The organism is Rhizobium sp. 42MFCr.1, assembly GCF_000377185.1.
Classification (GTDB): Bacteria; Pseudomonadota; Alphaproteobacteria; order Rhizobiales; family Rhizobiaceae; genus Rhizobium; species Rhizobium altiplani.
Window position 1 is genome coordinate 1 of record NZ_KB897828.1, and the last position, 57671, is coordinate 57671.

The window sequence follows — 57671 nt, forward strand, 5'->3', positions numbered from 1 at the left end:
TGTCGAAGGACGATTTCGATATGTCGATGCCGATAAAGCGGCTAGTATAGGTCATGAGGCGATGTCTCCCTTATACGCGAGCGCGAAGCTCTCTCAACGGTTCGACGAAGCCTCGAAATGCGCAAAGGGTTCTGCTTTTTTACGAACGAAAGTTCAGGCCCGCTAGGACCAACCGCTCTGCGCATCGTCACTGCGGTGTTGCAATCACCTCAATGGCAAACGAGGCCGGTGCATCATAACCGATGCACCGGCCTCGCAATGTATAAGCCCGGAAAGCCTAAGCTTTCCGGGCCAGTTGGGTCCGCCGTCTTGTCTAAATTCAGAAGCAGTCCTTGAAGAGCGCCTTCGTGTTTTCGAGCGTCATCTTGACCGGATTGCCGCCGGCGCTCGGATCTTCGATCGCCATCGCCGAAAGTTCATCGATTCGATCCGGCTTGATTCCCATCGCAGACAGGCTGTCGGGAACGCCAAGCTCGGCGCGAAGCTGCAGCACGTAGTTGTAGAATCCGTCGAAACCGCCGGAGATACCGAGATAGGCTGCAGCACGCGCAATCTTGTCTTCGATCGTCGAACGGTTGAAGCGAAGCACGGCCGGCATGACGACGGCATTCGTCATGCCGTGGTGGGTGTTGTAGACCGCGCCGATCGGGTGCGACAGCGCATGAATGGCGCCGAGGCCCTTCTGGAAAGCAACAGCGCCCATGGCGGCCGCCGACATCATGTTCGCGCGGGCTTCGAGGTCGGTGCCTTCCTTGTAGGCGCGTGGCAGGAATTCCTTGACGAGGCGCATGCCCTCCAGCGCGATGCCGGCAGACATCGGGTGGTAGAAGGGCGAGGAATAGGCTTCCAGGCAATGCGCGAAGGCATCCATGCCGGTGCCGGCCGTGATGATCTTCGGCATGCCGACCGTCAGTTCCGGATCTGCGATGACGACGCCCGGCAGGAACTTCGGGTGGAAGATGATCTTCTTCACATGGGTTTCGGAATTGGTGATGACGCTGGCGCGACCAACTTCCGAGCCCGTGCCCGCCGTCGTCGGCACGGCAACGATCGGCGCGATGCCTTCGACGCCGGCGCGTGTCCACCAGTCACCGATGTCCTCGAAGTCCCAGACGGGGCGCGTCTGGCCGGCCATGAAGGCCACGCACTTGCCGAGATCAAGGCCGGAACCGCCGCCGAAGGCAACCACGCCGTCGTGGCCGCCATCCTTGAACGCCTTGACGCCGGCGTCGAGGTTCTTGTCGTTCGGGTTCGGATCTACATCGGCAAAGATTGCGCGACCGAGACCGGCGTCTTCCAGAATGTCGAGCGCCGTCTTGGTGATCGCCATGGACGCGAGGCCGCGATCGGTAATCAGCAGCGGCTTCTTCATGCCAAGGCTCTTGCAGGCGTCCGCCAGTTCCTTGATGCGCCCCCGACCTAACTTGAAGGCGGTCGGATAGCTCCAGTTGGCTGTGATGTTGCTGCTCATGCTGTGACTTTCTTCAGATGGTAGGATTTTGGACGCGTCAGATTGTGGAAGCCGATGATCGACAACGAGCCGCCACGGCCGGTTTCCTTGACACCGGTCCAGCAGAGCGCCGGATCGAGATAGTCTGCGCGGTTCATGAACACGGTGCCGGTTTCGATCTCGCGACCAAGCCGCCCTGCCCGCTCCGGATCCTTCGTCCAGAGCGAAGCCGTCAGGCCGTACTGGCTATCGTTCATCAGGGCCACTGCCTCGTCGTCGCTCTTCACCTTCATGATGCCGACAGCCGGACCGAAGGTTTCTTCGCGCATGAAGGCCATGGAGTGGTCGACGTTGACCAGGATCTGCGGAGCGAGATAAGCGCCGCCATCGTCCTGCGGGAACAGCTTGGGATCGACCAACGCCTTGGCACCCTTGGAGACGGCATCGGCGATCTGCTCGCGCACGACCTTGGCGAAACGCTTGTTCGCCATCGGCCCAAGCGACGTTTCCGGATCCAGCGGATTGCCGAGCTTGTAGTTCGATACCCAGGCGACCGACTTCTCGACGAAGCTGTCATAGAGCGACTCGTGCACATAGATGCGCTCGATTCCGCAGCAGCACTGGCCGGAATTGTAGGTCGCGCCGTCCATCAGCGTATCGACCGCCGCATCGAGATCCGCGTCTTCCATGACGTAGCCTGGATCCTTGCCGCCGAGCTCCAGGCCAAGCCCGGTAAACGTACCCGCCGCAGCGCGCTCCATCGAGCGACCGCCTTCGACCGAACCGGTGAAGTTGACGAAATTGAAGCTACCAGCAGCAATCAGGGCCGAGGTAGTCTCGTGATCGAGGAACACGTTCTGGAAGACATCCTCGGGAACGCCGGCCTCGACGAAGGCCTGCACCAGCCGCTCGCCGACCAGGAGCGTCTGCGAGGCATGTTTCAGAACAACCGCATTGCCCGCCATGAGCGCCGGGGCGATCGTGTTAATCGCCGTCATGTAGGGGTAGTTCCAGGGCGCCACGACGAAGACGACGCCATGCGCCTCGCGCTCGATCCGGCGCTCGAACTTGTCACTCTCTTCGACGACAAGCGGCGCCAACGCATCGGCAGCGATCGAGGCGACATAGTTGGAGCGCTCGTTGAAGCCCTTGTATTCGCCGCCATAACGGATCGGGCGGCCCATCTGCCAGGCAAGCTCGGGCACGACGACGTCGGACATTTCATTGAGCCGTGCGACGCCCTTCAGCACCAGCTGAACACGGTCTTCCAGCGGGCGTTTTGCCCAGGCCTTCTGCGCCTTGCGCGCACGCGCAACGGCCTCTTTCGCCGCCTCCAGCGAAAGCGCCGGGCGCTCGGCGTAAACCGATCCGTCGACCGGTGAAATGCATTGGATCATTCCCATGATCTTCATCCTATGTTTTAGCGTGCCGAAACCGGCGGACCTCCCAAACAATCTCCCGAGATATGGAAATCGTGTGACAGGACGCCGTCCGGCTTGGCTACGCTTTATGCTCTTTCGAAACCGCGCGCCACTTCCCAATCGGTGACGCGACGATCGTACTCTTCCTGCTCCCACTCGGCTGCGCGAGTATAGTGGTCGATGACATCATCGCCGAAGGCATTGCGCAGCATCTTCGATTTCGTCATGGCAACGGTTGCCGCGCGCAACGTGCGCGGGATCTCGCGGACGCGGCGAGCGCCATAGGCGTCGCCGACAAATGGAGCCTCGAGTTCCACCTTGTTCTCGATGCCATCGATGCCCGCAGCAAGCAGTGCCGCAAAAGCGAGATAGGGATTGAGGTCAGACCCACCAACACGGCACTCGATGCGGATCGCCTTGGTGTCATCACCGCAGAGACGATAACCGGCCGTGCGGTTGTCCTTGCTCCAGATCGCTTTTGTCGGCGCGAACGTGCCGGCCATGAAGCGCTTGTAGGAGTTGATGTAAGGTGCCAGGAAATACGTGATCTCGCTCGCGTGCGAGAGCAGGCCGGCGATGTAGTTTTCCATTAGCGGCGACATGCCGTACTTGCCCTTCTCGTCATGGAAAAGCGGCGTCTTGCCGTCCACGCTCCAGAGCGACTGATGGATATGTGACGAGCTACCGGCGGCATTATAGTGCCACTTGGCGAGGAAAGTGATTGCCTTGCCCTTCGACCAGGCGATCTCCTTGCAGCCGTTCTTGATGATGGCATGGCGGTCCGCCATCGTCAGCGCATCGGCGTACCGGACATTGATTTCCTCCTGCCCGGCGGATGCTTCACCCTTCGAGTTCTCGACCGGAATGCCGGCCCCCTGAAGCCCCGTGCGGATTGCCCGCATAACCTCTTCTTCCTTGGTCGTCTGGAAGATGTGGTAGTCCTCGTTATAGGCGCTGGCGAGCTTCAGGTTGCGATAACCGGCTGCGTGCGCGGAGTCGTAGGTCTGGTCGAACAGGAAAAATTCGAGCTCCGAGGCCATAAAGGCCTTCATGCCCATGTCTTCCAGACGCTTGACCTGCTTCTTCAGGATCGCGCGCGGCGAATGCGGCACCTCTTCGTGGGAATGGTGGTCGAGCAGATCGCACAGCACGAGCGCCGTACCTTCAAGCCATGGAATCCGCCGCAGCGTCGAAAGGTCGGGCTTCATCGTGTAGTCGCCATAACCCTTTTCCCAACTCGTCGCCTTGTAACCGGAGACGGTTTCCATCTCCATGTCGGTGGCGACGAGATAGTTGCAGCTGTGCGTTTCCTTCCATGCGCTCTCGAGGAAGTATTCGGCCTGGAAACGCTTGCCCATCAAGCGGCCCTGCATATCCACCTGGCATGCCAGAACCGTGTCGATGCGCCCGTCGGCAACATCCTGCTTGAGATCGTCGAGAGTATAGATGCTCATATTGAATCCGCCTGAACCTGGAACTGAAAAAATCGGGTCAACGAAAGGGCATGCAGTCAAACGGGCGCGCCGCATCTGATGCGTTTTCGTTGAGCCGTTAAACGGGGCCGCCATCGCGGCCCCGCGGTTTGAGAGGGAAGTCGAAGCCTCAGCGTTCGCCAACTGCCTTTTCGGCAGCAGCAATCTCCGCCTGACGGCGCGCGACTTCCTCACCGATCGGCGGGCCCTTGAAGCGGCGGTTTTCAAAGCCGAACCAGATGATCGCAGTCAGTACGAGGAAGCCGACGGTGATGTAGAGAGCCCAATCATTCGGCGGCTGGATGCCGAGGACGAAGATCAGCACCATCGCCAGGATCGAAAGAATCGCGAACAGCTTGAACATGCCTTCGCCGAGGTTCCACGGACCCATCTTGTCCCACTTCGACGAACCCCAGGCGAGGAGGCCGAGGGTGATCGGGATCGCGAAGGAGAAGAACAGGAAGATAACCGTGCACGACACGACGATCGTGTAAACCGGCGTTTCGCCGATCGAAACGAGCGACGAGCCCCAGACGAACAGGACCGCGAGGATCGAGCCAGTCCAGATGGCCGCGACCGGCGTGCGGAACTTCGGGCTGACCTTGGCGAGCGCCTTGGAGGCCGGCAGACCGCCGTCGCGCGAGAAGGCGAAGATCATGCGCGAAACCGAGGTGACGGTCGCAAGGCCGCACAGCCACTGGCTGACGAAGATGGCAAAGTAGAGCACATCCTTGACGACGACATTGACCTGGCTGTCCATCGCCCAGAAGAACACGTTCCAGCCTTGCTTCGCCGCCTCTTCCATGTTCGGCAGCATCAACACGAAGGCGCAAAGCATGATGTAGCCGAAAAGCGCGGACCACAGAACGGAGGAGACCATGCCGCGCGGAACGGAATGAGCTGCCTTGACCGTCTCCTCCGACGTATGGGCCGAAGCGTCATAGCCGGTGATTGTGTAAATCGGCAGCAGAAGACCGAGCAGGAATACCCAAGCGCCCGAAGTCTCCGGCCACACGTTGCCGCCGGCTTCGCCGGAATAGTTGGCAAAGGTGAAAAGACGGCCGAACTCGTAGGACGGAGCCGCCAACAGGCACACCACTGCGAGCGCGATCGCCGTCGCGAAAATGAGATAACCGGAAAAGTCCGTGAGCTTCGCCGTCAGGCCGATACCCATGTGGTTCACGAGCGCCTGTGCGCCGGTGATGACGACCAGGAAAACGATACGAACAGTCGTCGTGTCCGTCAGGCCGAAGTAGCTCGTCCCAAGGGAGCCCATGAAGAAATAGTAGGTGCCGACGTTGATCGCGCCGAGAACGGTGACGAGGCCGAGCAGGTTGAACCAGGCGGTCAGCCAGCCGGTGAAGCGGTTGCCGAGGATCGAACCCCAGTGGTAGAGGCCACCCGCGGTCGGATAGGCCGAGCTGATCTGCGCCATCGCGACGGCGAACACCAGCGAAACGAAGCAACCAACCGGCCAGCCGATGCCGATGGCCGCGCCGCCGGCGCCGGAAGTCGCTTGCGCCAGCGAGTTGATACCGCCGGAAAGAATGCAGATAATAGAGAACGAGACGGCAAAATTCGAGAACGCGCTCAGCCTCCGCTCCAACTCCTGGGCATAGCCCATGGAGTGCAGGATATGCGTGTCCTGCTTCTTGTCGTGATCCGTGTAGTCGGACATGACTTCCCCCTGTTAGCGATCAGCCGCGGGATTGCGAGTGATCATCCAGTGCCAAAGTGCCCGTGACGTTTTCGCCTACGGGCGGATCGCAGTTAGACTGCTCCCTGGGGTCTTTTTCTTCGTTGTCAGGCGTCCAGGCTTTGCCGGAGAAGCCTCGTCAGATAGCCGGCCATGACCCCTTGGCCGTCTTCATCTGAGATGAGGTCGTTGCGGACCTCGATCATTACATTGCGCAGCCCGTTCGAAAGCCCGTGCAGGATGAGCGTGTGGGTCACGCCATCAACGGGGCCGTAGGGCTCGTTACGTTCGATTTTATAGAGAGGCGAGCCGGTCGATGCGGCGTTCAACACGCTGTCGGCAAAGCGGCTGTCTTCGTCATGCAATATACCAATTTCCACGGCACGTGTCTTGCCGTGGTAAACAGGAGTGAAGCTGTGGACCGTCGCAATCACCGTCTCCTGCCCCCTCGCCCTGCGATCGCGAATCAGTGCGCGAATGGCGTCGTGAAAAGGAATATACAATGCTTCGGTGCGCGCGAGGCGTTCTTCCGCGCTGAGATCGGCATTGCCCGGAATTTCATAGACTTCACTCTTCTCGGGCATGGCGCCGGCTGACTCCGGCGGCCTGTTGCAATCGTAAATCAATCGCGAAAATCGCTGGTAGACGAGCGTGGCGTCGAGCGCCTCGGAAATCCCGCGGGCGACTGCCAATGCGCCAGGGTCCCATGCGATATGGCTTTCCAGAGCCTCACGGGAGAGACCGAGGGTACCGTATCGCTCGGGCATCAAACGCGACGCATGCTCGCAGATCACCAGCAGCGGGCTCTCGCCATTCGGCCGCTCAACGGTAACGCAGTCGCCTTCCGCTTCACTTAGGACCTTGAACTGAGCAGGCACCACAGGCGCATCCCGATCATTAATTAAAGAATGTATAAGAAAAGAATTCTTCAGGTTTTGCCGACTGTCAAGCGCGACTGAAAATTTCTTTTCATGACAGCAGTTGACATGGATTGTGACAGCGTTGTTAACTTTCAGTGGGAAAGTGGCACAAGACCAATCCCGGGGAGCAAGAACGCGTGAGCGCTGCGTCGAAGACAGTTTCGGACGTAATCCATTCGCATTTTGGCATGCTTACGCGGGCCGAAAAGCAATTGGCCGAGAGCCTGCTGGACAACTACCCAGTCTCAGGATTGGGGAGTATCACGACGATTGCGGAGAACGCCGGCGTATCGACGCCAACGGTCGTACGCATGGTGCAGAAGCTCGGCTTCAAGGGCTATCCCGACTTCCAGGCGCACCTCCACCAGGAGGTCGAAGCGACAATCTCGAACCCCATCGCCAAGCATGATCGATGGGCCTCCAACGCGCCGGGCACGCATATTCTCAATCGCTTTGCCGACGCGATCATTGGCAATCTTCGCCAGACGCTGAGCGCGCTCGACACGGCGACGTTCGACAGCGTCGCCTCGCTCCTCTCGGATCGCAAACGCGGCCTCTATTTCGTGGGCGGGCGCATCACCGGCGCGCTGGCCGAATACTTCTTTACACATATGCAAGTCATTCGTCCGAACACTGCTTTGCTCTCATCAAACTCGAGCAGCTGGCCGCAATACGTACTCAATATGAATCCCGGCGACCTCCTGGTCATCTTCGATATCCGTCGCTACGAGCAGGAAATGGTCAGCCTCGCGACCGCTGCCCGAAAAAGCGGCGCGGAGATCGTCGTCTTTACCGATCAGTGGGGATCGCCCGCCGCCAAGCTCGCGCGTCACACGTTCCGTGTGCAGATCGAGGCGCCATCGGCCTGGGACACGTCCGTCGTCACTCTCTTCATCGTAGAAGCCCTGATCGAGGCCGTTCAAAGCTCGACCTGGGATGAGACGAAAGAACGCATGAAAACCCTGGAGGGCCTGTTCGAACAGACCAGGCTATTCCGCAAACTCAGTTAGGAGGGAAAATACGACAGTGAGATGACGTTCGGCGCTTGAGCGAATAATGTGTCGTAAATGAAACATCGCCGCCAACTGCCTGCTATACAAAGAAAAAAGAAGGTCATGAAACTGTCACGAAAGCTTCACGTAACGTAAGTAACAGCATCGTCGGACACTGAAAACCCGAAGGAGAACAACAGTGATCTCTAATATTTCGAAAATGCTTTCGCTTTCTACTGCAATTGTTGTTGCTTCGACTGCAATCGCAGCTGCTGAACCAAGCGCTGAACTTATCGCTGCCGCCAAGAAGGAAGGCACGCTGACGACCATCGCGCTTCCGCACGACTGGTGCGGCTACGGCGACGTCATCGCCGGCTTCAAGGCCAAGTACGGCCTCGAAGTCAACGAACTGAACCCCGACGCGGGCTCGGGCGACGAGATCGAAGCCATCAAGGCCAACAAGGGCAACACCGGACCGCAGGCTCCTGACGTTATCGACGTCGGTCTTTCCTTCGGCCCCTCCGCAAAGGCCGATGGCCTGATCCAGCCCTACAAGGTGTCGACCTGGGATTCCATTCCTGACAGCGCCAAGGATGCCGATGGCTTCTGGTACGGCGACTATTACGGCGTTCTCTCCTTCGTCGTGAACACCGACATCGTCAAGGACGTTCCGAAGGACTGGGCCGACCTGAAGAAGTCCGACTACGCCAACAGCATCGCGCTCGCTGGCGACCCGCGCGCTTCTAACCAGGCTGTCCAGGCCGTCTACGCAGCCGGCATCGCAGCTGGTGAAAAGGACGCGACCAAGGCTGGCGAAGCTGGTCTCGCGTATTTCGCCGAGCTCAACAAGGCTGGAAACCTCGTTCCTGTGATCGGCAAGTCCGCTTCGCTCGCTCAGGGCTCGACCCCCATCGTCGTTGCCTGGGACTACAATGGTCTCTCCTGGCGCGATACCCTCAAGGGCAACCCACCAGCTGAAGTCGTCGTTCCGGCTTCGGGCGTTGTCGCTGGCGTCTACGTTCAGGCGATCTCGGCCTTCGCTCCGCACCCGAACGCTGCAAAGCTCTGGATGGAATACCTCTACTCCGACGAAGGTCAGCTCGGCTGGCTGAAGGGCTATTGCCACCCGATCCGCTTCAACGATCTGGCGAAGAACAAGAAGGTCCCCCAGGAGCTCCTCGACAAGCTGCCGCCGGCCGCTGCTTACGAAAAGGCCGTGTTCCCCACCCTCGACGAACAGGCTGCCGGCAAGGCCGCCATCACGACGAAGTGGGACAGCGTCGTTGGCGCCAACGTCAAGTAATCTCTGACGCAAGACCTCTCCGCCTCTGTGGGCGGAGAGGTCTCATTTTTCATTGCCCCGATAAGGCCGTCGTCTATGAGCACTGTTTCAACATCCGTGGCTACGGCCACGCCCATGATAAACCGCGACAGGATCGTAGACTGGCTCGGCATCGCGCCCTTCATGATCTTCGCTGCGATGTTCCTGATCATACCGACGCTTTATCTGGTCGCCGGCGCATTCCTGACCCCGGAAGGCGAACTCACCCTCAAGAACATTGCCGACCTGTTCACGCCGTCGATCCTCAGTGCCTACTGGATCAGTATCAAGGTGTCGGTGGTTTCAGCCCTCGGTGGCGCGGTGATCGGCTCCCTTCTTGCCTGGGCTGTGGTGCTCGGCGGGCTCCCGACCTGGGTTCGTTCGGGCCTCCTGACCTTTTCCGGCGTTGCCTCGAATTTCGCGGGCGTACCGCTCGCCTTCGCTTTTCTCGCCACGCTCGGACGCACGGGTCTCGTGACCGTCTTGATGCGCGACTGGCTGGGCTTCAATCTCTATTCCACCGGTTTCAACCTCTTGAGCTTCTTCGGGCTCACGCTCACCTACATGTACTTCCAGATCCCACTGATGGTACTGATCCTGACGCCGGCGCTCGACGGCATGAAAAAGGAGTGGAAGGAAGCCGCGCTCATTCTCGGCGCCACCAACGGCCAATACTGGCGCATGGTCGCGTTCCCAATTCTCTGGCCGAGCCTGATGGGCACGACACTCCTGCTCTTTGCCAACGCTTTCGGCGCGATCGCCACAGCCTATGCGCTGACGGGAAGTTCGCTGAATATCGTCCCGATCCTGCTCTACGCACAGATCCGCGGCGACGTGCTTCATAACGCCAACCTCGGCTATGCGCTGGCACTCGGCATGATCGTCATCACCGGCCTGTCCAACCTCCTATACATCATGCTGCGCATGCGCGCTGAACGGTGGCAAAAATGAAGACTTCACGCCTTGGAGCCTGGATATCGATCGGATTCGGCGCGATCTACTTCGTCCTGCCGCTCATCGCCACCGTTGAATTCTCGCTGCGCATGCGCCGCGGCGCCTACAGTTTTGACGCCTACGCTTCGGTTTTTTCCGAGGCGCAGTTCCGCGAAACCTTCGGTTATTCGATGCTGATGGCGCTTCTGACGATCGTCTTTGGCATGCTGCTCGTGGTGCCTACGGCGTATTGGGTGCGCCTGCGCCTGCCGCAGATCCGTCCGATCGTCGAGTTCATCACGCTGCTGCCGCTCGTCATCCCGGCAATCGTGATCGTCTTCGGTTATCTCAGAATGTACAACTCGTCCTCGATCCTGCCGCTGACGGGATCGACCACGGGTACGAACATCCTGCTCGTCCTTTCATACATAACGCTGTCCCTGCCCTACATGTATCGCGCCGTCGACACCGCCATGCGTGCCATCGATGTCCGCACCTTGACGGAAGCTGCGGAAAGCCTTGGCGCCGGCTGGGCGACGATCCTGTTCAAGTGCATTTTCCCGAACGTCATGAGCGGCGTACTCTCGGGCGCCTTCATCACGCTCGCGATCGTCATGGGCGAATTCACCATGGCCGCGCTCCTCAATCGTCCGGCCTTCGGGCCTTACCTGCAGCTGGTTGGCGCCAACCGCGCCTATGAGCCGTCGGCCCTGGCGGTCATCGCCTTCTCGATTACCTGGCTCAGCATGGGCCTGCTGCAACTCGTCTCCCGCTTCCACAAAGCCGCTCCGGCTAAGTCGTAAGGTATCTGGTTTTCATGGCCTTTCTCGAACTCGCAAACCTCAAGAAATCCTTCGGCAACACGCAGGTCGTGCATGACTTCAACATGCAGATCGAGAAGGGTGAATTCATCTCTTTCCTTGGCCCGTCGGGCTGCGGCAAGACGACTGTCCTGCGCATGATCGCGGGCTTCGAAACACCCTCGGCCGGTCGCATCGCCATCGGCGGCAAGGAGCAAAACAATCTCAAGCCGAACAAGCGCAACATCGGCATGGTCTTCCAGGCCTACGCGCTGTTTCCCAACATGACCGTACACGACAATGTCGCCTTCGGCCTCAAGGTCGCCGGCACGCAGGCCACCGAGATTGACGCTCGCGTCAAGGATATGCTTGGGCTGATCAAGCTCGACCACCTCGCGGATCGCTATCCCTATCAGCTCTCCGGCGGCCAGCAGCAGCGCGTGGCGCTTGCCCGTGCGCTGGCGGTCCGCCCCCAGGTCCTGCTGCTCGACGAGCCGCTGTCTGCCCTCGACGCCAAGATCCGCGTGTCGCTGCGCGAGGAAATCCGCGCCATCCAGCAGAAGCTCGGCATCACCACCGTCTTCGTGACGCACGACCAGGAAGAAGCTCTCTCGATCTCCGACCGCATCGTCGTCATGAACGCCGGCCGCGCCGACCAGATCGGCACGCCGTTCGAGATCTACAACACACCGGCTACGCGCTTCGTCGCCTCCTTCGTCGGCACGCTCAACATGATCGAAGCGAAGGTTGTCGACCCCTTGGCCAACCGCATCCAGATCGGTGACCAGGGCGTGACGTTGAAGCAGTCCGTCGCCGCCTTCAAGGCTGGCGATACAGTCTCGCTGGCGCTGCGTCCGGAGGCAGGATCGCTGGCCGAGAGCGCGCCATGCGACACGAAGCTGACCGGTCAGGTCGTATCCGCCCACTTCCTCGGTTCGGTCATCCGCACGCGCATGAATGTCGGCGGCAATGTCATTTCCTTCGACATGTTCAACAGCCCGGGCGTGACCCCACCGGCTGCTGGCGAGACCGTCACGCTTCGCTTCATGGCAGCCGACCTCCTCGTCATCCGCGATTGATCGCGGCAGCGCTGCGCTCACGTTTGCGGCTTTGCCACACTTGCCTCCGCATTTCCGGCGCCCCACTCTGCGGCGCCGGAAATTGCTTGAAAGTGCGACCTCGATGCGTAACGACGGCTGAAGCATTTTTATTCAGCAAAGTCAGCATCATGTCCCCTACCACAACAGCCGTACCGCCCCGCCGCCTCACCGCGCAGGATTTCCGCACCCTTGGCCTCTCGGCCCTCGGCGGTGCGCTTGAGTTCTACGACTTCATCATCTTCGTCTTCTTCGCGGCGGTGATCGGCAAGCTGTTCTTTCCGCCCGATATGCCGGAGTGGCTGGTGACCATCCAGACCTTCGGGATCTTTGCCGCCGGCTATCTGGTTCGCCCGCTCGGTGGCATCGTCCTCGCCCATTTCGGCGACCTCTTTGGCCGCAAGCGCGTTTTTGCTTTCTCGATCCTGCTGATGGCGCTCTCAACGCTCGGCATGGCGGCGATGCCGACCTATGCTACCATCGGCGTTGCCGCTCCAATCCTCCTCGTGCTCATGCGCATCCTGCAAGGCGCGGCGATCGGCGGTGAAGTTCCCGGCGCCTGGACCTTCGTGGCCGAACACGTCCCCTTCCGCCGCGTCGGCTTTGCCTGCGGCTTCCTCTGCTCCGGCCTGACCCTCGGCATCCTGCTCGGATCCTTCATCGCGACGATCATCAACTCCGTCTTCACGCAAGATGATGTCGTCGCCTATGCATGGCGCATCCCGTTCTTCCTCGGCGGCATCTTCGGCCTCGTTGCCGTCTACCTCCGCCGCTGGCTGCAGGAGACGCCCGTCTTCGCAGAAATGAAACAGGCCCGCTCGCTTGCGCCGGAACTGCCGCTGAAGGCCGTGCTGCGCGACTACCCGCGTGGCGTCATCATCTCCATGCTGCTGACTTGGATCCTGTCGGCCGGCATCGTCGTGACAACACTGATGACGGCAACCTTCCTGCAGAAGCTCTATGGCTACACCGCGCAGCAGTCGCTTGCCGCCACCAGTTTCGGCACGCTGTTCCTGATCTTCGGAACTGCCGCCGCCGGCGCGATCGTCGATCGCGTTGGCTCAGGCCGCTTCTTCGTTGTCTCAAGTATCTTCTTTGGTGCTGCGACCTTCGCGTTCTACAGTTATGCCGCCGTTTCGCTGACCGTTCTTTTCGTGCTCTATGCGATCATGGGGCTATCGGTCGGTATGGTTGGAGCTGTGCCCTACGTAATGGTCCGCGCCTTCCCGGCCCGCGTTCGCTTTAGCGGCCTCTCCTTCTCCTACAACGTCTCCTACGCGATTTTCGGCGGCCTGACGCCTCTTGCAGTCGCATCGCTGCTGCCAATCAATCCGATGGCTCATGCCTACTACCTGCTCTTCATCGCCGCCCTCGCCTTCGTGCTAGGGCTCTATCTGATCGCCAAGGGAGACAGCGTCGAGGCAGACGTCGGCATCGAGGAACTCACCGAGCGCCTCGCCGCCTAGCTGTCGGAGGCGTGTGGCCGCCGTCCGGCTTTGCTTCAAAGAAACGCTTCAATGATTACCTGCTATCTGCGTTACACGATCGACCCACACAAGGTGGCCGAATTCGAGGAGTATGCGCGCCTCTGGATTCCGATCGTCAATCGAATGGGAGGCACGCATCACGGCTATTTCCTGCCGTCCGAGGGCGCGAACAACATTGCCATTGCGCTGTTTTCGTTTCCGAGCCTCGCGGCCTACGAAGACTATCGCACGCGCATGGCAAGCGAACCCGAATGCCAGGCCGCGTTCGATCTCGACAAACGAAATCGCAGCATCATCAGCTACGAGCGCAGCTTCATGCGCCCTGTTCTTGGCTGATCGATAGAAATGGAAAGCCCCGCTCTGGCGGGCCCGCTCTGGCGGGGCTTTCAGTTTGACGTTGGGCTCTAGCGGATCGCCTTGTCATTGGCATCGAACCGATGCATGTGGGCCATGTCCGGCGTCGCATAGACGATCTCGTCGGGCTCGTACTGATGCTCACCGAAAAGGCGCGCGGTGATCAGGCCGCACTGCTCGGATTCGAGATAGATGATCGTGTCCGCGCCGAGATGTTCGACGTGGACGACCTTCGCCCGCCACGTGCCCTGCTCGCGCGAAAGGGTCAAGTGCTCTGGGCGCACGCCAACAGTCTTTGCCGCGGCATCGCTAACCTTGTCACCCGGAATGAAGTTCATCATCGGCGAACCGATGAAGCCCGCAACGAAGGTGTTTGCAGGGCGGTTGTAGAGCTCCATTGGCGAGCCGACCTGCTCGATCGCACCGGCATTCAACACCACGATCTTGTCGGCAAGCGTCATCGCCTCGACCTGGTCGTGGGTGACGTAGATCATCGTCGCCTTGAGGCTGCGGTGCAGGCGCGCGATCTCAAGACGCGTCTGAACGCGCAAGGCTGCGTCGAGGTTCGACAACGGCTCATCGAAGAGGAAGAGCGCCGGCTCGCGCACGATCGCGCGGCCAATAGCGACGCGCTGGCGCTGACCACCGGAAAGCTCCGCCGGGCGCCGCGCCAGATAAGGCTCAAGCGACAGCATCGAGGACGCCTTGGTCACCCGCTTGTCGATCTCATTTTTCGGCGTGCCGGCCTGCTTCAAGCCGAGGCCCATGTTGTCCTTGACCGTCAGGTGCGGGTAGAGCGCATAGGATTGGAACACCATCGCGATGCCACGCTTGGCGGGAGGCGTCAGCGTCTCTTCCTTGCCATTGATGAAAACGGCGCCCGAGGTGACATCCTCCAATCCCGCAATGCTGCGCAGGAGGGTTGACTTGCCGCAGCCCGAAGGTCCGACAAAAATGACGAACTCGCCGTCCTTGACCTCTAGGTCGATGCCCTTCAGCACCTCATGCGTGCCGTAGGTCTTGCGGATGGATTTGAGTTGAAGCGATCCCACTAGTCGTAATCCTTACAGTTTGACCGGCTCTTGGAGCTTGACGGCTTGGCCGGTACGCACGCTTTCGTCGGCGGCGAGGCAGATGCGCAGCGAAGCGACGGCGTCTGCCATGTGGCGGTTAAGGTCGATATCCTCGCGAATGGCCTTCAGCATGAAGGCCTGCTCGCGGTCGCAGAGTTCCTGATGGCCTGGTTCTCCCGCCATCGTCATGTCCTGGTCCGGCCGTATGAACTTGCCGTCGGTTCCTGTCTCCGCCGTGTGCAGGCGAATGACTGAAGTCTTGGTGTGAGCGTCGATATCGTCGGACTTGGCGTTCGGATCCATCACGATCGAGACCGATCCCTTCGGCGACATGATGTCCTTCACGAAAAACGCCGTCTCGGAGATCATCGGGCCCCAGCCGGCCTCGTACCAGCCGACTGAACTATCCTCGAAAAGCACCTGGAGCTGGCCGTAATTATACATATCGGGCGCGATTTCGTCCGATAGACGCAGTCCCATGCCGCGCACTTCCACCGGTTTAGCGTCCGTGATCTGGCACATGACGTCGACATAATGCACACCGCAATCGACGATCGGAGAGGTCGTCTGCATCAACGACTTATGTGTTTCCCAGGTCGGACCGCTGGACTGCTGATTGAGATTCATGCGGAACACATACGGCCCACCGAGCTTGCGCGCCTCTTCGATCAGCCGCATCCAGGATGGATGGTGGCGAAGGATATAGCCGATCACCAATTTCCGGCCGGCCTTCTTCGCCGCCACCACGACGCGCTCCGCATCCGCAACGGTTGTTGCGAGCGGCTTCTCGACGAAAACGTCGCAACCAGCCTCGAAGGCAGCGACCGCATAGTCCGCATGCGTGTCCGAATAGGTGCAGACCGCACAGAGATCCGGTTTCAGCTCGGCAAGAGCGGCCTTGAAATCCGAATAGATCTTGTAGCCCCGTAGTTCCTCCGGCAGATCAGGCGTCGAGCGATTGACCAGCCCGACAATCTCGAAACCGGGATTGTTGTGATAGGCCAGCGCATGGCTGCGTCCCATGTTGCCGAGGCCGGCGACGAGAACGCGGATTGGCTTGGTCGTCGAACTCACTTGACCGCTCCCGAAGTGATGCCGCGGATGAGCTGCCGCGAGAAGATGACGTAGAGAACGAGGATCGGCAGGATCGCCAGCGAAAGCGCGGCAAGCACGGCGTTCCAATTGGTCACGAATTGCCCAATGAAAATCTGCGACCCGAGGGTGACGGTCTTCGTCGCCTCAGCGGGCGCCAGGATCAGCGGGAACCAGAGATCGTTCCAGATCGGGATCATCGTGAAGACAGCAACCGTAGCCATTGCCGGGCGCACCAACGGGATGACGAGCCGGAAGAAGATCGCATATTCCGACAGCCCATCGATGCGGCCGGCATTCTTGAGGTCGTCGGAGACGGTCCGCATGAATTCCGACAGGATGAAGATCGCCAGCGGAATCCCCTGCGCCGTATAGACGAGGATCAGCGCCGTCAGCGTGTTCACGAGTCCGGCGGCCACCATGCCCTGCAGGATCGCGACCGTACCAAGGCGGATCGGGATCATGATGCCGATCGCCATATAGAGGCCGGTCAACGTGTTGCCGCGGAAACGGTATTCGGAGAGCGCGAAGGCGGCCATCGCGCCGAAGAGCAGCACCAGCGCGATCGAAACGATGGTGACGATGAAGCTGTTCTGGAAGTAGGTGGCGAAATCACCCTGCCCCAGCACTGTTCGATACCCGACAAGACTGAAGGTCGAGGGCGTCGGCACCTGCAGCGGCGAGCGGAAGATCGCGTTACGGTCTTTGAACGAGTTGATGATCGTCAGGAACACCGGAAAGATGGCAACCAGCGTATAGCCGATGAGCGCCAGGTGGACGAAGCTGGTGCGAATGGGGGATGTGCGTGCTCTGTTGGACATGGCACACTCCTCAGAACTGGTACCGGCGCATGCGCCGCTGGATGGCAAAAAGGTAGAACGACACGCCGGCGAGGATGATCAAGAACATCACCGTCGCGATCGTGGCGCCCATCGAGCGGTCGCCAAGCTGAAGCTGGAAACCGAAGAAGGTGCGGTAGAGGAGCGTACCCAGGATGTCGGTCGACATATCAGGCCCGGCAAGTGCGCCCTGCACGGTGTAGATCAGGTCGAAGGCATTGAAGTTGCCGACAAAAGTCAGGATCGAGATGATGCCTATGGCGGGCAGGATGAGCGGTAGCTTGATCTTCCAGAACTGAGCCCAGCCGGTGATGCCGTCGCATTCGGCAGCTTCGATCACCTCTTCCGGGATGCTGAGCAGCGCAGCGTAAATCAGCATCATCGGAATGCCGATGTACTGCCAATTCGAGATCAACGACACGGCAATCAGCGCCGACCCGGACTGCCCTAGCCACGGCGCGAACAGGCTCTTCATGCCGACAAGGCTCATCAGCCACGGGGCAACGCCCCAGATCGGCGAAAGGATGAGCTTCCAGATGAAGCCGACGATCACGAAGGAAAGCAGCGTCGGCAGGAAGATTGCGGTGCGGTAGAACGCGACGAACCGCAGCCGTGGCGTCGACAGCAGCGCCGCCAGCGCGATGCCGATCGGGTTCTGCACGCACATGTGAATGACGAAGAATATGAAGTTGTTGACCAGCGCGTTCCAGAAGTCGTGTGCCCAGCGCGCATCGCCAAACAACACCTTGTAGTTCGCGAGCCCGACGAAGACAGGCGCACCGTCGACAGTGTTGTAGAACGAAAGCCTCAGCGTTTCGATCAGCGGCAGGATCATGATCGCCGAATAAACGACAAATGCCGGGAAGAGAAAGACGCCGACGTGCCAGCGCACAGGGCGCTTGATGGGAACAACATCGACAGCGGATTCGGCTACGCTCATGGCTTTTGCCTGTTCTTCTTAGCTGCACCTATGGCGCAGCGCGTCTGACACAACGGGCAGAACGCCCTTTCCCTCTAGTCATCTCCCCGCCCTTCGGCTTTCGAAGGCGGCGGGGAGAAAAAGAGCGGATACGAAATTGGCTTTGAGCCGGAATGAGGGACGGCGAACGCCGCCCCTCAAATCTTCAATCACTTGGCAGGCTTGAACCAGCTGTCGAGGCCGTCCTGCAGCTTCTTGGCGGCATCGGCCGGCGTCACGGTGCCGTTGATGACGTTGGCCGAAGCGACCCAGGTTTCGTTCTCGAGGTTCGGCGTACCACGCGACAGGATCTGGTAGGTCGAGCGGATCGTCGACTTGAACGGGCCGCGCCAGGAGACGAATTCCTGGGCCAGCGGATCACTCATCTTCACCGGCGTCGAGTTCAGGCTGAAGAAGCCCGGCAGCGAGTTGGCGTAGATTTCGGCGAATTCCGGCGAGGCGACCCAGGTGAGGAACTTCTTGGCTTCCTCGGCATGCGTGCTCTTGGAGTTCAGGGCGACACCGATATCCGGATGGTCGGAGATATAGCCCTGGTCACCGGCCTTCGGAACCGGCGGCGGGAAAGCGCCCATCTTGAACTGGGCCTGGCTGTTGAACAGCGAGATTTCCCAGGAACCAGCCGGATAGATGGCGGCGCGGCCGAGCGTGAAGAGGTTCTGGCTATCCGAATAGGTCTGGGCTTCGAAACCGTCGCCGAGATAGGGCTTCCACTTGGCCAGTTGCTCGAAAGGCTGGACCCATTCCGGATCGGTCAGCTTCTGCTTGCCGGAAACCAGCGCGACACGGCCGTCCTCACCCTTCCAGTAGTTCGGGCCGATGTTCTGGTAGCCCATGGTCGCGGCTTCCCAGAGATCCTTCGTGCCCATGGCGAGCGGAATGTACGTACCGTCGGCCTTTATCTTTTCGAGGGCGGCGAAGAACTCCTCTTCGGTCTTCGGAACAGAGATGCCGAGCTTGTCGAAGGCATCCTTGTTGTAGATGAAGCCGTGGATGACCGAGGCCATCGGCACGCAGAAGGTGGACTTGCCGTCATCGGTTGTCCAGGCGGCCTTGGCAACGGGCGAGAAGTTCTCAATTCCCGAGAGGCTCGTCAGATCAGCGATCTGCTTCTTGTTGAAGAGTTCGAGCGAGGCGTCGAACGGCCGGCAGGTGATGATGTCACCGGCGGAGCCGGCATCGAGCTTGGCGTTCAGCGAGGCGTTGTATTCCGTCGGCGCTGTCGGCGAGAAGACGATCTTGATGCCGGGGTTCTTGGCTTCGAATGCCGGGATGATTTTCTCCTGCCAGATCTGCAGGTCGTCGTTACGCCAGCTCTCGACCGTCAGCGTGACGTCGGCGGCGTGAGCAAAGCCCACTGATGTCAGCAGGCTGGACGCCAGTAGGAAGCCTTTAAGTGCGGTGTTCTTCATTTCCCTCTCCTGTTTTATGCGCCGGTGAGGCGCTGTTCCTGACCTGAAACCAGCGTTCGCGTGCATGAGGTGACACGCAACGCCACTTGAGGGCCGTCAGCAGCTGCCGGCCCGAAAGCTCAAAATCGGCGCGACAGATAACACCTGTCGACCAGACGGCGCACCCGAACAAGAAACCGATCCGGCGCAGCCATGAAAGGGAAAGCTGACGGCAAATGAACGGATCGAGAGCGACGGCGTCGCTACGGCCGGATCTGCATTTCATCGAGTGACCCGGCTTATCTCTATCCTGCCGTTTATCGCTGCTCGATGCGCTGTTCCCTTGAGTTGAATTAAGGCCAAAAAAATACCAATTGTCCAGCCGATTTTAACACTCGAACGACAGAAAAGTCGTCAAAAAAATTTTATTCATAAAAATCAGATAGATAAAAAGATGATTTTTCGCCACGCTTTTGACTTGGTAAATGGTATTTTTTTGGTATTGTAGTGAAAACAAGGGGAATGGGCGGATTTGGTGGTTCAATGACAGAACTTGCGATCGGCATTGACGGCGGAGGCTCCAGCTGCCGCGCCGCAGTCACGGATGCGACAGGGCGCATTCTGGGCCGTGGCACGGCCGGCCCGTCGAACATCCTGTCCGACCTCGAAAACTCGCTGCTCAACATCGTAGCGTCAGCCGAAAACGCGTTGAATGACGCCGGCCTTTCCTCTGAAACCGTTTCCAGCATCTCTGCCGTCGTCGGCGTCGCCGGCGCGAATGTGGGCGACTATGCCGAACGCATCGAGCGTGCCCTGCCTTTTGCCCGGCGCCGTGTCGTAACAGATGCGACGACGGCACTCCAAGGAGCGCTCGGCGATTCCGACGGTGTGATTGGAGCGTTCGGAACGGGCTCGGTCTACAATGCGCGCCGCAACGGAAAGCTCTACGGCATTGGCGGCTGGGGATTCGTCATCGGCGACCAGGCCAGTGGCGCTCGCCTCGGCCGGGACCTGCTGGAGCAGTCTTTGCTGGCCCATGACGGGGTGCGCCCCTCCTCCCCGGTCACCCAGACCGTCATGGCTGAATATGGCGACGATCCTGAGCGCGTCGTCGAGTTCGCCCACGTCTCCCGCCCGAATGACTTCGCCCGCTACGCGCCCGTTGTGTTCGAGGCCGCTGCCAAGGGCGACTCGGTCGCGACGGCGATCGTGCAGAACGCAGCAGCCTCGATCGGCGAGAGCCTGGATGCGTTGCTCTGGCCGGAATGCGAGGTGATCTGCCTGTTGGGCGGACTGGCAAAGGCCTATCGTCCATGGCTTGCTGAACGTCACGCTGTCCTGCTGCGTGAGCCGAAGGGCGACGTCCTGCAGGGCGCCATTGATCTCGCAGTGAAGTTTCTCCACGAGGAAGGAAGAGGCGCGGCATGACCGACGATTTTGCAAGCCTCCTTTCCCCCGAACGTCTTCAAGCCGGCGGCACAGGCCCGCTTTATGTAAAGCTGCGCCGCACGCTGGAAGATGCCATTCGCACTGGCACGCTCAGTCATGGCGATGCCCTGCCGCCTGAGCGCGACATCGCGGAACTGGCGACCGTCAGCCGGGTGACCGTGCGCAAAGCGATCGATGAGCTTGTCGCGGACGGGTTGCTCATCCGCCGCCACGGTTCCGGCACCTTCGTGACAAAGCCGGTATCGAAGGTCGAACAGCGCCTCTCGCAGCTCACCTCCTTTACGGAGGATATGGCCCGTCGCGGCATGACCTCCCGCTCCGAATGGCTGCACAAGGGCATCCACACGCCCTCTCCCGACGAAATGATGATTCTCGGTCTCGCGACCGATGTCAGGGTCTCACGCCTCAGCCGATTGCGCATCGCCGACGACCAGCCGCTGGCCATCGAAAATGCCAGTGTTTCCGGCGAGTTCCTGCCCGATCCTTTCGTGGTGACAACGTCGCTCTATGAGGAGCTCGAGCGTCGCCAGGTCCGGCCCGTCCGCGCGGTGCAGAGAATTTCGGCGACCAACATGAAAGAGGTCGATGCCCATCTTCTCGGCGTTCCCGTCGGCGCCGCAGGGCTGTCGATCGAACGTATTTCATACCTTGGTTCGGGACGCGCGGTCGAATTCACCCGCTCGCTCTACCGCGGGGATGCCTATGATTTTGTCGCCGAACTGACGATCGGTCCGTCGTGATTCCTTGTCGCATTGAATGGACGGCAATGCCCGTCTATTGATGGCACCCATGACAAGTCGCATCACTATCCTCGACACCATCTCCGATCCCGGCAATCCCGCAAAGCCGAACGACGACAGCTTCGGCCATAACGACGCCTGCGCCTTCGTAATCGACGGTGCGACGGGCCTCGGCGATCGCCAATATATGGATGAGGGAGGTAGCGACGCCGCCTGGATCGCCCAGCACTTCGCCCGTGGCTTTCAGGATCGGATTACCCGTGACAGCAGCGTCTCGGAGATTGCTCGCAGCCTGTCTCTGGCAGCCCGCACGGAGTTCTTAGCCCACAACGAGAGCGTCCCGCGCTACGCGTGGCCGCTGACCGCCTTTGCCATGTTGCACCACACGCGCAACGGTTTCCACTTCGTCGGCCTTGGCGACTCCTGCCTCTTTCTGTTGCAGGAAGACGGCTCGGCAGCGATGCACATGGCTATTCCCGGTGCCTATGAGTATGAACAGAACCAGGCGCGAAAGCACATTGCACGCACGGGCGGCATTACCAAGGAAGGTGGCGCGCTCGGCAATTCCGAAACGCTCGCCCTATTGCGCCAGCACCGAGAGCGCCAGAACACGCCGGCAAGCGGCGTCTGGACCCTCGGCCTCGTGCCGGAGGCGGCCGATCATCTGGTTTCAGAGCGGCTGGATATCAGGGGCAAAGCGCACGCCATCGTCTGCAGCGACGGTTTTTCAGACCTCGCGGTCCTTTACGCGACCTATGATTCTACAAGCTTGGTGCGCACTGCACTCGCCAAGGGTCTGCGACCGATGCTCGACGAACTTCGGCGCTTCGAACGCGAGATTGATCCCGAAGGGCTCCGCTATCCACGCTACAAGCAGAGCGACGATACCACGGCGTTGCTTGTCGAGTTGACACCCAGCGCCTGAGGCGATTTTCGATTCAGATTCAGTGCGTTGCGACCAACAGCTGAATCAATCCATCTGGTCCTTGAATCAAATACTGAAGACGCCGCCGATCAGGCAGCGTCCTCGATTTCCTCGTCACGCTTGCGCGGTACGTAGTTGAGGACCGGTCCAAGCCAACGTTCGACCTCGGCTACGTCCATGCCCTTCCGGGCTGCGTAGTCCTCGACCTGGTCCCGCTCCACCTTGGCGACGCCGAAGTAGTAGGATTCGGGATGGCCGATGTAGACGCCGGAGACCGACGAACCCGGCCACATCGCATAACTCTCGGTGAGCTGCACGCCGGCAGCCTTTTCGGCATCGAGCAGAGCAAACAGCGTCTTCTTCTCGGTGTGATCGGGCTGCGCCGGATAGCCCGGCGCCGGACGGATACCGGCATATTCCTCGCTGATCAGCTGCTCGTTGGAGAGATGCTCATCCTTGGCATAACCCCAATATTCGCGACGAACCTGCTCGTGCATGCATTCCGCAAAGGCCTCCGCGAAGCGATCGGCCAGCGCCTTCAGGAGGATCGACGAATAGTCGTCGTTCGCACGTTCGAAGCGTTCCGCGATAGCGATCTCTTCGATACCGGCTGAAACGACGAAGCCGCCGACATAGTCGTGAATGCCGCTGTCGGCTGGCGCCACGAAGTCCGACAATGCGACGTTCGGCCGGCCATCGCGCTTCGAAAGCTGCTGGCGCAGCGTAAAGAAGGTGGCAAGCTCCTCCTTGCGGCTATCGTCCTTGAACAGCCGGATATCGTCGCCGACCGCGTTCGCCGGCCAGAAGCCGATGACGGCGCGCGGGTTGAACCACTTCTCGTCGATGATCTTCTTCAGCATGGCCTGCGCGTCGGCCCACAGCGCGCGAGCCGCCTCGCCCTGCTTTTCGTCTTCGAGAATTGCCGGGAACCGCCCACGCAGCTCCCAGGTCTGGAAGAACGGCGTCCAGTCGATGTACTTGGCGATCTCGGCAAGATCGTAGCCGTCGAATACCTTGGTGCCGAGGAAGCTCGGCTTTGTCGGCTTGTAGGCCGCCCAGTCGACCGCAGCGGCATTTTCACGGGCACGTGCCAGCGGCAGGCGCACCTTCTCCGCCTCGCTGCGGGCGTGCGCTGCAGCGACCTTCGCATATTCGGCGCGGATGTCGGCCACATAACCGTCGCGACCTTCAGGTGACAACAGCGAGGAAACGACGCCGACCGCGCGGCTGGCATCCGTCACATAGACGGTCTGGCCCTTGTTGTAGCCCGGGTGGATCTTGACTGCCGTGTGGACACGGCTGGTCGTCGCTCCACCGATCAAGAGCGGCAGGTCCAGTCCCTGACGTTCCATTTCAGCGGCGACATGCACCATTTCGTCGAGCGACGGGGTAATCAGGCCGGAGAGGCCGATGACATCCACCTGCTCGGCGACGGCAGTCTCGAGGATCTTCGTTGCTGGCACCATGACACCGAGATCGATGATCTCGTAATTGTTGCAGGCGAGAACGACACCGACGATGTTCTTGCCGATATCGTGGACGTCGCCCTTCACGGTCGCCATCAGGATCTTGCCGGCAGCCTTGCGCTCGTCGCCGCCGTTCAGTCGCTTCTCCTCTTCCATGTAGGGAAGGAGTACCGCGACCGCCTGTTTCATCACGCGCGCCGACTTGACGACCTGCGGCAGGAACATCTTGCCGGAGCCGAAGAGATCGCCGACCACGTTCATGCCGGCCATCAGCGGGCCTTCGATGACATGCAACGGCCGCTCCGCTTGCTGACGGGCTTCCTCGGTGTCGGCTTCGATATATTCGGTGATACCGTTGACCAGCGCATGCTCCAGCCGCTTTGCGACCGGCCATTCGCGCCAGGTGAGATCCTGCACCTTCGCTTCCCGGGTGCCGGCACCACGATAACGCTCTGCCACTTCAAGCAGCCGCTCGGTCGCGTCGGCGCGGCGGTTCAGCACGACGTCTTCGCAGGCTTCGCGCAGCTCCGGGTCGATATTGTCATAGACCGCCAGCTGACCGGCATTGACGATGCCCATGTCCATCCCCGCCTGGATGGCGTGGTAAAGGAACACGGCGTGCATCGCCTCGCGCACCGGCTCGTTGCCGCGGAACGAGAAGGACAGGTTCGAGACGCCGCCCGAAATATGCACCAGCGGCATCGTCTTACGGATCGTCCGCGTCGCCTCGATGAAGTCGACGCCATAGTTGTTGTGCTCCTCGATGCCGGTCGCGACAGCAAAGACGTTCGGATCGAAGATGATGTCCTCAGGCGGGAAGCCCGCCTTTTCAGTCAGGATCTTGTAGGCGCGCGTGCAGATCTCGACCTTGCGCTCGTAGCTGTCTGCCTGCCCCGTCTCATCGAAGGCCATGACCACGACGGCCGCGCCATAAGCGTGCAGCAGCTTCGCCTGCGCCAGGAAGTTCTCTTCGCCTTCCTTGAGCGAGATCGAGTTGACGATCGGCTTACCCTGGACACGCTTCAGGCCGGACTCGATGATCGAGAACTTCGAGGAGTCGATCATCACAGGCACGCGAGCGATATCCGGTTCGGCGGCGATCAGGTTCAGAAACTCGATCATCGCCTTTTCGGAATCGATCAAGCCCTCGTCCATGTTGATGTCGATGATCTGCGCGCCGTTTTCAACTTGGTCGCGTGCCACATCGAGCGCTGCCGTGTAGTCGGCATTGGTGATCAGCTTGCGGAACTTGGCGGAGCCCGTGACGTTGGTGCGCTCACCGACGTTGACGAAGGGAATGTCCTTGGTCAGCTCGAACGGTTCGAGACCCGACAGCGACATGAAGGGGCGATGCTCGGGAATCGGGCGTGGCTTGTACTTCGCCACCACCTCAGCGATCGCCTTGATATGTTCAGGCGTCGAGCCGCAGCAGCCGCCAACGATGTTGACGAGGCCTTCGCGTGCAAACTCGTCGATCTGCGCCGCCATCAGTTCCGGCGTCTCGTCATACTGGCCGAACTCGTTCGGCAGGCCAGCATTCGGATAGGCGCAGATGAAGGTATCGGCAACGCCCGACAGCTCCTGCAAGTGCGGACGCATGGCGTTGGCGCCGAGTGCGCAATTCAGGCCGATCGTAAACGGGTTGGCGTGCCGCACCGAGTTCCAGAACGCCGACGGCGTCTGGCCGGACAGGGTACGGCCGGAAAGATCGGTGATCGTGCCCGAGATCATGACCGGCAGGCGGATGCCCTTCGCCTCGAAGCGCTCCTCGCAGGCAAAGATCGCGGCCTTCGCATTCAAGGTGTCGAAGATCGTCTCGATGAGGATGATATCGGCGCCACCATCGATCAGGCCGTCGATCTGCTCGCCATAAGCGATGCGCAGGTCGTCGAAGCTGACGGCGCGGAAGCCCGGATTGTTGACGTCGGGCGAAATCGACGCGGTGCGGTTCGTCGGGCCGATGGCACCGGCGACGAAACGACGACGGCCGTCCTCGCGCTCAGCACGGATCGCGGCGCGGCGCACGATCTCGGCGCCCTCCTTGTTAAGCGCATAGACTTCGCCTTCCATCGCATAGTCGGCCTGTGCGATGCGGGTCGACGAAAAGGTGTTGGTCTCCAGAATATCGGCGCCGGCCTTTGCGTATTTGTAATGGATCTCTTCGATCGCATCCGGCTGCGTCAGGATCAGCAGGTCGTTGTTGCCCTTCTGATGGCAGGCACAACCGATGAAGCGATCACCACGAAAATGGTCTTCGTCGAAGCCAAGCCCCTGGATCTGCGTGCCCATGGCGCCGTCAAGAACGAGGATACGTTCACTGGCAGCTTTCTTGAGCGCCGCAAACACTTCGCTACCGTCGCGCTTTGTCCCTTCGGGACTAAACAGAGTATCAAACACGGGCGGACTCCTTGACGTCGTTACAGGCCAATTGGTCAAATCACATAAAGATATCTTTATGTCAATATATGCCCATCATGTGGCGCCTTTGCGGCGCTGGGCAGATGACAGACTCGGGCGACCCCTATATAGGCGGTTACGAAGGCTTTGTGCACGAAATTGGAGGAGTATCATGGTACTAGCAATCAGCGACGCCGCGCTTGGAAACTGGACCACTCGCGCCTACCACCGCAATTGGCTTCTCGCACAGGCAAACGGCCTTTTCGATTTCTTCCAGCACAACTCCGTCAACCCGAAAGGCGGCTTCTTCGATCTCGACGATGCCGGCAAACCGCTCAATGCCGCCGGTCAGGTCCGTCCGATCCACATAGCCTCACGCGCCGTTCATTGCTTTGCGATCGGCACGCTGCTCGGCCGTCCCGGCGCCTCCGACGTCGTGGATCATGGCATGCAGTACATCTGGAACCATCACCGTGACACCAAGAACGGCGGTTACTTCTGGTCGCTCGATGACAAGGGCCCCGTCGATTCAAACAAGCAGGGTTATGGCCACGCCTTCGTCCTGCTCGCAGCGTCCTCCGCCAAGACGGTCGGCCATCCGCTTGCCGACGGCATGCTTGCCGATATTGCCGAGGTCCTGAATACCAAGTTCTGGGAAGCCAAGCACGGCGCCATTGCCGAAGAGTTCACCGCCGACTGGCAGGCTCTCGACGGCGGCAACTACCGTGGCCAGAACTCCAACATGCATTTGACCGAAGCGCTGATGGCGGCCTTCGAGGCAACCGGCGACCGCGACTATCTCGCCAAGGCTGAAAGCATTGCTGATCTCGTCATTCGTCGAGCCGCCGGCTCCGTCGGTTGGCGCGTTGCCGAGCACTTCACCACCGATTGGGGCCTCGACAAGGATTACTATCATCCGAACGAAATGTTCCGCCCGGCAGGCACTACTCCTGGTCATTGGCTGGAGTGGGCGCGCCTCCTTCTCCAACTCTGGGTGCTTGGCGGCAAGAAGCAGGAGTGGATGCCAGATGCGGCGAAGAGCCTGTTCTCGCAGTCGATCGCCCTCGGTTGGGACGACGACAAGGGCGGCTTCTTCTATACACTCGACTGGGAAGACAAGCCGGCCAAGCGCAACAAGCTGTGGTGGCCGGCCTGCGAGGGCGCTGCCGCCGCGCACTTCCTCAATGAGCACCTGCCAAGCGACTACCACGAGGAACATTACCGCAGGATCTGGAACGTGATCGAACGCGCCTTCATCGACCACAAGAATGGCGGTTGGCACGAGGAGCTGACGGAAAATCTGGTACCCTCACACAGCCTGTTCCCCGGCAAGGGCGACATCTACCACGCCCTGCAGGCCTGCCTGATCCCCCTCTTCCCCGCAACCGGAAGCCTAACCAAGGTCATTCCCGAGGTGGGCGGCAAGATCTGATATAGAGCGAGCGCCGCTTCAGTGGCGCTCGATCATCAAGTGGCGTCGCGTCGACGCCGTAACTTGAGCGGAGACCCGGCACAGCGGCGCAAAGTACGTCGTTGGAATGGCTGTGCGATAGAGAAGCGCGAGGTTTTGTTATGACGCGGGTTCCAAAGGCTAACTGGGCGGGAAGCTTTCACTATGGCTTTCGAGACTGCCTCTATCCGTCTTCGGTGGAAGCGGTCCGCGAAGTCGTGATGCGAGCGCCAAAGATAAAGACGGTGGGGTCAAGCCACTCATTCAATGCGATTGCCGATGGCGAAGTTGCCCTGTCGCTTGCCGATGTGCCAATCGACCCCGTCATCGAAGGCGATGGGAGACAGGTTTCCGTTGGCGGTCATTGCACCTATGGCGAGCTTGCGCTTTTCCTCCATGGCCATGGTCTTGCCGTACACAATCTAGCCTCCCTACCCCACATCTCCATTGCTGGCGCGATTGCCACGGCAACGCATGGCTCAGGCGACCGGAACGGCAATCTGGCGACAGCGGTCTCGGGATTGGAAATCGTCTCAGGCGACGGCCGCCTCGTGAAGGTGACCCGCGGCGATGCCGATTTCGCGGGCATGGTGGTGCATTTGGGCGCGCTTGGCGTCGTAACGCGCGTGACGCTTGACGTTCAGCCGGAGTTTCAGGTCGCACAGTGCGTCTACGAAGGATTGGCCTGGGACAAGCTTTTGGCCAACCTCGATGAGATCATGGCCTTGGGCTACAGCGTCAGCGTGTTCACGCAATGGGGTCAACAAGCAGGATCGATTTGGGTCAAGAGAACTGCGTCCGCCGAGGACTGGCCGGCCGACATCCACGGCGCAACACGCGCGATGGTCAACAGGCACCCCATAAGCGAATTGGACGCGCAAAACTCCACGGATCAGTTGGGGCAATATGGCCGCTGGTCCGACAGGCTCCCGCACTTCAAGATGGGCTTCACGCCCAGCAATGGCGAAGAGATACAGTCCGAGTTCCACCTTCCACGCAAACACGGCGCGGCAGCGATCGAAGCGCTGCTGTCGATCCGCGATAAATTTGCCCACTTGGTGCAAGCGGGCGAACTCCGGACTGTCGCGGCGGACGAGCTATGGCTCAGTCCTCAGTATCACCGCGATACGCTGTCGTTCCACTTTACCTGGGTTCGGGATCAGGAGGCCGTGAACGCGGCCGTGGGGCATATCGAGCAGGCACTCTCGCCCTTCGCAGCCCTGCCGCATTGGGGCAAGGTCTTTACGGAGCGCAACATCGGCGCCAAATATGAAAAGCTTGCCGAGTTTGTCCGTCTTCGCGACAGGATGGATTCGGGACGGAGGTTCTCTAACCCGTGGTTGGAAGACGTTGTCTTCGGCTCGAACTGAGCGGCTGCCGTTGATGGGGGCTTCGCATACCTCGATTGGGTCCAGCTGAAGCCGTCCTCCCCATCCGATCGCTCGCAGCGTAAACCTGGCGTGCCAAGACACGCCAGGTGAAACAGCAATCACGCCAGGCGAAGGGCGTCGATGTCTTTCGCCAGCATCAATGCCAGCGCCTCGACCGCAAGATTGTGGTCGTCTCGCTGCGGCAAGCCGGATACGGTGACCGCGCCAATGCAGCCGGTGCCCTTCACATTGATCGGAAAGCTGCCGCCATGCGGCGCATAGTCGGCATCCGAAAGACCATTGTCGGCAACCGTCTTGCCCTTCTCCTTAAGATCGAGACCGATCGCGTAGCTGCTCTTGAAGTAGCGCAGCACCAGATTGCGCTTGCGCCGCACCCACTGGACGTTGTCGGGCGTGACACCGGGCAGTGCCGCATAGAAGACGGGCATCGAATGCAGCGTAATGTCGATCGCGATCCCGTGGCCGCGCTCGGTTCCAAGTTCCTGCAGGAGCCTGCCGAGCTGCCATGCTGTCGTGAGATCGAAGGTGTCGAAACTCAGCACCTTCTCCTGTTCTGCAATCCGCTTAAGGTCGTCGTCCGGCATGGTCACGTGTGCTTCCTCTCCTGCAATGCTTTTGTTTGAACAAATGCAAGCGGAGGTGAAAAGTAAAGCGGAATCGTGGCGCTGCCCGGAAGCTTACAATTGGGGCGTCAGCATTTCGAAACGGTCACGGATCATCGAACAGGTATCGCCGTCACAGGTCAGCCTGCTGCCCGCATCGGCGCAAAAACACTCATCGCGCCTGTAAAGGGCTTGGCCAGCGGCGACGCGTAGGAGCCGCGCTTGCTGGTCGACAGCCCAAGTGACACCAGCGCTTCCGCCTGCTTCACCGCCGCGGCTACGCCGTCGACAACGGGCACGCCGTAGATATCCTGCAGCTCGCGAGCCAGATCAGTCATCCCGGCGCAACCAAGCACGATCGCTTCGGCGCCATCCTCAGCAAGAGCACGCTCGATCTCGGCCCGGAGCTTGCCGATAGCACCCGAGGCGGGATCTTCGAGCTGAAGAACCGGAATATCGGAGGCGCGCACGTTCGCGCGGCCTCCCATGCCGTAGCGCCGCACGAGGTTGTCGATCAGGACGCGCGAACGCTCCAGCGTCGTCACGACGGTAAATCGCTGCGCCAGGAAGCCTGCGGTGGCGACCGCAGATTCGCAGAGCCCAAGCACCGGCACCTCGGCAAAGCTGCGCGCCGCATCTAGTCCCGTGTCGTCGAAGCAGGCGATGATGGCGGCATCGTATTCGCCAGCCCGCTCCTTGAGTTCGCTGAGAAGTCCCGGGATTGCGAGCGCTCCGTCATAATGTCCTTCGATCGATACCGGCCCCATGCGTGAGGTGGCGGCAATGATGGCGGTGCCGGACGCCGCGACCGCGCGGGCAGCAAAGGCGGCCTTGTCGGTCATGGTTTCAGTCGTATTGGGATTGACCAGAAGAATGCGCATTAGGGGTTAGCTTACCTTTGCCTGGCGCCGACGCAGCATGAGCATGATGCCGAGCGCGACGAGGATGATGGTGAAGGAAAACAACGTCGTGACCGTGCCGAGCGCATAGAGCACCGGCGTGGTGACGTTGGTGGTCATGCCGTAGATTTCGAGCGGCAACGTGTTGTAACTTCCTGACGTCATCAGCGTGCGGGCGAACTCGTCGTAAGAGAGCGTGAACCCGAACAGGCCGACACCGATCAGGCTGGGGGCAATCATCGGCAACACGACATGACGAAAGGTCTGCCACGAATTCGCGCCAAGATCGCGCGCAGCTTCTTCGTAGGCTGGCGAAAACCGGTTGAAGACGGCAAACATGATCAGCACGCCAAAGGGCAGCGTCCATGTCAGGTGCGCGCCGAAGGCGGACGAGTACCAGGCAGGCTTAAGGCCGCCCTGCTGGAAGACCACGCCGATCCCGAGCGAAATGATGATCGACGGAACCACCAGGCTCGCGACCGTTGCGTAGAAAAGCACGGTCACGCCCCGGAAGCGGCGGCGGAACGCCAGGCCGGCCAACAGCGAGACGACTACGGTGACCACCATCACCATCAGCCCGAGCGTGAACGAGCGGCGGAAGGATGCGCCGAAATCCCCGACTGCCTGCTTCTCGAAGAGATTGTAGAACCAGTGAACGGAAACGCCATTCAGCGGGAATGTTAGGCCCCCGTCGGGCCCCTGGAAGGACAGGATCAGGATTGCCGAGAGTGGTCCGTAGAGGAACAGCACGAAGACAAGGAAGAAGGCAGCGAGCACGTAGAATTCAAAGGTGCGCTTCTCGTGGTTCATCTCAAAGCTCCTTACGAATATCGACGACGCGCAGGATGGCGGCGACCATCATCAGGACAACGATCAGAAGCACGACGGCATTCGCGGCAGCGGCCGGATACTGCAGCAGCGACATCTGGTTCTTCATCATCAGCGCGACCGAAGCGCTCTGGCCACCGGACATGACCTGCACGGTCGAAAAGTCGGCCATGACGAGGGTGACGACGAAGATCGAACCGATCGCGATACCGGGCTTTGCCAGCGGCAACACGACATTCCAGAGGATCTGCCAGCCGGTGGCCCCGGCGTCTCGCGCCGCCTCGAACAGCGACCGGTCGATGCGCATCAGCGTGTTGAAGATCGGCGTCACCATGAAGAGTGTGTAGAGATGCACCATGGCGAGAACCACGGCGAAATCGGAATAGAGCAGCCATTCGATCGGCTGCGGCACGATGCCCATCTGCACCAGCGCGGAGTTGACCAGACCGTTGCGGCCGAGCACCGGGATCCACGAGATCATGCGGATGATGTTGGAGGTCATGAACGGCACTGTGCAGACCAGAAACAGGATCATCTGCGTCGACGTGCGCCGGATATGAAAGGCGAGGAAATAGGCGACCCAGAAGCCGATGAAGAGTGTCAGGCTCCAGACGATCACCGTGAATTTCAAGGTGTTGAGATAGGTCTTCCAGGTGACCCATGAACCGAGCGTGTCGGTGTAGTTCATGGTCAGGAAATCAGGGTAGAGACCGGCGAAGTCGTAGTCCCAGAAACTAACGACGGCGATCATGGCGATCGGCAGGATGAAGAAGAAACCGAGAATGAGGATTAGCGGCGTCGCCTGCAGATAAGAGGCTGCCCATGTCGGCCATCCGATCCGTCGGCGGCTTGTCTGTTCCGATTGGTGCTCGGCCTGCGAAGACGCGATCGTCGCCATGTTTCCGGTCTCTCCGTTATAGACGCCCTCCCCCCAAAGGAACTGGGGAGAGGGCCTGGCAGAAGCGGTTGCCTTAGGCAGCGATGAACTCGTTCCAGCGGCGAACCATGTAGCGGTCTTCGTCCATGACGGAGTTCCAGCACGCCACATGACCCATGCGCTCTTCGAACGAACCACCGTCGCGAACGGCGCCGGCCTTCTCCATGACCTTGCCCTCAGGCGAGAGGATATCGCCCTGGGCGGCCTTGCCTTCGATCCAGTAGCCCCACTCGTCAGCCGTCATGAAGTTCTTGGCGGTGTCCATGCAGGCCGAGTAGTAGCCCTGGCGGTTGAGGTAGCCGCCGACCCAGCCCGACGTGTACCAGTTGATGTATTCATAGGCCGCGTCGAGCTGCGCGCCCTTGAGGTGCGAGGCAAGGCCGAGACCGCCGCCCCACGAGCGGTAGCCTTCCTTGAGCGGCTGATACTTGCAGGCGATGCCCTTGGAGCGGACGGCCGCGACAGCCGGCGACCACATGGACTGGATGACGACTTCGCCGGAGGCCATCAGGTTGACCGACTCGTCGAAGCTCTTCCAGAAGGCGCGGAACTGGCCATCCTGCTTGGCCTTGATGAGGAACTCGATCGTCTTGTCGATCTCTTCCTTGGTCATGTTGCCCTTGTCGGCGTATTTGATGTTGCCGAGCGCTTCCATGATCATCGCGGCATCCATGATGCCGATCGACGGAATGTTGAGGATCGAGGTCTTGCCCTTGAACTTCGGGTCCATGATATCGGCCCAAGTGGTGATATCGCGACCGACGAGATCCGGACGAATGCCGAGCGTATCGGCATTGTAGATCGTCGGCATCATGGTGAAGAGCTCGGTTTCGCCCTTGGCGAAGGTCTTGGCGTCCGCGCTCTCGACATAGCCGACCGTGTGCGGCGCCGTGCCCTGCGCGATGACGCTGTCCGGCTTCAGCTTGCCGTTCTTGAACAACGGAACGACCTTGTCGTAGTACTTCAGCTTCTTCACATCCATCGGCTGGATGACGCCGGTCGGGTAAACCTTCTTCAGGATCCAGTATTCGATGTCGGCGATGTCATAGCTGTCAGGCTGCGTCACGGCGCGCTGGGCGGCGGCGTCGGAATCGGTCGCCGTCATCTCCAGCGTGATGCCGAGGTCCTTCTTGCACTGCTCGGCAATGGCGTTGATGTTGGAAACACCCGTGCCGAACTGGCGTAGCGTGATGTTGGACTGCGCCCAGATCGTCGGGAAGCCGGTGATAAGGCCCGAGCCTGCAGCAGCGCCGAGCGCGGCGGCGCCAGTTTTCAGCAGGCTGCGGCGGGAAATCCCGACCTCAGTCTTGGTCGTCTTCTTTTCAGTTGTCATGTCAGTTCCCCTTCTTTTTGCTGGTGAGGTTCATGCGCGGCCGAGGAGGACCGCGTCCTCCAGAGCCCATCTCAGAGACACCGCATCGCCGACCGATACGGGTTTGGCGAAATAATCGCCGTCACTCGCGATAACAGTGAAGTCGTCACTGCCCGCGCCGGCCACCGTGAGCTTCACCGAGGCGCCGCGATATTCGATATTGGAGACGACACCGTTGAAGCCGAGCGTCTTGTCGGAAGCCTTTTCGAGGCGCACACGATCCGTGCGGACGCCGATATCGACGCTCTCGCCGGCATGCTTGCCGTTGCCGCGCACCGAGAAGGTCTGCCCTTCCGGAACCTCGAGCGTAGTGACACCGCCATTTGAAGACACAACGCGGCCGGAAAGAACATTGTGATCGCCCATGAAGCGAGCGACGAAGGCGGTGGCCGGCTCCTCGAAGACCTTGCGCGGCGTTGCCGCCTGCTCGATCTTGCCGTCGTTCATGATGACGATGATATCGGCGAGCGCCATCGCCTCTTCCTGGCTGTGCGTCACGTGCACAAAGGTGATGCCGAGACTCTTCTGCAGCTTCTTCAGCTCCGCACGCATGCGGATCTTCAGGAAGGGATCGAGGGCTGAGAGCGGTTCATCGAGCAGCAGCGCTTCGGGATCTGTGATCAGCGCGCGCGCCAGCGCCACACGCTGTTGCTGGCCGCCAGAGAGCTGTGCCGGTCGCCTCGTCGCATAGGCGTCCATCTGCATCAGCTTCAACATGTCAAGCGCCTTGGCGCGCCGGTCCTCCTTCTCGACGCCCTTCATTTTCAGGCTGAAGGCGACGTTGTCGATGAGATCAAGATGCGGGAAGAGCGCATAGGACTGGAACATCATCGCGGTACCGCGCTTGGCCGGCGGAAAATCGGTGACGACGGTATTCCCGAGCCTGATATCGCCTGAGGAAATGCTTTCGTGCCCGGCGATCATGCGCAGCGTCGAGGTCTTGCCGCAGCCGGAAGGCCCGAGAAAGCAGCAGTAGGAGCCGGCCGGAATCTTCAGGCTGATGGAATGGACCGCCGTCGTGGCGCCATACACCTTGGAAACGGATACGATATCGATCTCTGCGGCTTTCGACATTGGTCTTCCCCTGTTTGAGAAAGACAATGCATCTGCCGTGCCAGTTTCTTTGCGGCGCACAAAACGTCAGGAAATCAAAGACTTCCGATCGATGCAACGTCATATATCAAAATTCAGGCAGCGGCGCCACATGCACACAAAATAGGCCATCGTCTGCAATTCGTGCAAAATATCGTATACAATTTAGCCTTCACTTTGCGCGCAAATTCCGTTTAACTTTTACGGGAAACGCAGATATCATTTCCCGGTCAAAAGGTATTTGTGTTCATGAAGCCCACCGCAACGGCCCTGCAGACTGCAGAGGATCCAGCCGATACAGGCACACAACAAATCCGCGACGCGATCCGCGATGCGATCGTCGAGCGGCGTCTGTCACCGGGAACGAAGCTGTCTGAAAGCGATGTCGGCAACTTGTTCAATGTCAGTCGCACGCTTGCGCGCGCCGCCTTGCAGGCTCTTTCCTATGAAGGTCTGGTCAGCGTCGAAAAGAATCGTGGCGCCTTCGTCGCCTACCCCTCGCCCGATGAGGCGCGCCAGATCTTTGCCGCCCGCCGTCTCGTGGAGCCCGGGATCTTGCGGGAGGCCGCGGCCAGAGTCACGCCTTCGCAAATCCAGCATCTGAAGCAATTGCTGCTCGAGGAAGGCCGCCTGATGGGCGAGCGCGGCCAGACGGCCCGGCGTGCCGAGATCAAGGCATCAGGCGACTTCCATCTGACGCTTGCTGCCATATCCGGCAACGCCATCATGCAGCGTTTCATGGATGAGCTTGTTGCCCGCTCATCGCTAGTGATCGCCCTCTACGGCCAATCGACCATATCGAGTTGCGGCCATTCCGAGCACGGCGACATCCTCGTCGCGATCGAGCGGAGCGATCTCGACGAGGCATGCAAGCTGATGCTGCACCACATTGCGCATATCGAGGCCGATCTCGACCTGCGCGAACGCAAGAGCGTCGGCCTCAAGGAAGCCTTCGAACCATAGCAAGTTTTATACGGGAAGCGGGATTGCGGCCCTACGACCGCAATCCAACCGTTCAGTTGCCGGAGCGGCGCTCGGCTGGCTGTTCTGCAACGGCGACAATGTCAGCCGTGCCATTGGCAAGCAGACGCTTGCGGACGAGGACGCCCATGACGCGGGCAGCCGTCGAAAAACTCATCTGGTCGAGCGGTCCTTCGCCCTCCCAGGGTTTGGTAAGCCGTTCTGTGACGGCTCCGACGATGTTCATCGGAACGATGTCGTCGCAGTGGCGCATCGCCTCGAAGACCTGACTGATGGGAACAACACGTCCCTCGAAAGTGACAATCGGCTCGGTGAGCTCCGTATCCCACTCTTCAAAGGCGTAGAGTGCTTCGCGGAAGAGTTCCTGAAGGGTGAACGGGGCATGTCCATCGTGAAGCGGCGGCAAGGCATTCGTCATGTCTGTCTCCTCTTTGGGGGCTAGTGCCATTCCTCCTCTTCGGCCGGCAGAGCTCGGGAAACAGAACTCAAGATTCCCCTGCGAGGCCGAAAACACGATCGATGTTATAGTGTAATATACGCGTGATAAAGCCCTTTATCGGCGCATCGGCTCCGCCGCGCCCGACAAGAAACAAACAGGCCATTGATATTGCAGAGAATATCAATGGCCACCCGGCGTCAAAATTAGAGATTTCTGAACTGTTGGAGGATCACTGCGTGATCGAGAACGTCATGTTGACGGTGATGTTGTAGCTGGTTTCACCGCCCTGGACCGGGACGGCTGAGTCTGCCGTGGCCTTCATCATGGCGGCCCGAGCGACCGGCACCGGCTGTGGACGCGGCGACGTCTCGCTGATCTCGATCACGCGCCCGAGCTTCACGTCAGCTGCCCCGGCCAGCGTCTCCGCCTTCTCGATGGCATTGGCGACGGCATTCTTGCGAGCCTCCTCCATCACCTTTTCCGGCTTGTCGTTGGTGAATTGAATGTCGCCACCCTGATTGACACCGAGCGTGACGGCTTCGTCGAGGATGGCGCCCAGCTTGGACAGGTCGCGGACGCGCACGCTCAGGGAGTTGGAGACCTGGTAAGCGACCAACTGCGGCTGCTGTGGCTGACCATCGTTGGATTGCGGGTAGGTGAATTGCGGCTGCACTGAAAAGCCCGACGTCTGGAGATCGCGCTCGGCGATGCCTGCCTTTTTCAGCGCCGCCAGGACATCAGTCATCGACTTGTTGTTTTCGTCGAGCGCTTCGCGTGCGGTCTTTGACTGCTTCACGACGGAAAGGTTGAGCACCGCCATGTCGGGCGCGACGCTCGCCTGTCCCTCGCCACTGACGGAGATCACGGCCTCGCGCGGCTGCGAATCAGCAGCCAGTGTCGGCAACGCCATGGTGGCGATCGGAAGGCCAAGCAAAAGGCTGAAGGCAATGGTTCTGGTGTTCGGCAGCACGGTGTTTAACTCCCTGATTGTGAAGTCTCGATTGCCGTATTGCCGATTGATTGTGAAGCTATTGCGGCAGTCCCTTGTGAGCGCTCAAGAATTGCGTTAGAGCGAAACCCGTTCCGGGGAACCATTGCGCCGGACACGGCAGCCATGCTGTCGCCGGGCCTGTAGCTCAATGGTTAGAGCCGGCGGCTCATAACCGCTTGGTTGGGGGTTCGAGTCCCTCCGGGCCCACCAGTTCTTTCTTGTCCAGCCCGGAGACATAGGTAACAAAACGTACCTACCACATGGGTGACAACCTCGTGCCGAACGGGTTGCCGATGGTTTGCAAGGTCCTCTGCTCGAGGTCGATATATCCGAGATCATAGTGCATGAAGCTGACGAGCCAAATGCCGTCGTCGACCTCCTTGATTCCCAGTTTCTGTCCGGCCAGCACGGTCGAGATGTTGATCGTCTTGCGGTAGATGCAGATGCGGCCGCAATGGGTCACCAGCGCGTCACGGTCGTGGAACGGATAATTGATCTCCGGCAGCCCGTTATATCGGCGCGCCGATGGCGTGTGGAGATCGAGCGGCACCTTCATCGCCAGGGCTTCATGCGGCCGCTCGGTATTGAATTCGCTGACGAACGCATCGAAGCGGACCTGTTGCTGCAGGATATTTCTGCCAGGTGGCCTGGTCGCCTCTTTCTTCAGCGTCAGGTGCATGCGCTCATGCCGGCCATTCTCTTGCGGATGGCCCGGCCTGATGCGCTCGAGCGCGATGCCGAGCCGCAGCCACCAGACTGACAGCTTCGACAGATTGTAGAGGCCGTTGGGGTTGGCGAACGGCAGGCCGTTGTCACTGCGGATCGCGCTTGGCAGGCCATGTTCGGCAAACAATCGGCGGAACGCCTCGAACACCCCCACCTCCTTTGTCGATTCGAAGGCTTCACAGGCAAGCAGGTAGCGTGACGCCTGGTCGGTGACCGTCAGCGGGTAACAGTAGCGGCCATCGCCGAGTTTGAACTCGCCCTTGAAGTCGGTGCACCACAGGTCGTTCGGCGAAAGGGCCTGTGATAAGGCCGTTCCTTCTGCCCGATAACGGTGCCGCTGGCGGGCATGAGCGACCAGCCCGTACCGGTCAAGCACCGCTCTTCGACGGCACGCGCACATCGCCGGCCAGACGCTTCACGAGCAGTTCTCTGATCTTCCTGGCACCCCGATGCGGCTTCTCCTTCTTGAGCGGCACGATCATTGCCTCGACCGGCTCGGGCAACTGGTTGGCGTAACGCACCGGCCGTCGAGACCGATCCGTCAGCGCCTCCAGGCCGTCGTCCTCGTAGCGATTGAAGATTTTGTAGCCGGTCTTGCGCGAGATGCCGAACTCCCGGCACACATCGCTCATGCCTTCGCCCTCCAGCAGGCGGGCGACAAATCGTAGACGTTCCTCCATCACCGAAGTCTCTCTCCACGGCATCAACACCTCCCGCCAAAAGCGAAAAGTGTTACCCATGTCTCCGGTACAAAACGTCACCTATCTCTCAGGTCGGGCATCTTCCGATCCCATCCGCCGACATATCTCCCTTCCACAACCGCACACCGTTGGCTTCGATTTCATCGACGTTTCCGAGCCTCGGAGAGCCGAAATTTGATCCTTTTCGGCGCTAGTCCGACGCACCGACTATTGCCATTTTGCAACGCAGCGGCGTTTAGGAGCGCAATATGAGTGGATTCTTATATTAGAGAGGTTGCCACGCCGATGCAGCTGCACATAGGCTCCAGTCTCGAAGGGAGACGGGCCGATGCAATGGATTTCGTGGCACCGACCGATGCTGACATCGAAAATTACCGACCTGATCGATCGCATCCTGGAGTGCTGGTGCGACGAACATGGACATCACACCGGAAGTGTTGAAGCACGCCGAAAGGCAAACAGCCTGCTCCAATGGATCGAACTCGGCGTCACGGATGAACGGGAACTTTCGGACCTGATCCGCGACGACATCGTGATCGGCGCGCAGTAGACTGAACGGCTACCGCAAGGCCAGCATCCGTCGTGCACCAGACCGATGTCTCGTTCTTGCGCGGCTTGGCTATGCACTACCCTACCTATCTCTGTGATGATATGCACAATCGCCGCGCGGCTCACTTCATGGACGCGGCCCTTATGCCCAGCTTTGTGACGTCAAACGGACGATGAGATGAGCAAGCTTCTTTTGGCCCTTGCGCCTACTTTGTTGTTGGCGCTGTCAGTTTCTCCTACTGCTCTCGCTGAGACACGCCCGCTCTCAGAGATAACCAAGAAAACCGAAGCCCGAATTCTACGCGACAATCTGAAACCCAATGTCGCGTGCTACAAGGAAATCTTGGAGGACTTTCAAGAGCGGAAGATCAAGAAGGCGGACATATACGTCACCTTCGACGATCCCCAGGTTGAGGGCATTGGGATCGGGATAGCGGAGACTGACGAAAACTACTCTTGCGAAGGTGGCGAGATGAGAGCTTGGGAAGCCGGGAAGTACGAGGTCGTAAAGAAATTCCGTTAGGCACGTTGTCGGCCGGTCTATCGCCGATACGCTAGCTCCCTTGTTTGTCGGGCTCTTAATCGGGTTGGGCTACAAGCAAACCAGCCAAAACCCTTTAGCTGACGCAATAAATGGCGAGCGCCAAGGTTGGCACGTTAGTTAAGTTCATGAGGGTTTTGATGCTCGACCCGCCGTGTTCTTGGCTTCGGCTAAAGAAGGGCGCGCAAGAGTCATCGCGGTTTTCCGCTCACCGTCTGGTGTCTGGGTTTACCGTAGGGCGGCCTTCTTCGAAGCTTGTCAGTATCAACTGGGGAAGACAATGCCGTCAAAAAGCTTCCTTGACGTCCTGATCGTCCCTGCGCCCTTCACTCTGCCGTCTGGGCCTAGATCGAGGAACACCTCCATGTCGCCGGTTGGGTGCTCAATCACGTAGCGGCCGTCGCTGGGCGCTTCGACAAGGCCGTGTGCGGGAGAACCGACGAGGCGAGTGGGTACCTAAGCACAATCTCGTGCTGCGTGGCGACATCGGGGTCTTCCCTCCTGCCCACCAGTCTCAAATGCCATCAGGCCGGGTCAAGCAGGAAGCTCTTGCCTCACACGGGAGAGCCGAGAGGTCAGCCTACCCGTTGGTGATCCTCTCGAGCCCTCGGGGAGCCCGAAGGCGCCCTTGCGTGTCCTTTTTGGCGGAAGGACGAGAACAACTTAGACAGAGCATGCCCGCTTGGAAAGTTGGACCAAGGTCCGATCGGAAGGAGGGAGGCTGCAGGAGGGTTGGTCCGCGACATCCTAAAGCCTCCCTCATCCTTCGGGGCAGAAGGACAAGGGTCAGTTAGCGCTGGCCCAATGCTTGGGTAGTTGGACTTAGGTCTGACGAATTCGCCGCCATCTTGCGAATCGAATCGGCAGTGCCGCGCGTCGGTCACACCCGTCGCACCGAAGCCCTTGAAAGTAGAGGGAGATTATAGCCAGATACCAAGTCCTATTGGTAATCCGGGCCAAGCGCGCCACCTTCACTCAATGCCGCGTTCGCCGCCGTTCCGCCGTCTTACCTAGCCGGCAGCGGAACCTAGCGACGACAACGACGTTTCGTGCTCACTGTGGATCAGAGAACGACTCATAAATCGCAACCCCGCAACGAACCGGCGACGTCGCAACTTAATGGGGCGTCGACTGCCGACGGCTTGGTTTTCACAGCGAGCCTGGAGACCGGCATCAGCAGGCAGGCGGGCAAAAAGGGATTTGTCTATTACGACGCCGGTGGCATCCGTATCACGGAGCCATCGGAGCTCGATCGCATCTCCGCGCTTGCCATTCCCCCGGCCTATACCGAGGTCCTGATTTCTGCCGACCCCCATTCCCACCTGCAGGCCACTGGCCGCGACGCTCGCGGCCGCAAGCAATACCGCTACCATCCCAAATGGACTGCCGAGCGGGAAAAGAGCAAATTCGAGCGGCTTGCCGACTTCGGCTCGGCGCTTCCCGCGATCCGGAAGAAGGTGGATTCAGACCTCCGACGCCGGGCACCCAACATCGACAAGGCGCTCGCAACAATCGTCTGGCTGCTCGATAATCTCTTCATCCGCGTCGGCAATGCGAGCTACGCCGCGGAGAACGCTTCCTATGGCCTGACGACGCTGCGCAACAAGCATGTGAAAATATCAGGGTCGAGCATTCACTTCCGCTTCAAGGGCAAGTCAGGAAAGGAATGGCGCCTCAGTCATAGCGACCGTCGCATCACGCGCGCCGTGCAGATGCTCCAGGAGCTGCCCGGGCAACAGCTTTTCCAGTACATCGATGACGATAGTGTCTGCCACCCCATCCAATCACAGGACGTCAACAGCTACATACGGCAAGCATCCGGAGCCGATTTCACGTCCCGCCAATTCCGCACTTGGGGAGCAACGCAAATGGCTGCGACCGGGCTGGCTTCGCTTGAACCACACGAAAGCCAGCGAGGGCGCGCCCGGCAGGTGAATGAAGTCATCGACGCAATTGCCGCGCGCCTGGTCAACACGCGCGCAGTATGCCGGTCGTCCTATATCCATCCAAAGATATTCGAAAGCTTTGAGACCGGCGACCTTGCCAGTCTCGCCAACGCCCGACCGAGCCGAAGCGTGCGACTGCTGCGCTGGATGAATCAGGAGGAGATCGCCGTGCTCCGCTGGCTCAAGGCGCTCAATGGGCACTGACTCTATCTGTCCGCGCGCAATGGAACCAAACGGCTGCTCACACCGTTATGGAGGATTGCCGCGAATGCGGCCACGGGAGATGGCGCCAGGGCGCCAGGGCGCGAATGGCACGTCAGACGTATTGGAAGGGTTATCTCAAACTGTCACTCGTCACGGCCGCAGTGTCCCTGACACCGGCGACGACGGATAGCAACCAGCTTCGATTTCACGTCCTGAACCGAAAGACGAAGAACCGCGTCGAAAGCCGCTACGTCGACAGCGTCACTCGCAAGCCGATCGCCGACAAGGATCAGGCCCGAGGTTATCCGCGTGGCGAGGACGACTATGTGATTCTCGAGGACAAGGAACTCGATGAAGTCGGGCTCGAAAGCACGAAGACGATCGACATCGACACTTTCGTGCCGCGCGGCTCGATCGATTGGATCTGGTACGACAAACCACATTTTCTGACGCCGGAGGACAAGGTCGGCACCGAAGCCTTCTGCGTGATCCGCGAATCGATGAAGGCAAACGATGTCGTCGGCGTTGCGCGACTTGTTCTCTACCGACGTGAGCGCGCCGTCCTCCTGGAGCCGCAGGGCAAGGGCATCATCCTCTGGACACTGCATTTCGGCGACGAAGTTCGCCCGCCGGCCGCGACACTTGATAGCCACGGCAAAGTGGATGACACGGTGCTCTCCATGATGAAGAAGCTGGTCAAGGATCGAACGGAGGATTGGCAGCCCGCCATGGTGCAGGATCCGATCCAGAAGCGCTTGCGAGCCATGATCCGTGCGAAGCAGAAGAGCCTTGTCAAAGCCACACCGCCTTCATCCAAGCGGCCGGCATCCAAGCCGACGGGCAATGTCGTCAACATCATGGACGCCCTGAAAAAGAGCCTCGCCAAGGAAACGGGACGCCCGAAATCTCATTGAGAGACCGCAGCCGCCTCCGCTACTTTCGCTTCTCAAGGGGAACGGCGGCGGCAAAGAAATCCGCCCATGGATCGCTGCGCAAGGCATCGAGACGTGCCGGAGCGTTGTCGACCGTGAAATAGGCCGGACCGATTTCATCGGTCAGTTCGTTCCACTCAAGCGGCATCGAAACAGCAGCGCCGGGCCGCGCACGCGTCGAATAGGCGGCGACGGCCGTGTTGCCGCGACCGTTGCGCAGATAATCGATGAAGATCTTGCCGTTCCGCTTCGCCTTCGTGGCGGTCGCGAGATACTTGTCGGGGCGATCCCTGGACATGCCGTCGGCCAGCGCCTTGGCGAAAGCCTTGACCGGCGCCCAGCCGGCCTTCGGTTTGAGCGGGCTTACGACGTGCAGGCCCTTGCCGCCGGAGGTTTTGACAAAGGCCGCCAGGCCCGCGGCTTCCAAATGCTCCTTCAATTCGTAGGCAGCGGCGATCACCTCGGCCCAGCTAACGTCTTCGGCCGGGTCAAGGTCCATCGTGATCATGTCCGGTCGCTCCCAACTCGCCGTCGTCGCCCCCCAGGGATGGATCTCCAGCACGGCCGATTGGACGAGCGCGACCATCCCGTCGAAGTCGGTGATGCGCAGCAACTTCTCGCCGCCCCTGTCCTTCGGATCGGTGATCTGCTCGATATTGGCGTTCATGCCTTTCCAGGCATGCTTCTGGAAAAACCGCTGATGGCCGGCAATGCCGTCGGGGCAACGCAATAATGCCAATGGCCGCTTGGTCACATAGGGCTCAATGAAGCGCCATACCCGTGCGTAATAGCTGACCAGTCCCTGTTTGGTGATCCCCTCCTCCGGCCAATAGATCCGATCGGGATGGGTGAGCGTGACGCTGGATTGAGGCAGTTCCTGCGCAGTCGTCGTTGTTGCTTCGGGCATAACTTCTTCTGGCGCCTTGTCTTCTCTCAACCCGCGAAAAGCGGCGTGCCGCAAATTGTTGTCCGCCGACCATGCCTGAAACTCAACCTCGGCAACAAGCTTCGGTTTCACATAGACCAGCCCGCGACGCTCCTCGGGGGTGAGCTCGTCGTCGAAAGAACTCTCCGTCTGCTCCATCGCCGACAGCGTGTCATAGAGTTCGTGCGCGACATTGACGCTGAAGCCCGTTCCGACCCGGCCAACATGCTCCAGCTTTCCCTTGCGGTAAACGCCCATTGCCAGCGAGCCAATCGCGTTGTTCATCGCACTCGAAGGCACATAGCCGCCGATCACCAGCTCCTGCCGTTGCAGGCATTTCGATTTGACCCAGTCGCTGGTACGTCCCGACACGTACTCGCTGTCAGCCAGTTTCGAGATAATGCCTTCGAGCCCGAGCTGGCGCGCGTGTTCCAGCACAACGGCACCCTTCTCGGTAAAATGCTCGCTATAGCGAAGTCGCGCGTCGACGTCGGCGAGCAGGTCCGCGAGCAAGGCCTTGCGATTGGTCAGTGACACTTGCTGCAGGTCGTATCCATCGAGGTAAAGCAGATCGAAGGCATAGAACACGAACCGATCGTGCCGGGCTTTGCTAAGGTCATTCTGCAAGGCCGAAAAGTCCGAGGCGCCGGTTTCACGCTCGACGACGATTTCACCGTCGAGGATCGCCGCCTTCGCCGGCAGTGCCGTGAAGGCCGCGACGATTTCCGGGCCAAATTTGTCGGTCCAGTCGAGCCCGCTGCGGGTCAGCAGAGTGGCTTTGCCCTTCTCAAGCCGAACCTGCAACCGGTACCCATCGAACTTGATCTCGTGAATCCACCCTTCTCCCGACGGAGGCTTGGCCTTGAGCTTGGCAAGTTCAGGCTCGATGAAGGCGGGCAACGCCGCCTTCTCGGCCCCCTTCGGCCACACCTGACGTTTCGGTCTTGCTTGATTCGCTGCGGGCTTTGAAGAGGCGGACTTTAACGCTCCCTTGGGATGGGAGTTCCAGGTGGCGTCAGGGTGCTTCGCCACCTCCTCGATCTTGCGGCCCGTTTTCACCGATTCAGGTCGCTGCTTGAGAATGTCGCCCTTGTGGCTGGCCTCGGCATCCTCAGCCTTGATCAGCAACCAGTTTTCCTGGCGTTCACCCGGCTTGCCATGCATGCGGACCAGATGCCAGCGGCCGCTCAGTTTCTCGCCGTCAAGGTCGAATTCGAGATGGCCCTTCTTATAGCCCCTGTGCGGATCGCCATTTGGCGTCCATGTGCCGCGATCCCAAACCAGCACCGTGCCGCCTCCGTACTGGCCTTTCGGGATGATGCCTTCGAAGTCGCTATAATCAAGCGGGTGGTCCTCGACATGGACGGCAAGGCGCTTTTCATCGGGGTTGAGGCTTGGACCGCGCGTAACGGCCCAGCTTTTCAGCACGCCGTCGAGCTCGAGCCGGAAGTCATAGTGGAGCCTCGACGCGTCGTGCTTCTGAATGACAAAACGGAGCGCAGCCTGCGCTGGAGGCTTGCCGACACGCCTGCTCCCGCGCGGCTCCGGTGTTACCTTGAAATTGCGTTTGGCTTGATAGGCCTGCAGAGCCATCGTCAGCTCGCCTTCGTCTGTCCGCTATCTGCCCGCGCTGCCTTTCCGGCTCGCGGCTTGGCGCTCAGCTTGGCGCTCTGGCGCAGAGCGTCCATGAGATCGATGACCTTGCCCTGCGGCTTCGGCTTGGCCTTCGGTAGCTCCCTGCCCTCGATCTTCGCCTTGACCAGCTCCGAGAGCGCCATCTCGTATCGATCCTCGTATTCCTGTGGAACGAAGGTGCCTTTCTTTGTGCCGATGATGTGCCCGGCCAGTTCGAGCATTTCCTTGTCGAATTTCATCTCCGGAATGTCCTTGAAGACCGTCTCCGGCTTGCGCACCTCGTAATCGAAGCTCAGCGTCGTTGCGATGATATAGTCGTCCTGCGGCCGGATCAGGACGGTACGGTTGCGGCGGAAGAGCACTGCTTCCGCGATCGCGGCGACCTTCTGATCGCGCATGGCGCGGGCGATCAGACCGAGCGCCTCCTCATCATCCTCGCTGACGGGCGCCAGGTAGTAGGGCTTGTCGAAATAGAGCTTGTTGATCTCGCTGTAGGGTACGAAATTCTGGACGTTGAGGACCTTGTCGCTTTCCGGCATGACGCCAGCCATCTCCTCGCCCTCGATGACGATGTATTCGCCATTGTCCAGCTGGTATCCCTTGACCTGGTCATCCCGCTCAACCGCCTTGCCCGTCTCGCTATCGACGAACTGCCGTTCCACCCGATGGCCGGTCTTCCGGTTGATGATATTGAACGAGATGCGGTCCGAGGTCGAAACCGCCGTATATAATCCTACGCTGCAGACAAGGTCTCCGACCTTGAGATGGCCTTTCCAGCTTGCCCGCGCTGCCATGACATTCCCCCTCAGTTGTCGTTTTGCAGTTTGCGTTTGCGTCGCTGGTCAATGGCTATGATCTTCTCGACGGAGGCGATGTCGTCGCTGGTGACGACTGGAACCGGATCGGACGCGATCGCCTCCAGGACTTCGTCCGAGAGTCCCCCATTCCGAATAACCCATTCCAGCGTCTCGCGAGTCTGACGCTCGGCCTTGAGCTGAGCATAAAGCGCGATGATCAGCCTATCCCGGGCATCCACCTGCTTGCTCTTGCGATCAATTTTCCGGATCTGAGGCACCTGATCACCCGCCTGCTTCGGCAACGAAGGGATTCAATGGATTGGAAGCGAAAAAGTTCCGGCGCACCGCCGCGAGCGCCAGATTTTTTCCTCGTTTGCAACCTGATCGGGCCAAAGCGGAACCGCCGACGCCCTTCAGGCGCTGTCCTCAGTGTTTTGCCGATCTGGTCGGAATGCTGGAACCAGTTGCCGAGACTGGGTCGCTGGCTGGAAATGTGCCTTCCAATCCCTCGTCCAGCTGTTCTTCCATTGCGGTCTGATCGCCGGCGGCACGAGCGCTCGGCCGTGCCTTCAATCGGCCGACGCTGGCCTCTTCCGTGTCGGCCGTAGCCATCTCCGCCATGACAGCCTGGGCTCGTTCAACCGCGTTCCTTGAGTTGAGGGTTTGCTTCTCGTCATTGCGCAATTGGACGGAAACGATCTCCCCTCCATCGCCCACGAATTCAATTGTGAAACCGAGTTTGCCACCCTTCTCGGGAATGACCTGCGTGCCGACGACCTGCATGACGCTCTCCTTCAACTCTTCTTCCGGAGGAAACGAGCGGCCGCAACCGAATGTTCCGAGGCACGTCGACGGCGCGATAGGCAAAAAAAAGCCACCGCTATTCACGGTGGCTGGGAGTTCGAAGGTCAAAACCTCCAGAGGGAACAGTTGCCCATCGACCGGGAGGATGGTCGACATGCGTGAGCAACTGCCGTCAATATGCGATTTTGGCGCCGTCCGCTCAATCAACTAGGCACCGAAATTCCGCTGAGGCGGAAATCATCTTTCCATCGTTTTGGAAAAACGCGCGATATTCTACCAGCAACCGTCCCGGGGGAAGCGGCATCCGTAGTTATGACGTCAGGACGTAGACTGCCTGGCCGGCCCCGTCGACTCGCGCAGGATCAGTTCGACGGGCCACAATTCGTGGATCTCCAGCGGAGACCGTCCTGACAGCAATTGCAGGACAAGATCGGCGCATCGCGTTCCTGCCGCGCGCATCGAAGACCGCGTTGCCGAAAGCGACGGCACCATGTTGTCCGCCGTCAGATACGGAAAGACGTCGTCGTGAGCGATGACCGAAACGTCCCGGCCGATCTGCAGCCCGAGCGAGCGGGCCGCCCGATAGACGCCGAGCGCCGTCATCATGGATCCGGCGACGAAGGCAGTTGGCGGGTTGGGTTGTTCGAGGAAAGATCGAGCGAAGCGGAAGCCAAGCTCGTCGGTGAAATTCCCGCTCGCCATCAGCTGCGGATCGGGCTCGATGCCATGGCTTTGAAGAGCCTTGCGGAAGCCGCTGTCCCGGTGAAGGGCATAGGTCGCGCCCGGCCGACCGTTTATCATCGCAATTCGCCGATGGCCGAGATCGATCAGGTGCGAGGTCGCGCGCATGATCGCAGCTTCGTTATCGATATCAAGCCAGGCGTGCGGCACGTCAATGGCCGACCGGCCATGCACGAGGAAGGGCATGCCGAGCTCGTGGAGCAGCGCGATGCGCTCGTCATTCGGTTTCGGCGAATGCACGATGATCGCGTCGACGCGCCGGCTCTCCACAAGTCGGCGGTAAAGCTGCATCTCGTCTTCCTGGTTCGGATCCGCCATCGGGATGACGAGAATGTCGGTTTCTTCCGCCACCAGCCGCTCCGCCATGCCGGCCATGAATTCGGCGAAGTGGAACTCGCCGGCACGCCCCATCACCACGCCGATCGCGCCCGCCCGACCCGTCTTCAGCCGCACCGCGTTGACGTTCGGGCTGTAGCCCAGTCTGACGGCGGCTTCCGCAACGCGTGCACGCGTGGTCTCGCTCACCTCAGGATAACCACTCAGCGCACGACTGACTGTCGTTGGAGACAATCCGACCTGTTTCGCGAACTCTTTAAGCTTCATTCAACATTGCGTCTTTCGTGCTGGTCCATCTGGCTGATCGCCGCCAAGTGCTGGTCTTGCTTATGGACTAAGCATAGCAGCTTACAAGCAACCAAACCGTTTTCAATTTTGGATATTCCCCGAAGAGGTATTTCGACCTTTACCCACAACCAAATTGAGCAGCATCTCTATGATTTTGCTTTGTTATCAATATGTGATCGCGGTTGTGCGACTTTGGCACGAGTGCCCGCTTGACTCAATATCGACCTTCTGACAACTTTTTCCAGCCAAACCGTTTTCAATTTTTCCAATGTTTGGTTCTTTTGGGAGGAAGATATGAAGTTTCGTTTCACAGCGGTCGCCGTCGCGGCCGCGTTGATTGGCGTCGCACAACCGTCCTTCGCCGCAAATATCAGCATTTCCGCCAGCTCCACAGGCAAGAACCTGGAGCTCCTCCGCAAGCAGCTCGACGCCTTCGAGAAGGAGACCGGCAACAAGGTCAGCATCGTGACCATGCCGTCCTCCTCGACCGAGCAGTTCTCGCAGTACCGCCTGTGGCTCGCCGCCGGCAACAAGGACGTCGACATCTATCAGACCGACGTCATCTGGGCGCCGCAGCTGGCGGATCAGTTCGTCGACCTGAAGGATGCCGCCAAGGATGTCGTCGGCGACTTCTTCCCGTCAATCATCGCTTCGCAGACCGTGAACGGTCGCCTCGTGGCGCTACCGCTCTACACCGACGCGCCGGCGCTCTACTACCGCAAGGACCTGCTCGACAAGTACGGCAAGCAGCCGCCGAAGACCTGGGACGAAATGGCGGCAACCGCCAAGGAAATCCAGGAAAAGGAACGCGCCGCCGGCCAGAAAGACCTCTGGGGTTATGTTTTCCAGGGCAATGCCTACGAAGGCCTGACCTGCAACGCGCTCGAATGGGTGAAGTCGTCGGGCGGTGGCCAGATCATCGAACCGGACGGCACGATCTCCATTAACAACGAGAATGCCGCGGCAGCGCTTGACCGCGCCAAGGGATGGATCGGGACGATCTCGCCCGGCGGCGTCCTCGCCTATCAGGAAGAAGAGTCCCGCGGCGTCTGGCAGACCGGCAATGCCGTCTTCATGCGCAACTGGCCATATGCCTATTCCCTCGGCAATGGCGCAGACAGTGCCGTCAAGGGCAAGTTCGATGTAACGACGCTTCCGGTTGCCAAGCAAGGCGACTCGCCGTCATCGACGCTCGGCGGCTGGAATCTCGCAGTCTCCAAATACTCTGAGAACCAGGACGCCGCGATCGCGCTCGCCAAGTTCCTGACCTCCAAGGAGAGCCAGAAACAGCGGGCGATCGAGCTCTCCAACCTGCCGACGCTGTCGGCGCTCTATGACGACAAGGACATCGCCACGGCACAGCCGTTCATGCCGAACTGGAAACCAATCTTCCAGAACGCCGTTCCGCGTCCGTCGGCATCCGCCAAGGTCAAGTACAACGAAGTCTCCTCGAAGTTCTGGACCGCCGTTCACAACTCGCTTTCGGGCAACGGCACGTCCGCAGAAAACCTCGAGCTTCTCGAGGCCGACCTGACATCGCTGAAGGGCGAGAACTGGTAATCGAAGGCATCGGCAGCGGCGGACGTCCCGCCGCTGCCCTTCCCTGAGACGCCACCGTCAATCGCCTCAAGAAGCGGGTACCACATGACTGAAGCCGCAGTTTCCCAAAGCGTCGGATCGCGAGCGCGCGCCGTCAATACCTCGTCGGACTTGCGCGCCGAGCGCATCCGTTCCGCCTGGATATTCCTGGCCCCCACCCTGTTCATTCTTGCCGTCGTCGCCGGATGGCCCCTTTTCAGGACGATCTATTTCAGCTTCACGAACGCATCGCTCACCAACCTCAGCGGCGCCGAGTTCGTCGGCTTCAAGAACTACCTCTCCTGGATCACGCTGAAGAGCGGGCGCACGGTCTATAGCGGCCTGCTCGCCGACCCGAATTGGTGGAAGGCGGTCTGGAACACGATGAAATTCGCGTTCCTGTCGGTGACCATCGAAACCATCCTCGGCCTCATCGTCGCCCTGGTACTGAACGCGAATTTCCCTGGCCGTGGCATCGTCCGGGCCGCCATCCTCATTCCCTGGGCAATCCCGACAATCGTTTCCGCCAAGATGTGGGCCTGGATGCTCAACGACCAGTTCGGCATCCTCAACGACATCCTGCTCGGCATGGGCCTGATCAGCCAGAAGATCGCCTGGACCGCCAATCCCGAGACGGCAATGATCGCGGTGCTGATCGTCGACATCTGGAAGACGACGCCTTTCATGGCGCTTCTCATCCTCGCCGGTCTGCAGATGGTACCTGCCGATATTTACGAGGCGGCAAAGATCGACGGCATCAATCCGATCAAGGTATTCTGGCGCCTGACCCTGCCGCTGGTCCGCCCGGCCATCATGGTCGCCGTGATCTTTCGCATGCTCGACGCTCTGCGCATCTTCGACCTGATCTATGTGCTGACGCCGAACAATGCTCAGACCAAGACCATGTCCGTCATGGCGCGCGAAAACCTCTTCGACTTCGACAAGTTCGCCTATGGGGCGACGGCGTCGACCGTGCTCTTCCTTATCATCGCGACGATCACCGTGCTCTACATGTGGCTCGGTCGCGTCAAACTCGGTGGGAGCGACCGCTGATGCTGCTGACCCTGACCAAGAACACGCTCTTCTATCTGCTCGTCACCGTCATCGTCATAATCGCGGTTTTCCCGTTCTACTATGCGATCCTGACGAGCTTCAAAGCCGGCACTGCCCTTTTCGAGGTCAACTACTGGCCGACCTCGATCTCGCTCACCAACTACACGTCGGTGCTGACCACCGGCAGCTTCATCCGCAGCCTCGGAAACTCGCTGCTCGTCGCCATCCTCGTTGTCGCAGCCTCGCTGCTGCTGGCCGTCACAGCATCCTATGCGCTTGCCCGCGTCAATTTCCGCGGCCGCGCGTTGCTGATGCTGACGATCCTGTCGGTCTCGATGTTCCCGCAGATCGCCGTGCTCGCTGGCCTGTTCGAGCTGATCCGTTGGATCGGCATCTTCAACACGCCCTTCGCGCTGATCTTCTCCTATATGATCTTCACCCTGCCCTTCACGGTCTGGGTTCTGACCACCTTCATGCGCGATCTGCCGATCGAAATCGAGGAAGCGGCGATCGTCGACGGCGCCTCACCGTGGGTCATCATCACCCAGGTTTTCATGCCGCTGATGTGGCCGGCTCTAGTCACGACCGGTCTGCTTGCCTTCATTACAGCCTGGAACGAATTCCTCTTCGCCCTAACATTCACCTCATCGGACGCTCAACGAACGGTGCCGGTCGCCATTGCCCTGCTTTCGGGCGGCAGCCAGTTCGAAATCCCGTGGGGCAACATCATGGCAGCATCCGTCATTGTTACGGTCCCTGTCGTTGTCCTAGTCCTGATATTCCAGCGGCGCATCATTTCCGGCCTGACCGCCGGCGGCGTCAAAGGTTGAAGAAAGCACGATATGGCACAGATTCGACTCGACAATATCCGCAAGAGCTTCGGTGCGCTTGAAGTCATCAGGGGCGTCTCGCTCGACATCCGCAAGGGCGAGTTCATGGTCTTCGTCGGCCCGTCCGGCTGCGGTAAGTCCACACTGCTGCGGTTGATCTCCGGGCTGGAGGACATCACCTCGGGCACGCTTTCCTTCGATGGCGAGGCGGTCAACCGCTACGCGCCGTCGAAGCGCGGCATCGCCATGGTCTTCCAATCCTATGCGCTCTATCCGCACATGACCGTGTTCGAAAACATGGCCTTCGGAATGAAGCTCTCGGGACGCACGAAGGAAGAGTGCAAGGCTCGTGTCGAACAAGCAGCCGGCATGCTGCAGCTGTCGCCCTACCTGGAGCGTCTGCCACGCCAACTGTCGGGCGGCCAGCGACAGCGTGTCGCGATCGGTCGCGCCATCGTCCGCGATCCCAAGGTGTTCCTGTTCGACGAGCCGCTGTCGAACCTCGACGCAGCCCTCCGCGTCGCGACGCGTTTGGAGATCGCCAAGCTTCACCGCAGCATGCACGGCACGACGATGATCTACGTCACCCACGACCAGGTCGAGGCGATGACGCTCGCCGACCGCATCTGCGTTCTGCGGGACGGCGTCGTCGAACAAGTCGGCACGCCACTCGAACTCTACGAAACGCCGAATTCTGTTTTCGTCGCCGGCTTCATCGGTTCGCCGAAGATGAACTTCCTGACCGGTGAGTTCTCGGCACCCTACAATGCCCACACCATCGGCGTTCGCGCCGAGCATATGGAGATCGTTCAGCAGGACGCCGCCTGGCGCGGCACCGTCATTCATTCCGAAATTCTCGGCTCCGACAGCTTCGTTTATCTCGACATCAGCACATCAGAGCCGCTTGTCGTGAGGGAAACGGGTGTCTCCGGCCACCAGCCCGGCCAGAAACTCGGGGTTTCCCCGATGGCTGACCGTGTTCATCGCTTCGACCAATCCGGACGCGCGCTCGAGAGGGTGTTCCTTAAAGGCGCGGCCTGACATCTACCCAAAACCACAGGATCCGCCTCGCCTCCCATCGAGGTCGATCCACCATCTGCATGAAGGAGCAAGACCTTGCCTATTCGCACCATTGTCTGGGGTGAAAACATCCACGAGACCACCAATGCCATCGTTCGGGGCATCTATCCCGAAGGCATGCACACCACCATCGCCAACGCGCTGAATACCGATCCGGCGATCCAGGCGACGACGGCCACGCTGCAGGAGCCCGAGCACGGCCTGACGGAAGCCCGCCTTGCCGAAACCGATGTCCTCACCTGGTGGGGCCACAAGGATCACGGCGCGGTCTCCGACGTTGTCGTCGAGCGCGTCGCCAAGCGCGTCTGGGAAGGCATGGGCCTTCTCGTCCTGCACTCCGGCCACTTCTCGAAGATCTTCAAGCGTCTGATGGGCACCCCCTGCGCGCTGAAGTGGCGCGAAGCCGGCGAGCGCGAGCGTCTGTGGACGATCAACCCGCGCCACCCGATCGCAGCCGGCATCGACGAAAACTTCGTTCTCGAGAACGAGGAAATGTACGGCGAGCAGTTCTCCGTGCCGGAGCCGCTGGAAACCGTCTTCATCTCCTGGTTCCAGGGCGGCGAAGTCTTCCGTTCAGGACTTACCTGGCGTCGTGGCGCCGGTAACATTTTCTACTTCCGCCCTGGCCACGAAACCTATCCGACCTATCATGATGCCAACGTTCAGAAGGTACTCATCAACGGCGTGAAATGGGCTTATAACCCACAGGGCGATCTGAAGAGCATCACCGATGCCCCGAATGTTCCGGTCGAAAAGGCTCTCGAGCCGATCGTCGAACGCGGCCCGCGACTGCATCAGGCCGGCGAAGCCGGTTACCGCTGAGGAGCACACATATGCGACTACTCGTTCTTGGCACCGGCTCGATGGCCAGAAACCAGGTTGCCAACTTCCTCGCCATCGACGGCGTGGAAGTTGTCGGCGCCGTCGATACCGACCCGGCGCGCCTCACCGAATTTGCCGATCACTTCCACATCGAGAAGCGCTTCCAGACGCTCGAGGAAGCGATCGCATGGGGTGAATTCGACGCGGCCACCAACGTCACGCCTGATCGCATCCACCACGCGACGAGCCTGGCGCTGATATCAGCCGGCAAGCACGTCTTCTGCGAAAAGCCGCTGGCCGAGCATTACGACCACGCCTTGGAGATGACGGAAGCGGCAGAGGCTGCCGGCGTCATCAACATGGTCAACCTCACCTATCGCAACGTCGCTCCGCTGCAGCGGGCCCGCGAAATGGTATTGGCGGGAGAACTCGGCACCATCAGGCACGTCGAGGCCTCCTACCTGCAAAGCTGGCTGGTCTCGCGCGCCTGGGGCGACTGGCGCACGGAATCGCGCTGGCTGTGGCGCCTGTCGACCGGTCACGGCTCGAACGGCGTGCTCGGCGACGTCGGCATCCACATCCTCGACTTCGCCGCCTATGGCGCGGCGACCGATATCGACCACGTCTTTGCCCGCCTTAAGACCTTTAACAAGGCACCGGGCGGCCAGATCGGCGAGTACCTGCTGGATGCCAACGACAGCTTCACCATGTCGGTCGATTTCACCAATGGTGCACTCGGCGTCATCCATGCGACCCGCTGGGCAACCGGCCATCTCAATGAGCTGAAACTTCGCGTCTATGGCGAAAAGGGCAGCCTTGAGGTCATCCATCGCCCTGACGGTTCCGAACTGCGCGGCTGCTTCGGCGAGGATATCGAGACCGCCACCTGGCGCGACATCGAGGTCCCGGCTGTTCTGACCAACTATCAGCGCTTTGCGGAAGCCGTCAGAACCGGAAAGCAGGACGACCCGACCTTCCGCCACGCCGCCAATCTGCAGAAGGTCCTCGACCTTGCGATCGTGTCGGAGAAGGAGCGGCGGGAGCTCAATCTGCTGGAGGCCTCCGAGCAGGATAGCCCGGCAGACAAGCGGATACCGCCGCTGACCGTCGTGGTCTGACAAAGGCACCTGCGAAAAAGCCAGGCACCTTGATGCGGACATTCATACGACTGTCTCCGTCATGCCGGCCTTGAGCCGGCATCCAGCCGCACGGCGTCCGCGGTGCGAAAAGATCTTTCGCGCGCAAGGACTTGCGCGCGCTGGACCCTGGCTCATGGGCCGGGGTGACGACGGATGGGACATCCGCTTCGATACGCTACAGGAGTTGAACAATGCAGGCCCGCTAGCGCGGGCCTTCATCATTTCAAAACTACCGAAGACGATCCGCGAGCAAACCGATCGAAGCCGCATCGGCATTGGCGAAAGCCAGGCGGAGATAGTGCTCCTGCCCCTCCCCGAAATAGCTCCCAGGTAGGCAAACAACACCGGCCTCCTTCGCCAGACGCTCTGCGACAGCGGCTGAGCTGAGCTCCGCGAACGGGTGGCGGATGAACGCGAAATAGGCGCCAAGCGCACCGATCTCCCAGCCAGGCAATCCGGACATGACGGCCCGCAACGCATCCGCGCGGCGCGCAATCTCCAGGCGATTTCCCGCCCGCCAGTCCGCAAGGATCGGCATTGCCTCGGCAACGGCAACCTGCGCAGCGCGCGGCGCGCAGATCTGCATGTTGTCCATGACCTTGGTAATCTCGGCAACGACGTTAACGCCGGCGGTGATCGCTCCGAGACGATGGCCGGGAATGCAGAAGGACTTCGAGAAGCTGTAGAGCAGGATCAGCGTGTCTTCCCAGCCGGGGATGCCAAGCAACGGATGCGGGGCGCCATAGCCTTCAGGAAGGAAGTCGCGATAGGTTTCGTCGACGATCAGCCACGCCCCATGCTTGCGGCAGAGGTTAAACAGTTCCAGCAGCAATTCAGGCGGATAGACAGCGCCCGTCGGATTGTTCGGCGTGACCACCGCCAAGACCTTGGCGCCGGCCGCGAGCGCCTTTTCGGCCGACTGCACCTCAGGCAGGAAGCCATTTTCCGTATTGCAGTCGACGAGAACGCGCTTGATGCCGAGCATCGACAGCGTCGTCTCCTGATTGAAATAGAACGGGTTGGTCAGCGCCACGGTATCGCCGGAACCGGCGAGCGCGATGGCCACCGACATGAAGGCCTGGTTGCAGCCCGCAGTGATATGGATATTGGCGGCAGCAACGGACGCCCCATAGACGTCAGACATATGCCGGGCATAGGCGTCTCTCAGCACGCCCTCGCCCTCGATCGGCCCATAGCCCGTCGTCTTCGTCGAAGATGCCGCTTCGCCGAGCAGCCGCAACATTTCGGGATGGGCTGGATAGCCGGGCACCGCCTGCGAGAGATCGACCAGTGGACCTTTGCCGCCCTTGTATTCGCGAGCCCAGGCGAGAACCGAGGGAATGGGTGGCGGAGACAGGCGGGAAACAAGCGGATTGGCCAAGGCAGACATGCAGATCTCTTCTCGAACGAGGTGAACCATCACTCCTGCACGGAATGGGCTTGCTCGGCAACCTGCATTCAAGAATGCCGCACAGGGATCGTCAGGAGCCGCAACAGGCCTTGAGCTTTGACAGCTTCGGCACCTCGATATGCCTGTTGGCGACGATCGAGATCACGCCGTCGGTTCTCAGCTTCGACAGCTGGCGGGAAACCGTTTCGACGGTCAGCCCCAGGAAGTCGGCAATGTCGGCCCGCGACAAAGGCAGCTCGAACCGGCGCTTTTCGCCGACAGTTTCGGGATCGAGATGGGTGGCGATCAGCAACAGGAAACTAGCAACCTTCTCGGCGGCCGTCTTGCGTCCGAGCGTTACCATCCAGTCCCGCGCTTCGTCCAGCTCACGCAGCGCCTGCGCCATCAGCCGCTCGGCCAGTGCGGGATTACTCTTGACCATGCGCTCCAGCGCGGCCTTCGGAATGCGACAGAGGTTGACGTCGGAGGCAGCCTCCACCGACACGGCATTCTCATTCGCATTGAGCCTGCCGAGAAGGTCAGGAGCGAACTGCAGGCCGACGATCTGCTGTCGTCCGTCTTCCAGCCTCTTAGTAAGCTTCACGACGCCGCGGATCACGGTGGCATAGGATTCGGCCGGCATCTTCTCGCCAGCGAGCTCGTCGCCGGATTGATAATTGACCAGGCGTGTATGCGCGGAAAGCATCAGCAGCTCCTCAGCGCTGAGCGCACCGCACACGCCCTTGTGGCGGATCTCACAGCTCATGCAACGCACTGGGATGTTTGAATTATGTATGTCTTTGCGCATCAAAATCAGCTCCGCGCAAAAGCATAGACCACGGCCATGGCGAGAGAACAGCAATTTCTTGATCGTGGTCAAAGTGTCACGATGCAGCGGCGCGCTACGCCGTTCCCCAGCGATCGGCCGGCTTCTGCTTCCTGACCCCTATCGAGGCACCAAATTGCCGCAGGCCTCACTTGCCGATTGCCCAGACAGCCGACCGGATTATAGTGATTTCAGAAATTTCTGAAATTACAGACATTACGGAGACCGATATGAATCTCCCACCACTGGTTCAATCCTTTGTTCTGCATTTCGGTGAAATGGGCTCCCGGTGGGGCATCAACCGCACGGTCGGCCAGATCTACGCCCTGCTCTACGTGTCGCCTTCACCGCTCTGTGCCGAGGAAATTGCCGATGCCCTCAGCATTTCGCGCTCGAACGTCTCGATGAGCCTGCGCGAACTGCAGACTTGGAACCTCGTCCTGCTGAAACACAAGCCGGATGACCGGCGCGACTTCTTCACCACCCCGGACGACGTTTGGCAGATCCTGCGAACGCTGGCGGAAGAGCGCAAGAAACGCGAGGTCGATCCGACGC

Annotated in this window: 51 protein-coding genes, 1 tRNA gene and 1 pseudogene (1 of these 53 running past the window's edge); 25 read left to right on the forward strand and 28 right to left on the reverse strand. The window is 60.1% G+C overall.

Annotated elements, in window-relative coordinates; translation table 11 throughout:
* Positions 1–319: 319 nt before the first annotated feature.
* From C934_RS0112910 to C934_RS0112930, 5 genes are all read right to left on the reverse strand, one after another.
* Positions 320–1471, reverse strand: a complete 1152-nt coding sequence (locus tag C934_RS0112910; RefSeq protein ID WP_018857114.1) for an iron-containing alcohol dehydrogenase — start codon at positions 1469–1471, stop codon at positions 320–322.
* Positions 1468–2853, reverse strand: coding sequence for an aldehyde dehydrogenase family protein (locus C934_RS0112915; protein WP_025659346.1), 1386 nt, complete (start codon positions 2851–2853; stop codon positions 1468–1470). The genes C934_RS0112910 and C934_RS0112915 overlap by 4 nt, the downstream gene beginning before the upstream one ends.
* A 104-nt stretch (positions 2854–2957) precedes the next feature.
* Complete coding sequence (locus tag C934_RS0112920) at positions 2958–4325, reverse strand: glutamine synthetase family protein (protein ID WP_018857116.1); 1368 nt, start codon at positions 4323–4325, stop codon at positions 2958–2960.
* 148 nt (positions 4326–4473) lie between these two features.
* Positions 4474–6021 (reverse strand): amino acid permease, encoded by a 1548-nt coding sequence (locus C934_RS0112925; RefSeq protein ID WP_018857117.1) that lies wholly within the window; start codon positions 6019–6021, stop codon positions 4474–4476.
* Positions 6022–6146: 125 nt separating this feature from the next.
* Positions 6147–6920: an N-formylglutamate amidohydrolase gene (locus C934_RS0112930; RefSeq protein ID WP_018857118.1), complete on the reverse strand. Its 774-nt coding sequence runs from the start codon at positions 6918–6920 to the stop codon at positions 6147–6149.
* 176 nt (positions 6921–7096) lie between these two features.
* On the opposite strand from C934_RS0112930, the gene C934_RS0112935 reads away from it, so the two are divergent.
* The 7 genes from C934_RS0112935 to C934_RS0112965 all read left to right on the forward strand — a co-directional run bounded on the left by C934_RS0112935 (position 7097) and on the right by C934_RS0112965 (position 13925).
* Positions 7097–7969, forward strand: a complete 873-nt coding sequence (locus C934_RS0112935; protein WP_018857119.1) for a MurR/RpiR family transcriptional regulator — start codon at positions 7097–7099, stop codon at positions 7967–7969.
* Between the two features lie 202 nt (positions 7970–8171).
* Entirely contained in the window at positions 8172–9254 is a 1083-nt protein-coding gene (locus C934_RS0112940) for an ABC transporter substrate-binding protein (RefSeq protein WP_018116408.1), read from the forward strand.
* 75 nt (positions 9255–9329) lie between these two features.
* The gene (locus C934_RS0112945) at positions 9330–10223 is read left to right on the forward strand and encodes an ABC transporter permease (RefSeq protein ID WP_026371779.1); all 894 of its coding nucleotides are present in this window, start codon (positions 9330–9332) and stop codon (positions 10221–10223) included.
* Positions 10220–11008 (forward strand): ABC transporter permease, encoded by a 789-nt coding sequence (locus tag C934_RS0112950; RefSeq protein ID WP_018116406.1) that lies wholly within the window; start codon positions 10220–10222, stop codon positions 11006–11008. The genes C934_RS0112945 and C934_RS0112950 overlap by 4 nt, the downstream gene beginning before the upstream one ends.
* 14 nt (positions 11009–11022) lie before the next feature.
* Positions 11023–12084: an ABC transporter ATP-binding protein gene (locus C934_RS0112955; RefSeq protein ID WP_018857121.1), complete on the forward strand. Its 1062-nt coding sequence runs from the start codon at positions 11023–11025 to the stop codon at positions 12082–12084.
* Positions 12085–12233: 149 nt separating this feature from the next.
* On the forward strand, positions 12234–13568 hold the full coding sequence (locus tag C934_RS0112960; protein ID WP_018857122.1) for an MFS transporter: 1335 nt from the start codon (positions 12234–12236) through the stop codon (positions 13566–13568).
* Between the two features lie 51 nt (positions 13569–13619).
* Positions 13620–13925: an NIPSNAP family protein gene (locus C934_RS0112965; protein ID WP_018116403.1), complete on the forward strand. Its 306-nt coding sequence runs from the start codon at positions 13620–13622 to the stop codon at positions 13923–13925.
* Positions 13926–13993: 68 nt separating this feature from the next.
* Here C934_RS0112965 and C934_RS0112970 read toward each other — a convergent pair whose 3' ends face one another.
* The 5 genes from C934_RS0112970 to C934_RS0112990 all read right to left on the reverse strand — a co-directional run bounded on the left by C934_RS0112970 (position 13994) and on the right by C934_RS0112990 (position 19335).
* Entirely contained in the window at positions 13994–14995 is a 1002-nt protein-coding gene (locus tag C934_RS0112970; protein WP_018857123.1) for an ABC transporter ATP-binding protein, read from the reverse strand.
* A gap of 12 nt (positions 14996–15007) precedes the next feature.
* Positions 15008–16090, reverse strand: a complete 1083-nt coding sequence (locus C934_RS0112975; protein WP_018857124.1) for a Gfo/Idh/MocA family protein — start codon at positions 16088–16090, stop codon at positions 15008–15010.
* Complete coding sequence (locus C934_RS0112980; RefSeq protein WP_018857125.1) at positions 16087–16929, reverse strand: carbohydrate ABC transporter permease; 843 nt, start codon at positions 16927–16929, stop codon at positions 16087–16089. The genes C934_RS0112975 and C934_RS0112980 overlap by 4 nt, the downstream gene beginning before the upstream one ends.
* 10 nt (positions 16930–16939) lie before the next feature.
* Positions 16940–17887: a carbohydrate ABC transporter permease gene (locus C934_RS0112985; protein WP_018116212.1), complete on the reverse strand. Its 948-nt coding sequence runs from the start codon at positions 17885–17887 to the stop codon at positions 16940–16942.
* A gap of 188 nt (positions 17888–18075) precedes the next feature.
* Positions 18076–19335, reverse strand: coding sequence for an ABC transporter substrate-binding protein (locus C934_RS0112990; protein WP_018857126.1), 1260 nt, complete (start codon positions 19333–19335; stop codon positions 18076–18078).
* 522 nt (positions 19336–19857) lie between these two features.
* Between C934_RS0112990 and C934_RS0112995 the strand changes: the two genes are divergently transcribed.
* The 3 genes from C934_RS0112995 to C934_RS0113005 are packed head-to-tail and all read left to right on the forward strand — an operon-like array spanning position 19858 to position 22428.
* Entirely contained in the window at positions 19858–20742 is an 885-nt protein-coding gene (locus tag C934_RS0112995; protein WP_026371780.1) for an N-acetylglucosamine kinase, read from the forward strand.
* Positions 20739–21503 (forward strand): GntR family transcriptional regulator, encoded by a 765-nt coding sequence (locus C934_RS0113000; RefSeq protein WP_018857128.1) that lies wholly within the window; start codon positions 20739–20741, stop codon positions 21501–21503. Before C934_RS0112995 ends, C934_RS0113000 begins: the two co-directional genes overlap by 4 nt.
* 49 nt (positions 21504–21552) lie before the next feature.
* Positions 21553–22428, forward strand: coding sequence for a protein phosphatase 2C domain-containing protein (locus C934_RS0113005; protein ID WP_018857129.1), 876 nt, complete (start codon positions 21553–21555; stop codon positions 22426–22428).
* 89 nt (positions 22429–22517) lie between these two features.
* Here C934_RS0113005 and metH read toward each other — a convergent pair whose 3' ends face one another.
* Positions 22518–26291, reverse strand: coding sequence for a methionine synthase (gene metH, locus C934_RS0113010; RefSeq protein ID WP_018857130.1), 3774 nt, complete (start codon positions 26289–26291; stop codon positions 22518–22520).
* A gap of 172 nt (positions 26292–26463) precedes the next feature.
* Here metH and C934_RS0113015 point away from each other — a divergent pair, with 172 nt between their 5' ends.
* Positions 26464–27723, forward strand: coding sequence for an AGE family epimerase/isomerase (locus tag C934_RS0113015; RefSeq protein ID WP_018857131.1), 1260 nt, complete (start codon positions 26464–26466; stop codon positions 27721–27723).
* A 140-nt stretch (positions 27724–27863) separates the two neighbouring features.
* Entirely contained in the window at positions 27864–29111 is a 1248-nt protein-coding gene (locus C934_RS0113020; RefSeq protein ID WP_018857132.1) for a D-arabinono-1,4-lactone oxidase, read from the forward strand.
* Positions 29112–29230: 119 nt separating this feature from the next.
* Here C934_RS0113020 and C934_RS0113025 read toward each other — a convergent pair whose 3' ends face one another.
* The 6 genes from C934_RS0113025 to C934_RS0113050 form a co-directional block, all read right to left on the reverse strand.
* The gene (locus tag C934_RS0113025) at positions 29231–29716 is read right to left on the reverse strand and encodes a heme-degrading domain-containing protein (protein WP_018857133.1); all 486 of its coding nucleotides are present in this window, start codon (positions 29714–29716) and stop codon (positions 29231–29233) included.
* Between the two features lie 158 nt (positions 29717–29874).
* On the reverse strand, positions 29875–30615 hold the full coding sequence (locus tag C934_RS0113030; RefSeq protein WP_018857134.1) for an aspartate/glutamate racemase family protein: 741 nt from the start codon (positions 30613–30615) through the stop codon (positions 29875–29877).
* A gap of 6 nt (positions 30616–30621) precedes the next feature.
* The gene (locus C934_RS0113035) at positions 30622–31443 is read right to left on the reverse strand and encodes an ABC transporter permease (RefSeq protein WP_018857135.1); all 822 of its coding nucleotides are present in this window, start codon (positions 31441–31443) and stop codon (positions 30622–30624) included.
* A 1-nt stretch (position 31444) separates the two neighbouring features.
* The gene (locus tag C934_RS0113040; RefSeq protein WP_018116581.1) at positions 31445–32359 is read right to left on the reverse strand and encodes an ABC transporter permease; all 915 of its coding nucleotides are present in this window, start codon (positions 32357–32359) and stop codon (positions 31445–31447) included.
* Between the two features lie 73 nt (positions 32360–32432).
* A complete protein-coding gene (locus tag C934_RS0113045; protein WP_018116582.1) occupies positions 32433–33731 on the reverse strand; it encodes an ABC transporter substrate-binding protein in 1299 nt (432 codons plus the stop codon).
* A 30-nt stretch (positions 33732–33761) separates the two neighbouring features.
* Positions 33762–34844 (reverse strand): ABC transporter ATP-binding protein, encoded by a 1083-nt coding sequence (locus tag C934_RS0113050; RefSeq protein ID WP_018857136.1) that lies wholly within the window; start codon positions 34842–34844, stop codon positions 33762–33764.
* 267 nt (positions 34845–35111) lie between these two features.
* Here C934_RS0113050 and C934_RS0113055 point away from each other — a divergent pair, with 267 nt between their 5' ends.
* Positions 35112–35825, forward strand: a complete 714-nt coding sequence (locus C934_RS0113055) for a GntR family transcriptional regulator (RefSeq protein WP_026371783.1) — start codon at positions 35112–35114, stop codon at positions 35823–35825.
* A 52-nt stretch (positions 35826–35877) separates the two neighbouring features.
* On the opposite strand, the gene C934_RS0113060 is transcribed toward C934_RS0113055, so the two are convergent.
* Together C934_RS0113060 and C934_RS0113065 are read right to left on the reverse strand one after the other, a co-directional pair.
* Positions 35878–36261, reverse strand: coding sequence for a hypothetical protein (locus tag C934_RS0113060; protein ID WP_018116585.1), 384 nt, complete (start codon positions 36259–36261; stop codon positions 35878–35880).
* A 250-nt stretch (positions 36262–36511) separates the two neighbouring features.
* On the reverse strand, positions 36512–37192 hold the full coding sequence (locus C934_RS0113065) for an SIMPL domain-containing protein (RefSeq protein WP_245267951.1): 681 nt from the start codon (positions 37190–37192) through the stop codon (positions 36512–36514).
* Between the two features lie 215 nt (positions 37193–37407).
* Between C934_RS0113065 and C934_RS0113070 the strand changes: the two genes are divergently transcribed.
* Positions 37408–37483 (forward strand) — tRNA-Ile (locus tag C934_RS0113070).
* Between the two features lie 43 nt (positions 37484–37526).
* Here the strand turns inward: C934_RS0113070 and C934_RS31930 are convergent.
* Positions 37527–38703: pseudogene (locus C934_RS31930) on the reverse strand (integrase core domain-containing protein).
* 325 nt (positions 38704–39028) lie between these two features.
* Here C934_RS31930 and C934_RS0113080 point away from each other — a divergent pair.
* The 4 genes from C934_RS0113080 (at position 39029) to ku (C934_RS0113095) (ending at position 42854) form a co-directional block, all read left to right on the forward strand.
* Positions 39029–39250, forward strand: a complete 222-nt coding sequence (locus tag C934_RS0113080) for a hypothetical protein (RefSeq protein WP_018116593.1) — start codon at positions 39029–39031, stop codon at positions 39248–39250.
* A 177-nt stretch (positions 39251–39427) separates the two neighbouring features.
* Positions 39428–39772 carry a hypothetical protein gene (locus C934_RS0113085; protein ID WP_018857139.1) on the forward strand — a complete coding sequence of 115 codons (345 nt, stop codon included), beginning with the start codon at positions 39428–39430 and terminating at the stop codon, positions 39770–39772.
* 1160 nt (positions 39773–40932) lie between these two features.
* Positions 40933–41940 (forward strand): DNA topoisomerase IB, encoded by a 1008-nt coding sequence (locus tag C934_RS0113090; protein WP_018857140.1) that lies wholly within the window; start codon positions 40933–40935, stop codon positions 41938–41940.
* A gap of 104 nt (positions 41941–42044) precedes the next feature.
* Positions 42045–42854: a non-homologous end joining protein Ku gene (gene ku / locus C934_RS0113095; protein ID WP_018857141.1), complete on the forward strand. Its 810-nt coding sequence runs from the start codon at positions 42045–42047 to the stop codon at positions 42852–42854.
* A gap of 19 nt (positions 42855–42873) precedes the next feature.
* Here the strand turns inward: ku (C934_RS0113095) and ligD are convergent, their stop codons facing one another.
* From ligD to C934_RS36445, 6 genes are all read right to left on the reverse strand, one after another.
* Positions 42874–45390, reverse strand: a complete 2517-nt coding sequence (ligD, locus tag C934_RS0113100) for a DNA ligase D (protein WP_018857142.1) — start codon at positions 45388–45390, stop codon at positions 42874–42876.
* A 2-nt stretch (positions 45391–45392) separates the two neighbouring features.
* Positions 45393–46226: a non-homologous end joining protein Ku gene (ku, locus tag C934_RS0113105; RefSeq protein WP_018857143.1), complete on the reverse strand. Its 834-nt coding sequence runs from the start codon at positions 46224–46226 to the stop codon at positions 45393–45395.
* 11 nt (positions 46227–46237) lie between these two features.
* Positions 46238–46507, reverse strand: coding sequence for a hypothetical protein (locus C934_RS0113110; RefSeq protein WP_026371785.1), 270 nt, complete (start codon positions 46505–46507; stop codon positions 46238–46240).
* A 148-nt stretch (positions 46508–46655) separates the two neighbouring features.
* Complete coding sequence (locus tag C934_RS31935) at positions 46656–47012, reverse strand: hypothetical protein (RefSeq protein ID WP_026371786.1); 357 nt, start codon at positions 47010–47012, stop codon at positions 46656–46658.
* Positions 47013–47351: 339 nt separating this feature from the next.
* Positions 47352–48377: a substrate-binding domain-containing protein gene (locus C934_RS0113120; protein WP_018857145.1), complete on the reverse strand. Its 1026-nt coding sequence runs from the start codon at positions 48375–48377 to the stop codon at positions 47352–47354.
* A 167-nt stretch (positions 48378–48544) separates the two neighbouring features.
* Positions 48545–48775 (reverse strand): hypothetical protein, encoded by a 231-nt coding sequence (locus C934_RS36445; RefSeq protein ID WP_409564067.1) that lies wholly within the window; start codon positions 48773–48775, stop codon positions 48545–48547.
* Here C934_RS36445 and C934_RS0113125 point away from each other — a divergent pair.
* The 6 genes from C934_RS0113125 to C934_RS0113150 all read left to right on the forward strand — a co-directional run bounded on the left by C934_RS0113125 (position 48693) and on the right by C934_RS0113150 (position 54879).
* Positions 48693–49958, forward strand: coding sequence for an ABC transporter substrate-binding protein (locus C934_RS0113125; protein WP_018857146.1), 1266 nt, complete (start codon positions 48693–48695; stop codon positions 49956–49958). The genes C934_RS36445 and C934_RS0113125 overlap by 83 nt on opposite strands.
* A gap of 84 nt (positions 49959–50042) precedes the next feature.
* A complete protein-coding gene (locus C934_RS0113130; protein ID WP_018857147.1) occupies positions 50043–51029 on the forward strand; it encodes a carbohydrate ABC transporter permease in 987 nt (328 codons plus the stop codon).
* The gene (locus tag C934_RS0113135) at positions 51029–51859 is read left to right on the forward strand and encodes a carbohydrate ABC transporter permease (protein ID WP_018116605.1); all 831 of its coding nucleotides are present in this window, start codon (positions 51029–51031) and stop codon (positions 51857–51859) included. The genes C934_RS0113130 and C934_RS0113135 overlap by 1 nt, the downstream gene beginning before the upstream one ends.
* Positions 51860–51871: 12 nt before the next feature.
* Positions 51872–52900 (forward strand): ABC transporter ATP-binding protein, encoded by a 1029-nt coding sequence (locus C934_RS0113140; RefSeq protein WP_018857148.1) that lies wholly within the window; start codon positions 51872–51874, stop codon positions 52898–52900.
* A 75-nt stretch (positions 52901–52975) separates the two neighbouring features.
* On the forward strand, positions 52976–53761 hold the full coding sequence (locus C934_RS0113145) for a ThuA domain-containing protein (RefSeq protein ID WP_018857149.1): 786 nt from the start codon (positions 52976–52978) through the stop codon (positions 53759–53761).
* 11 nt (positions 53762–53772) lie between these two features.
* Complete coding sequence (locus tag C934_RS0113150; RefSeq protein ID WP_018857150.1) at positions 53773–54879, forward strand: Gfo/Idh/MocA family protein; 1107 nt, start codon at positions 53773–53775, stop codon at positions 54877–54879.
* 250 nt (positions 54880–55129) lie between these two features.
* Here the strand turns inward: C934_RS0113150 and C934_RS0113155 are convergent, their stop codons facing one another.
* Together C934_RS0113155 and C934_RS0113160 are read right to left on the reverse strand one after the other, a co-directional pair.
* The gene (locus tag C934_RS0113155; RefSeq protein ID WP_026371787.1) at positions 55130–56290 is read right to left on the reverse strand and encodes an aminotransferase; all 1161 of its coding nucleotides are present in this window, start codon (positions 56288–56290) and stop codon (positions 55130–55132) included.
* Positions 56291–56381: 91 nt separating this feature from the next.
* Complete coding sequence (locus C934_RS0113160) at positions 56382–57056, reverse strand: Crp/Fnr family transcriptional regulator (protein WP_051085590.1); 675 nt, start codon at positions 57054–57056, stop codon at positions 56382–56384.
* Positions 57057–57346: 290 nt separating this feature from the next.
* Here C934_RS0113160 and C934_RS0113165 point away from each other — a divergent pair, with 290 nt between their 5' ends.
* Positions 57347–57671 carry the 5' portion of a GbsR/MarR family transcriptional regulator gene (locus C934_RS0113165; protein ID WP_018857153.1) on the forward strand. Its footprint extends 254 nt past the window's final position, so 325 of the gene's 579 nt are visible here — the first part of the coding sequence; it begins with the start codon at positions 57347–57349; its stop codon lies beyond the right edge, outside the window.

Bases quoted from the DNA above. Each gene is read 5' to 3' on its own strand.
- C934_RS0112910 (WP_018857114.1), bottom strand. From the start codon at position 1,471: ATGAGCAGCAACATCACAGCCAACTGGAGCTATCCGACCGCCTTCAAG.
- C934_RS0112915 (WP_025659346.1), bottom strand. From the start codon at position 2,853: ATGGGAATGATCCAATGCATTTCACCGGTCGACGGATCGGTTTACGCC.
- C934_RS0112920 (WP_018857116.1), bottom strand. From the start codon at position 4,325: ATGAGCATCTATACTCTCGACGATCTCAAGCAGGATGTTGCCGACGGG.
- C934_RS0112925 (WP_018857117.1), bottom strand. From the start codon at position 6,021: ATGTCCGACTACACGGATCACGACAAGAAGCAGGACACGCATATCCTG.
- C934_RS0112940 (WP_018116408.1), top strand. From the start codon at position 8,172: ATGCTTTCGCTTTCTACTGCAATTGTTGTTGCTTCGACTGCAATCGCA.
- C934_RS0112945 (WP_026371779.1), top strand. From the start codon at position 9,330: ATGAGCACTGTTTCAACATCCGTGGCTACGGCCACGCCCATGATAAAC.
- C934_RS0112950 (WP_018116406.1), top strand. From the start codon at position 10,220: ATGAAGACTTCACGCCTTGGAGCCTGGATATCGATCGGATTCGGCGCG.
- C934_RS0112955 (WP_018857121.1), top strand. From the start codon at position 11,023: ATGGCCTTTCTCGAACTCGCAAACCTCAAGAAATCCTTCGGCAACACG.
- C934_RS0112960 (WP_018857122.1), top strand. From the start codon at position 12,234: ATGTCCCCTACCACAACAGCCGTACCGCCCCGCCGCCTCACCGCGCAG.
- C934_RS0112965 (WP_018116403.1), top strand. From the start codon at position 13,620: ATGATTACCTGCTATCTGCGTTACACGATCGACCCACACAAGGTGGCC.
- C934_RS0112980 (WP_018857125.1), bottom strand. From the start codon at position 16,929: ATGTCCAACAGAGCACGCACATCCCCCATTCGCACCAGCTTCGTCCAC.
- C934_RS0112985 (WP_018116212.1), bottom strand. From the start codon at position 17,887: ATGAGCGTAGCCGAATCCGCTGTCGATGTTGTTCCCATCAAGCGCCCT.
- C934_RS0112990 (WP_018857126.1), bottom strand. From the start codon at position 19,335: ATGAAGAACACCGCACTTAAAGGCTTCCTACTGGCGTCCAGCCTGCTG.
- C934_RS0112995 (WP_026371780.1), top strand. From the start codon at position 19,858: ATGACAGAACTTGCGATCGGCATTGACGGCGGAGGCTCCAGCTGCCGC.
- C934_RS0113000 (WP_018857128.1), top strand. From the start codon at position 20,739: ATGACCGACGATTTTGCAAGCCTCCTTTCCCCCGAACGTCTTCAAGCC.
- C934_RS0113005 (WP_018857129.1), top strand. From the start codon at position 21,553: ATGACAAGTCGCATCACTATCCTCGACACCATCTCCGATCCCGGCAAT.
- C934_RS0113015 (WP_018857131.1), top strand. From the start codon at position 26,464: ATGGTACTAGCAATCAGCGACGCCGCGCTTGGAAACTGGACCACTCGC.
- C934_RS0113020 (WP_018857132.1), top strand. From the start codon at position 27,864: ATGACGCGGGTTCCAAAGGCTAACTGGGCGGGAAGCTTTCACTATGGC.
- C934_RS0113025 (WP_018857133.1), bottom strand. From the start codon at position 29,716: ATGCCGGACGACGACCTTAAGCGGATTGCAGAACAGGAGAAGGTGCTG.
- C934_RS0113030 (WP_018857134.1), bottom strand. From the start codon at position 30,615: ATGCGCATTCTTCTGGTCAATCCCAATACGACTGAAACCATGACCGAC.
- C934_RS0113035 (WP_018857135.1), bottom strand. From the start codon at position 31,443: ATGAACCACGAGAAGCGCACCTTTGAATTCTACGTGCTCGCTGCCTTC.
- C934_RS0113040 (WP_018116581.1), bottom strand. From the start codon at position 32,359: ATGGCGACGATCGCGTCTTCGCAGGCCGAGCACCAATCGGAACAGACA.
- C934_RS0113045 (WP_018116582.1), bottom strand. From the start codon at position 33,731: ATGACAACTGAAAAGAAGACGACCAAGACTGAGGTCGGGATTTCCCGC.
- C934_RS0113050 (WP_018857136.1), bottom strand. From the start codon at position 34,844: ATGTCGAAAGCCGCAGAGATCGATATCGTATCCGTTTCCAAGGTGTAT.
- C934_RS0113055 (WP_026371783.1), top strand. From the start codon at position 35,112: ATGAAGCCCACCGCAACGGCCCTGCAGACTGCAGAGGATCCAGCCGAT.
- C934_RS0113060 (WP_018116585.1), bottom strand. From the start codon at position 36,261: ATGACGAATGCCTTGCCGCCGCTTCACGATGGACATGCCCCGTTCACC.
- C934_RS0113065 (WP_245267951.1), bottom strand. From the start codon at position 37,192: ATGGCGTTGCCGACACTGGCTGCTGATTCGCAGCCGCGCGAGGCCGTG.
- C934_RS0113080 (WP_018116593.1), top strand. From the start codon at position 39,029: ATGCAATGGATTTCGTGGCACCGACCGATGCTGACATCGAAAATTACC.
- C934_RS0113085 (WP_018857139.1), top strand. From the start codon at position 39,428: ATGAGCAAGCTTCTTTTGGCCCTTGCGCCTACTTTGTTGTTGGCGCTG.
- ku (WP_018857141.1), top strand. From the start codon at position 42,045: ATGGCACGTCAGACGTATTGGAAGGGTTATCTCAAACTGTCACTCGTC.
- ligD (WP_018857142.1), bottom strand. From the start codon at position 45,390: ATGGCTCTGCAGGCCTATCAAGCCAAACGCAATTTCAAGGTAACACCG.
- ku (WP_018857143.1), bottom strand. From the start codon at position 46,226: ATGGCAGCGCGGGCAAGCTGGAAAGGCCATCTCAAGGTCGGAGACCTT.
- C934_RS31935 (WP_026371786.1), bottom strand. From the start codon at position 47,012: ATGCAGGTCGTCGGCACGCAGGTCATTCCCGAGAAGGGTGGCAAACTC.
- C934_RS0113120 (WP_018857145.1), bottom strand. From the start codon at position 48,377: ATGAAGCTTAAAGAGTTCGCGAAACAGGTCGGATTGTCTCCAACGACA.
- C934_RS0113125 (WP_018857146.1), top strand. From the start codon at position 48,693: ATGAAGTTTCGTTTCACAGCGGTCGCCGTCGCGGCCGCGTTGATTGGC.
- C934_RS36445 (WP_409564067.1), bottom strand. From the start codon at position 48,775: ATGCTGATATTTGCGGCGAAGGACGGTTGTGCGACGCCAATCAACGCG.
- C934_RS0113130 (WP_018857147.1), top strand. From the start codon at position 50,043: ATGACTGAAGCCGCAGTTTCCCAAAGCGTCGGATCGCGAGCGCGCGCC.
- C934_RS0113135 (WP_018116605.1), top strand. From the start codon at position 51,029: ATGCTGCTGACCCTGACCAAGAACACGCTCTTCTATCTGCTCGTCACC.
- C934_RS0113140 (WP_018857148.1), top strand. From the start codon at position 51,872: ATGGCACAGATTCGACTCGACAATATCCGCAAGAGCTTCGGTGCGCTT.
- C934_RS0113150 (WP_018857150.1), top strand. From the start codon at position 53,773: ATGCGACTACTCGTTCTTGGCACCGGCTCGATGGCCAGAAACCAGGTT.
- C934_RS0113155 (WP_026371787.1), bottom strand. From the start codon at position 56,290: ATGTCTGCCTTGGCCAATCCGCTTGTTTCCCGCCTGTCTCCGCCACCC.
- C934_RS0113160 (WP_051085590.1), bottom strand. From the start codon at position 57,056: ATGAGCTGTGAGATCCGCCACAAGGGCGTGTGCGGTGCGCTCAGCGCT.